The sequence below is a fragment of the Mesorhizobium sp. 113-3-9 genome, from assembly GCF_016756515.1.
Classification (GTDB): Bacteria; Pseudomonadota; Alphaproteobacteria; order Rhizobiales; family Rhizobiaceae; genus Mesorhizobium.
Genome location: NZ_AP023246.1, coordinates 4,487,678 through 4,543,077 on the forward strand (window position 1 = coordinate 4,487,678; position 55,400 = coordinate 4,543,077).

Consider the following 55,400-nt stretch of genomic DNA (forward strand, 5'->3'; position numbering starts at 1 on the left):
TCTCGACGCCCGTCTTGCCGGTGACACGCGCCAATGCAGTGACTTTCAGGCCGGGCAGCGCATGGTCGGGCTCGATGTCGACGGAAACCTTGGTCAAGAGCAGCGGATGGCAGAGCGGGATCAACTCATGCGTCTTCTTGGCCGCCATGATGCCGGCGATGCGCGCGGTGCCGAGCACATCGCCTTTCCTGGCATTGCCGGCGAGGATGGTTGTCAGCGTCTCGGCTTGCATCGAGACGAACCCTTCAGCGATCGCGGTGCGCGTCGTCTCGTCCTTGTCGCCGACATCGACCATGTTGGCCTCGCCCTGCGCGCCGAGATGGGTGAGGGCCGATGTCATGATCAGGCGGCCTCTACCGCCGCCTTGCCCGTCAAAAGCAGGTGCGTCGCCGCGGTGACATCCTGTTGCCGCATCAGGCTCTCGCCGACGAGGAAGGTGCCGATGCCGCTCTTCTGCATCCTGAGGCAATCGTCATGGGTAAAGATCCCGCTCTCGCTGACCAGCAGGCGGTCGCCCGGCACCATTGCCGCCAGCCGCTCGGAAGTCTCAAGACTGGTTTCGAATGTTCTCAGATTGCGGTTGTTTATGCCGATCAACCGCGACGACAGTTTTACCGCACGCTGCGTTTCGGCCTCGTCATGCACCTCGATCAGCGCATCCATGCCGAGTTCGAATGCGGTCGCTTCCAATTCGCTCGCCAGGGCATCGTCGACACTGGCCATGATGATCAGGATGGCATCGGCGCCCCAGGCGCGCGCCTCGTACACTTGATAGGGATCGAACAGAAAATCCTTGCGCAGCGCGGGCAGGGCGACGGCAGCCCGTGCCTTGGTGAGGAACTCCGGCGCGCCCTGGAAGGACGGTGCGTCGGTCAGGACCGAAAGACAGGCGGCGCCGCCTTTCTCGTAGGCCCGGGCCAATGCCGGTGGATCGAAATCGGCCCGGATCAGCCCTTTGGAAGGGCTTGCCTTCTTGATTTCGGCGATCAGGGCGAAGCCGCCTGATCCGCGCTTCGCCTCGAGGGCCGCGAGAAAGCCGCGCGGCGCGTCTGCATCTTTTGCGCGCGCCTTGATCTCGGCCAGCGGCAAGCGTGCCTTGGCGGCGGCGATCTCCTCGCGTTTGTAGGCTTCGATCTTACGCAGAATGTCAGACACGGTTCACCCGTTCGAAACTTCGACCAATCGGTCGAGGACCTGCAGCGCCCGGCCGCTATCGATGGCTTGCGCGGCGAGCGCGATGCCGTCGCCAAGCGTCGTTGCCTTGCCCGCGATCACCAGTCCGGCGCCGGCATTCATCAGCACGGTGTCGCGATAGGCGCCGGCAGCGCCGCCCAGCATGTCGCGCAATGCCTTGGCATTGTAGGCGGCGTCGCCGCCGCGCAGTTCGTCCTTGGTATGGCGCTTCAGCCCAAATTCTTCCGGGGTCAGCGTGAAGCTGCGGATCTCGCCGCCGATCAGTTCCGCCACCTGCGTTTCGCCGGTGGTGGTGATTTCGTCATAGCCGTCGCCGTGAACGACCCAGGCATGCTCGGTGCCCAGCGCCTTCAGCGTCTCAGCGATTGGCAGGATCCATTCCGGCAGAAAGACCCCGACCATCTGCCTGACGACGCCAGCCGGGTTGGAGAGCGGTCCGAGCAGGTTGAAGATGGTGCGGGTGCCGAGCTCGACGCGGGTCGGGCCGACATGCTTCATCGCCGGATGGTGCGCGGGCGCGAACATGAAGCCGAGGCCGGTCTCCCGGATGCAGCCGCCGATCGTTTCCGGTGAGATATCGATCTTGAGCCCAAGGGCGATCAGGACGTCCGCGGCGCCAGTCAGCGAGGACAGGCCGCGATTGCCGTGCTTGGCGACAGGAACGCCGCTGCCGGCGATGACGAACGCCGATGCCGTCGAAATGTTGACGCTGTGGGAATTGTCGCCGCCGGTGCCGACGATGTCGATGGCACCGGCGGGCGCTTCGACGCGGAGCATCTTGGCCCGCATGGTGGCGACAGCGCCCGAAATCTCGCTCACCGTTTCACCACGTACGCGCAGCGCCATCAGGAAGCCGCCGATCTGCCCGGGTGTCGCGTCGCCCGACATGATGATGTCGAAGGCCTCGCGCGCTTCCTCGAAGGAAAGCGCGCTGCCGCCCGCGACCTTGGCGATATGGGTTTTCAGCGCGCTCATCTTGTCGAGGCTTGGGCAACGGCGGCCTGGTCGATGCGGACGTCATACTGCGTCTGCAACTGCGCCACCAACTGGTCGAGCAGATCGTCCGACATGCCGGAGGTGAAGGATTTCTGTGCGTCCTCCGGCACCGAGCTGGCATCGGCCCCGGCGGGTTCGAACACTTCGGCGACCTTGAACAGGATCTGTCCGTCGCCGGTGGGCGAGGGGATCAGCCCGGTGCCGCCTTCGCCGACGCCGAACATGACGGCGGCGCCCTCCTTGCCGAAATCGGCATCGTCGGCTTCGCGCTTCAGGCCGCGCTTGGTCTGCTTCTCCAGCTTGAGCTCGCTGGCGATGACGTCCAGCGTGGCGCCAGCCTTGAGCCGTTTTTCGAGTTCGTCCGCCTTGGCGGCGAGCCGCTTGGTGGTCTCCGCCGCCGTCCAGTCCGCGACGACCTTCTGGCGGACCTCATCGAGAGTACGGTCGCGAGCCGGCGTGATCGAACCGACCTCATAGAAGACAAAACCGTTGTCGGCCGTGGTCAGCGCCTCGTTTTCGGTGTTGGGTTCAGCGTCAAAGACCGCCTTGATCAGCGCCGGCGATTCCGGCAGGTCCTTGACGACCGAGCCGTCCGGCCTGAGGCCGTTGCGGTCGATGGCTTCGATGGTGACGTCCTTCAGCTTCAGCTTGGCGGCCGCTTCGGCCAGGGAACTGCCGGAGGCGCGGGTGTCTTCGTAATTGTCGTGGACATCCAGCAGGATGCGGCTCGCCTCGCCCAGCGCCAGGTCCTTGCGGATCTGGTCGGAGACTTCGGTGAGCGGCTTCACCACCTCGGGCTTGATCTCGGTGACGCGCAGCAGCACCGGACCAAAGGCACCCTGAACGACCTGGCTGACTTCATTGGCGTTGAGCGTGAACGCGGCATCGGCAACCGCCTTGTCGGCGATCTTGTCCTTGGCGAGCGTGCCAAGCAGCGTGTCTGCCGGTGTCTTGCCTTCGGCGGTCACCAGCTTTTCGAAAGTGGCGCCGGCCTTTAGCGAATCGAGCGCGGCCTTGGCAGCATCCGGTGTCTTGAACACAAGCTGCTCGATGGTGCGCATCTCGGGCGTGGTGTAGCGCGCCTTGTTCTTGTTGTAATCGTCGCTGACTTGTTGGTCGGTAACCGCGGTCGTATCCATGATGTCCACCGGCTCCAGGCGGACATAAGAGAATTTGCGGTACTCGGGTGCGGCGTAGGTCTTCTTGTTGGCTTCGAAATAGGCCTGAAGCACGCTGTCGCCCGGTGCCTCGATCGGCTCGACGAGGGCCTTCGGCAATGTCAGATAGTCGACGGTGCGGTCCTCGCCGCGATAGAGCGCCACCGCCTTTAAGAAGGCGTCCGGCGCCTTGAGTCCGTCCGAAACCGCCTCGACGATCTGCTGGCGCACCGCCACCTGGGCGCGGTTCTTCAGATAATCCTCGGGCCGCATGCCGACTTCGCGCAGCAGGTACTCGAACGTCCTCCTGTCGAACTCACCGCTCGGCCCCTTGAAGGCCGGATCCTCGCGCGTCAACTCGGCCAGCCGGTCCTTGGACAGGCCGAGGCCCAGCTTGCGTGCCTGTTCATCGAGAACGGCGCCGGAAACGAGCTGCGCCAGCACCTGGTTGTCGATGCCGAGCGCCTTTGCCTGTTCATGGGTGAGGCGCTGACCGAATTGCTGCGACATGACGGCCAATTGGCGGTCATAGGCGAGGCGATATTCGTTGATCGATACCTTGGTGCCACCAGCCGTTATCACCGAATCGTGGCCGGCAAAGCCGCCCATCAGCCGCCCGGAGATGCCCCAGACCAAAAAGCTGAGCACCAGCAACACCAGTAGACCTTTCGCGACCCAGGTACCCGCCGCGTTTCTCAATATACCAAGCATCGTTACTTCCGATTTGTGCGCCTTTTTCGCAGGCGCCGAGTCTGAAACAAGCGCAATAGCGCCCTTCCGGTCCACTGTCGATTGCTTTGTGGCCTGATTTTGGTAGTGAGGGCCAGAGCCTGATATCGCCCGGAGAAGCAGACCATGACGCCAGGAATTCGCCCGCTCGTTGCCGGCAACTGGAAAATGAACGGCACCAGCGCCTCGCTGAACGAGCTCAGGATGATCGGCAACGGGTTCATGAGCGGGCTCGACGCCGAGACCGAGGCGCTGGTCTGCGTTCCCGCGACGCTGCTTTCCCATGCCGCGGAGATTCTGTCGCGCACGCCCGTCCATGCCGGGGGTGAAGACTGCCACGCCAAGGAAAGCGGCGCCTACACCGGCTGCATCTCGGCGGAGATGCTGAAGGATGCGGGCGCGAGCCATGTCATTGTCGGCCATTCCGAATGCCGCGAACAACGCGGCGAGGACGATGCGACGGTCCAGGCCAAGGCAACCGCCGCATGGCGCGCCGGATTGGTGGCCATCGTCTGCATCGGCGAGACGCAGCAACAGCGCGAAGCGGGCGCCACGCTCGACGTGCTGTCGCGCCAGGTCGCCGGCTCGGTGCCGCCGAGTGCCACGTCATCCAACACCGTCATTGCCTATGAGCCGGTGTGGGCGATCGGCACCGGCCTGACGCCGACCGCGGCCGATGTGGCCGAAGCGCATGCGCATATCCGCGAAAAGCTGTCGGAAAAACTCGGCGCCGCCGCTGCCAGGATACGCATCCTCTATGGTGGCTCGGTCAAGCCGTCCAATGCGGTGGAACTGCTGGGTGTCAGGAATGTCGACGGCGCCCTGGTCGGTGGCGCCAGCCTGAAAGCGGCTGATTTCCTGGGTATCGCTGAAGCCTATCGCAGCATTCCCGGCTGAGATCCATGACGCTGGACGGGGCTCATCCCGTCCAAATTCGTTGCAAAGGGCGCGTTGCTTCCCATATTCCGGCCACGGGCTTGGAAATGCCGTGAAAGCATTGTATTGAGCCGCCTCCAATTCACCGGTCGTGTCCGCGGCCGGGCAAGGCCTTGCCAGGATAAACTATGCAAACCGTACTGATCGTCATCCATCTCATGGTCGTGCTCGCCCTGGTCGGCGTGGTGCTGCTGCAACGCTCTGAAGGTGGCGGCCTTGGCATTGGTGGCGGATCGGGCTTCATGACGGCGCGCGGCGCCGCCAATGCGTTGACGCGGGCGACGGCGATCCTGGCGGCGGCTTTCTTCGTTACGTCGCTGACGTTGTCGATCATTGCCCGCTACGGCGAGAAGCCGATCGACATTCTCGACCGCGTTCCCGCGACTTCGGACGGTGCTGGCAAGGGCGTGCTCAACCAATTGCCCGGCACGACGACCCCGGCGCCCGCCGGCAATACCGCGCCGACGCCGCCATCCGGCAATGACGCCGCGGCGACGCCTCCGGCAACTGCCCCGGCGACCGCGCCTGCTGCCGGCGCAACGCCGCCGGCAAGCAACGGCACCACCAACACCGCGCCGGCGACACCGCAAGTCCCGAACCAGTAAGCTCCACCTGGTCCAGGCCGCGATCTGTGATCGTTTGAACACAGTCGCGGCAAATGCTGCGCGATCACGAAGATTCGACGGGCAGCAGCGCGGTCTCGCGCTTGAGGCATACGCGCTTATTCGACTATAGATTGCAGGCGGCATTTTCGGTGTCCTTGGGGGGCGCCGGGCGGCGCCGTGGGCAACAAGCATTGAACGATCGGATCTTCGCCATGCAGCTTCGCAGCTTCATTTTCCTGGGACTTTGCGCCGCACTCGGCCTGAGTTCCCCGGCTTTCGCCGGCGTGCCGGCCAATTTGGCCGCCAACCAGTCGGTCGACAAAACCGACGCCATCAACGTCGCAGCCAAGAGCGATGCGGCGCAACTGAAGCTTCTCAAGAAGAAGAAAAACCCGACACCGGACGACCTCACCCAGATCAAGAAGATCGAGGCCAAGATCGTTGCCGACAAGGAAGACGCCAAGGCCAAGGCGCTGGAAGCCAGGAAGCTGGCGATGCGTGAAGCAGCCAAGGCCAGGGCCGACGCGGACCGGCAGGCCTTCCTGGCCCAGAAGGGCAAGACTGCTCCGGCAACCGAAGTGGCCGAGGCCAAGCCTGCCAAGAAGACCACCAAGGTGATCGAGCCGATTGAACCGATTACGCCAATCCAGTCGGCCGAGCCGCTCCCGGCCGAGGCGATGAACGTCGCCTTGACCGGCAACAATGGCGAACTGCGCAGCGAGGTCGTCGGCCAGACGCGGCCGAGCAGCGGCGGCCTGTTCGCCGGCCTGTTCGGCGGTACCTCGTCCGGTTCGTCGATCAGCTATCTGCCCGAGACCCGCGCGCTCGACTCCGCGCTTGCCAAGAAGGATGCCAAGAAGCCGTTCAAGGTGAAGCCGGAATTCGTGCCGCAGGACGTGGAGTTCACCGGCTACGATGCCGGCACCATCGTCATCGACACCAGCGCGCGCCGCCTCTATCTCGTCGAATCATCGACCACCGCGCGTCGCTACGCGATCGCGGTCGGCCGTGAAGGCCTGCAGTTCAAAGGCACGGTTGCCGTTGGCGACAAGCAGGAATGGCCGCGCTGGATCCCGACGCTCGACATGCAGAAGCGCGAACCGAAGCATTACGCCCAGTACAAGGACGGCATGCCCGGCGGTGGCCAGAACCCGCTCGGCGCGCGCGCCATCTATCTCTATGACGGCAAGAAGGACACGCATCTGCGTATCCACGGCACAATCGCGCCGCAGTCGATCGGAACCAGTGCCTCCAATGGCTGCTTCCGCATGATGAACGAGCACGTCATGGACCTCTACAGCCGCGTCAGGGTCGGCACCAAAGTCGTCATCATCTGACGTTTTCACCATCATGCCGAAAGGGCCGGCCCAGCCGGCCCTTTTGTTTTGCCTCGTTCACGATCAAGCCTGTTCGGTCGTGATCCCTGGACAAACGGAAACCGTTTGCCCGAGAAAACCGGATTCCACTTTTCAGGATCACGGTCCAAGCGCCTTTTTGGGAAAAAGCCTTCGCGGTGGTTTTTTCTCTGGCGGAATCAATCCGGCCGCGTTAAGCGATGACTCCCATGGCGCGATATGTATTCATCACAGGCGGCGTGGTTTCCTCACTTGGAAAGGGCATTGCCGCAGCGGCCCTAGGGGCTCTCCTGCAGGCGCGAGGTTATCGCGCACGCATCAAAAAACTCGACCCTTACCTCAATGTCGATCCCGGCACGATGTCGCCGTACCAGCATGGCGAGGTGTTCGTCACCGATGATGGTGCGGAGACCGACCTCGATCTTGGCCATTACGAGCGCTTCACCGGCCGCTCGGCCAATCAGCAGGACAACATCACCACCGGCCGGATCTACAAGAACATCATCGAGCGCGAACGGCGCGGCGACTATCTCGGCGCCACCGTCCAGGTCATCCCGCACGTCACCGACGAGATCAAGAATTTCGTCCTCAACGGCAATGACGACTATGATTTCGTGCTGTGCGAGATCGGCGGCACGGTGGGCGACATCGAGGCGATGCCGTTCCTCGAGGCGATCCGACAGCTCGGAAACGACCTGCCGCGCAACAATGCCGTCTATGTGCATCTGACCTTGATGCCCTACATCCCGACGGCGGGCGAGCTGAAAACCAAGCCGACCCAGCATTCGGTCAAGGAATTGCGCGGCATCGGTATCGCGCCGGACATCCTGCTGGTGCGTGCCGACCGCGCCATTCCCAAGGAAGAGCGCAGAAAGCTGTCGCTGTTTTGCAATGTCCGGGAAAGCGCCGTCATCCAGGCGCTCGACGTGCCGCATATCTACGACGTGCCGATGGCCTACCACAAGGAAGGGCTCGATTCGGAAGTGCTGGCCGCCTTTGGCATCGATCCTGCGCCGAAGCCGCGCATGGAGCCCTGGCAGAAGGTCTCCGATCGCATCCACAGCCCGGAAGGCGAGGTGACCATTGCCATCGTCGGCAAGTATACCGGCCTCAAGGACGCCTACAAATCGCTGATCGAGGCGCTGTCGCATGGCGGGCTCGCCAATCACGTCAAGGTCAAGCTCGACTGGATCGAATCGGAGATCTTCGAAAAGGAAGATCCGACGCCGTGGCTGGAAAAGGTGCATGGCATCCTGGTTCCCGGCGGCTTTGGCGAACGTGGCTCCGAAGGCAAGATCCTGGCGGCGAAGTTCGCGCGCGAGCGCAAGGTGCCGTATTTCGGCATCTGCTTCGGCATGCAGATGGCTTGTATCGAGGCGGCGCGGTCGCTGGCGGGCGTCGAGCATGCGTCTTCGACCGAGTTCGGCCCGACCAACGAGCCGGTTGTCGGCCTGATGACCGAATGGCTGAAAGGCAACATGCTGGAGAAACGCCGCGAGACCGGCGATCTCGGCGGCACGATGCGGCTCGGCGCCTATCAGGCCGATCTCGCCAAGGGATCCAAGATCGCCGATATCTATGGCGACACGCAGATTTCCGAGCGCCATCGCCACCGATACGAGGTCAATATCGACTACAAGGAGCGGCTTGAGGATTGCGGTCTGGTGTTTGCCGGCATGTCGCCGGACGGTGTCCTGCCGGAAACGGTCGAATATCCCGACCATCCCTGGTTCATCGGCGTGCAGTACCATCCCGAGCTGAAGAGCCGGCCACTCGATCCGCATCCGCTGTTCGCCAGCTTCATCGAGGCTGCGGTCGAGCAGAGCCGACTGGTGTAGGCACCCGATAGAGCGATCCACCGTCTCACGGAAACGGTGGACCGCTCTATCCCTTTGTTTCGATGCAATTCCTGTCGGAAACCCTCCTGGAATTGCTCAGGCGAGGCCCACTTGATGCAGACCTATGTGGCGCTCCTCTACAGCATCATTCTTGGCGCGGGGCGGCGGGTCGTCATGTCGGACCTCAAGGCGATGGCGGAAAGCCTCGGCCTCAGCAATGTTCGCACTTTGGTGGCGACCGGCAACCTTGTCTTCGAGAGTGAAAAGACTGCCATCCCCGTCCTTGAAAGGCGGCTGGAGGCCGCTTTCGAAACGGCCTTTGGCCGCCATGTCGACATCATCGTCCGCGGCGCCGGAGATTGGCTGAAACTCGCGTCACGCAATCCATTCCCCAGCGAATCGACGGGCGCCGGCGATCAGGTCGCGGTGCGCGTGATGCGCAAAGCCGTGGCCGAAGATGTCCTGCCAGGGCTTCAGGCCCATGCCGCCGAGGACGAGAAGGTGCTCTTGGTCGGCGGCGACATATGGCTCGTGTTCTCGCGGGAAAGACCAAGCTCACGGTTGCTTGCGGCCGCCAATCACAAGCGCATGGGCATAGGCACATCGCGCAACTGGAACACTGTGCGCAAACTGGCCGAGATGGTGGGCAGCGGGCAGTAGGGATTCCCTGACGCCTACCGCCTACTCCCTCATTTTCAGGCTTTCGCCGTCCTGGCGCCCGCACCCACGGCGGCGGTGCGCAGCACGTAGTAGATGACGCCGGCGATGGAGACACCGAAGAACCAGCCGTAGACGCCCCACCAGGCCGGCAGCCAGTTGGTGAAGTTCGGCAGGATCGACGAGAAGACAGCACCAATGCCGGCGGCGATGAAGGCATTGACATGCCAGCCGCCCTGGAAACGGAACTCGCCATGCTCGCGATAAAGCGCCTCGACGTCGACCTCGCCTTTGCGGATCAGATAGTAGTCGACCATCATGACGCCGAAGATCGGTCCCATCGTCGCGCCGATGACGCCGACAAAATGCGCCGCGCCGCCTTCCCACGGGGCGAAGGGATAGAGCACCAGCGCGATCAGCGCCGCGATGTAGCCGCCTTTCTTGAAGTCGATCTGGCGCGGGAAGACGTTGGAGAAGTCGAAGGCCGGCGAGACGAAGTTGGCGACGACGTTGATGCCGAGCGTCGCCACCGCGAAGGTCAGCGCGGCAAGGGCCGCCAGGAACCAGCTGTCGAACTTGGCCGAGATCTGGTCGGGATGCAGCAGCACTTCGTGATAGACGTCGTAGGCTGCAATGGTGGTGACGCCAGCGACCAGCGAGAACAAGATCAGGTTGACCGGCAGGCCCCAGATATTGCCCTTGCGCAGCGCAGCCTTATCCGGCGCGTAGCGGGCGAAGTCGCAGAAATTGAGATAAAGCGCCGAGAAATAGGTCACCCAGATCGCGGCAACCCCGAAGAGTGCCGTCCACGATCCGGGATCGCCCGGAATGCCGGCATCGGCGGTCTTTTCGCGCAGCACATCCATTGGAATATCGCTGGTGAAGGCGAAGGTCCCTGACTTGACGCAGAGATAGATGGCCAGGAGCAGCATCATCACCCAGACCGCAGGCCCAGCCCAATCCTGGAAGCGGCGTACCGTTTCCATGCCTCTCTGGATGATCAGCAGTTGCAGCGCCCAGATAATGACGAAGCAGATCACTTCCAGTGTGGAATGGCCGAGAAGATGCGACGTCTTGTTGAACTCGTCGAACCATTGGATACGGGTCAACAATGCCACGATCGCGCCGGATGCGGCCGCCGTTTGCGCGCCGTACCAGAAGCAGGCGACGATGGCGCGCACCAGCGCCGGTATGTTGGCTCCCCAGACCCCGAAGGAGGCGCGAGCAAGCACAGGGTAGGGCACGCCGGTTTTCACGCCGGCATAGCCGACCATGTTCATCAGCGCGTAGATGATCAGTGACCCCATGCCGATGGCTATGATGAAATTGACGAAGCCGCCGCAGAACAGAAACAGACTGGCGGCGAGATAGTAGCCCCACAGACTATGGACGTCCGACGTCCAGACGTTGAAGATCGAAAACGCTCCCCAGTTTCGAACTTTGGCCGGAGCGAGGTCCTCATTGTATAGGCCAGGCGATGCGCCCTGTATCGTCATTGCAATATCCCCTTCTTGCAGCACGCGCCCTCACGCGTTGGCCGAAGAGGTTACGCCTGACGCTGGGGAACCGACAAGCAACCCATTTGCCGGCTTTGGCCTTAAAGATATTCAATATGAACCGCGATTATCGACGGATCGCATTGGTGGGCCGTTGTTGAACAAGGCGGTCCGGTGATTCGGATTCGGCAACAACGGCTCGGGCTAGGTGATGGCCATTACCCGCTTGTGGTCCTCGACTTCGGATAATAGCCAATCCTGAAACAGGCTGGTGCCTGGCTTGTTGCCGATGCTGCGAGGCCGGTGCAGATAAATGCCGGCCGGGTAGGTGTGGCGGGCACGAAACGGGGCGACGAGTTTGCCTTGCTCAAGAAAATCCTGTGCCATCATCGTGTCGGCAAGCGCTATTCCGGCGCCATTGATCACCTCGCGCATGATCAGCGTGCAATCATCCAGCGTCGTGCTGGATTTTGGCGTCGTATCCGAGACACCTTCCTGCTCCAGCCACCGTCTCCATCTCATGGTCTCGCATTCATGGATCAGGTGGTGATTGACCAGATCGGCGGGCGATCGCAGCGGCACGGGCCCTTCGAGCAGTGAGGGCGCGCAGACAGGCGTCAGAACCAGCGGGATGAGCAACGTCAGAGCCGGGCCGGCCTTGTAGACGAACTCGTCGACTATGGCCAAATCGAAGTTGGCGGGCTTGCCTGATGTCGAGATCTCCAGATCCACCGTCGGGTGCAGCCGGCGAAAGTTCGGCAAGCGGTCCGCCAGCCAAAGGTTCAGAACGACCGGCACGCACAACACCCGGACACGTTGGGTCCTGCCGTGACCCGGACCGTCGGTGAGGCTGACATCGTCAGTGGCGCGCCAGATGGCCTCGAACGCCTCGGAAAGGCTGCGCGCATAATAAGAGCCCCTGATGGTCGGCGTTATCTGGCGAAAGCCGCGCTCGAACAGATCCTGGCCGAGATTCCTTTCAAGCGCACGGATGTGGCGGCTTATGGCCGAGGGCGTCAGGTGCAGTTCTTCGGCCGCATCCTTGATGCTGCCGAGACGTGCGGCGGCCTCGAAAGCGCGCATGCCATTGAGTGACGGTAAGGCCATGAGCCAATCATGAATTGTCAGTTGAGTTTTTGTCAATCGACTTGGGCAAAATTGGCGTTTGATCGCCTGGCCTGTTCGGGGATACCCAAAGACAAGAGCGACTAAGTCGCCGTCCAAAAACAATGATTTGGGGCCTGCGGCACCATTCCACCAATGGCGGAGGCCGGCCTGATCGGTTTCACCGCCGGCGGCGGGAGCATTGCGCACATCAGCAAATGGGAGAACGACTGCATATGCCTCAATCGCCAGTGCCGGTCTTCGAAACGGTGGACGAGATTTCCGCGGAAGCCTCTGTCGTCGTGATCTTGCAAACCGCCCAAACAGGCTTTGGCCCCCGGGCAGCGGCGCTGGATGCTGAAATGGGCGGGATTCTGTCCCGCGCCTGCTCCGACCCGGCCGCATTGGCCGAATCCGGCACCTGCATCGATCTCATCGCCCCACAGGCCGTGTCGGCCCGGCGCGTAATCGTCCTGGCCCTGGGCAAAGCTGAAGCCGTGAGCGCCCTGTCATTGGCGCGCGCCGGCGGTTTGCTTGCCGCGCATCTGGAAGGCAAGGGCGAATGCGCCGCCACGCTTGTCCTCGACCCTATTGCCGGTGTCGGCTTGCCCGGAGCCGAAATCCTGGCGCGCGTCGCGCTTGGCATGCGGCTGCGGCGCTATCGTTTCGACATGCGCAACCGGCGCCAGGGGGCGGGAGCGGATCGAACCCTGCGGGTGCAACTGGTCGGAGCAAGTAGCGCGGAGCTGACCCCGGCGCTGGCCCGGGTCAATGCAATCGCCGATGGCGTCGAATACGCGCGCACGCTGGTCAACCTGCCGCCGAACCATCTTCACCCCGACAATTTCCACGATCATCTGGAGCCGCTGCGCGAGGCCGGCATCGACATCGAAATACTCGATGCCGCGCAACTGAAAGAGCTCGGCATGAACGCGCTGCTGGCGGTCGGCTCCGGCTCGGCGCGGCCGCCACGGGTGGCCGTGCTGCGCTATCGCGGCAAGGGTGCTCCCTCCCAGCCGATGGCGTTCGTCGGCAAAGGCGTCTGTTTCGATTCCGGTGGCCTCTGCATCAAGCGCGGCGAGCAGATGTTCGACATGAAGGCCGATATGGGCGGAGCGGCGGCGGTGGTCGGCCTGATGATCGCGCTCGCCCGGCAAGGCAGTCCGGTACACGCCGTCGGCGTCCTCGGCATTGCCGAGAACATGCCGTCCGGCACAGCGCTCAAACCGCGCGACATCATCACGACGGCCTCGGGACAGACCGTGGAAGTGTTCGACACCGATGCCGAAGGGCGCCTGCTCCTGGCCGATTGCCTCCACTACGCGGCAACACGCTTCAATCCGTCGGTGATCGTCGATCTGGCGACGCTGACCTATTCGGTGACGCGCGGCCTGGGATCGATATTCGCCGGCCTGTTCAGCACCGACGATGCGATTGCCTTGCAGATGATCACGGCCGGTGAAACCGTCGGCGAGCGGTTCTGGCGGCTGCCGCTCGACCGTGCCTATGACGAGGGGCTGCAATCGCCATTCGCCGACCTCCGCCACCATGCGAAGGACATGGAGGATGGCGATGCTCCCTATGCAGCTGCTTTCCTGCGCCATTTCACGGAAGATCGCCCATGGGTGCATCTCGACATCGCCAGCAAGGAGTTGACCGACACCGATCGGCCCTTGGGCAGGCAAGGTGCCACCGCCTTCGGCGTGCAGATGCTGGAAGAGTGGGTGCAGGCCAGCCGCAGGGTAAATTAGGCGCCTGCCGTCAGGGACAGCAAAGAGATGCGTTCGAACGTGATGGGGAACCGGGATGTCGTCTGAGATCATTGGCAGGGAAGGGCGGGCCACCTTCCGCGGCTACGAAACCTGGTATCGGATCTCTGGCGACATCGACGCCGCCAAGGCGCCGGTGGTGATCCTGCATGGTGGGCCAGGCGCCGCCCACAACTATGTCGATGCCTACAAGCTTCTTGCCCGAGGAGATCGCGCCGTCATCCACTACGACCAGTTGGGCTGCGGCAATTCCACATTGCTGCCCGAGAAAGGCGCCGACTTCTGGACACCTCGGCTTTTCATCGACGAGCTTGAAAACCTCGTAGACCGTCTTGGCATTCGCGCGGGATTCCATGTGCTTGGCCAGAGCTGGGGTGGCATGCTAGGCGCCGAATACGCGGTCACGCGGCCGAAAGGTCTGAAGTCGCTGACCATCGCCAACTCGCCGGCTTCGATGAAGCTGTGGGTCGAAGAGGCCAACCGGTTGCGCGCCGACCTGCCCGAGGACGTGCAGGAGACACTGACCCGCCACGAGCAGGCCGGCACGACGGACGATCCGGCCTACCAGGCGGCGACGATGGTTTTCTACGAGCGGCATGTCTGCCGGGTCGTGCCGTTCCCGCCAGAGGTGACGGAGACCTTCGCCCAGGTCGTGCGCAATCCCACCGTCTATAATTTGATGAATGGGCCGAACGAGTTCCACGTCATCGGAACCCTGAAGAATTGGAGCATCATCGACCGCCTGCCGGCCATCGATGTTCCCACGCTGATCATCTCCGGGCGTCACGACGAGGCCACGCCCGCGACCGTGCAGCCCTTCAAGGACGGCATCCGAGGATCGCGCTGGGAGATATTCGAGCACTCCAGCCACATGCCGCATGTCGAAGAACAGGATGCGTGCATGCGGGCGGTGGGAGACTTCCTGGACCACAACGACAACTGAGAAAAGGGGAATCAAGACATGAAGAAACTGCTTCTGGCGGCATCAGCCGCGGCATTGCTGGCCGGCACATGGTTGGCCCCGGCACAGGCCGAATATCTCAAGGAGCACCGAGGCGGCACCATCCGCCTTCTGGCGCGCTCCGCGGCGGGAACGCTCGACCCGCACATCAACTACACCGACCAGGGCTGGCAGATGTACCAGCCGATCTATGACGGGCTCGTGGCCTTCCGCAAGGCCGAGGGCATGGACGGCTTCACCATCGTCCCCGACCTGGCCGAGGCGCTGCCCGAGGTCACCAATGACGGCAAGACCTTCACCTTCAAGCTGCGCAAGGGCATCAAGTTCTCCAGCGGCCAGGATCTTGGCGTGAAGGATGTCGTCGCCTCATTCCAGCGCATCTTCAAGGTTTCAGGGCCGACCTCCGGCACGTTCTATGCCGGCATCGTCGGCGCCGACAAATGCCTGGCCGACACCAAGGGCTGCACGCTGGAAGGCGGCGTTGTCGGCGATGAGGCGGCCGGCACCATCACCGTCAACCTCACCAAGCCCGACGCCGAAATCCTCTACAAGCTTGCCTTGCCACATGCCGTGGTCCTGCCGGCGGATACGCCAGCCGAAGACATGGGCTCCAAGCCCATCCCCAGCACCGGTCCGTACATGATCTCCGCCTTCGACCCCAACAAAGGCATGACGGTTTCGCGCAATCCCAATTTCAAGCAGTGGAGCGAGGAGGCGCAGCCGGACGGCTATCCGGACGTTGTCCAATATGATTTCGGCCTGTCCGAGGAAGCGGCCGTCACCGCGATCCAGAACGGCGAAGCGGACTGGATGTTCGACGCATTGCCGAGCGACCGCCTGGGCGAACTTGGCAGCAAGTCCATGGACCAGTTGCACATCTCGCCGCTTTCGGCCTGGTGGTACGCCCCGCTGAACAACCGCCTTGCTCCATTCGACAATGAAAAGGCGCGCCAGGCCGTTGCCTATGCGATCGACCGCAACACACTGGTCAAGCTGTTCGGCGGCAAGGTGCTGGCCTCGCCGGTCTGCCAGGTCCTGCCGCCGGACTTCCCCGGCCATGAAGACTATTGCCCCTTCACCAAGGACCCCGGCGCCAAATGGTCGGCACCTGATCTCGACAAGGCCAAGCAGCTCGTCGAGGAATCGGGAACCAAGGGCCAGAAGGTGACCATCATCGTCGAGGATACCGCCATTTCTCGGTCGATCGGCGTCTATCTGCAGAGTGTGCTGACGACCATCGGCTATGTGGCCGACGTCAAGCCGATCTCGTCCAATATCCAGTTCACCTACATCCAGAACACCAACAACAAAGTGCAGATGTCCGTCACCCAATGGTACAAGGACTATCCGGCGGCTTCGGACTTCCTGAACATCCTGTTCAGCTGCGCTTCCTTCCGTGAAGGTTCGGATGCTTCGATCAACATCGCCGGCTTCTGCGACAAGGATATCGATGCCAAGATGCAAAAGGCGCTGGACCTTGGCGTGACCGACCAGAAAGCCGCCGACAAATTGTGGGCCGAAATCGACAAGCAAGTCACGGACAAGGCACCGGCCGTCGGCCTCTTCACGCCGAAGCGGCTTGACTTCGTCAGCAAACGGGTTGGCAATTTCAAGTTCAACCGGCAGTTCAACTGGATGATCACCCAGTCCTGGGTGCAGTAACGACCTTTGGAGGGACACGTCCGTGTCGAACCAAGCTGTCGCCATGCCGCGCAAGACGCGAGGGCCCTGGGCCGTCGCGTTTGCGAAGTTGGCAAGGGACAGGGCCGCGATGGCGTCCCTGGCCGTGTTCCTCCTCATCGTCCTTGCCTGCCTCAGTGCACCTCTCTATGCGCAATGGGCAGGCGTGGACCCCTTCGCCTCGACGCTCGACGCCGTCATCCAGATCGACGGTGCCGACGTCCCGGTGATGGAACAATCGACCGAGGGGCTCGGGCTCGGCTACACGCCGATCGGTCCGACCTGGCGGCTCGGCAACTATTTCCTCGGCGCCGACAGTCAGGGGCGCGATGTCATGGCCCGGATGCTCTATGGCGGGCTGAGCTCGCTGCTGATCTCCGGGGCGGCCACCATCTTCACGCTGATCATCGGCACGGCGGCGGGACTGATCGCCGGCTATTTCGGCGGCGTCACCGACACGGTGCTGTCGCGCTTGCTGGATGTCCTGTGGGCGTTTCCGATCTACCTGCTGGCGATTTCGCTTTCCATCGTCACCATCGCGCAGGGGATCAGGATCGGGCCGATAGATATCGAGTCCGGCAGCCTGTGGTTGCCGGTCATCATCATCGGCATCGTCTACGTGCCCTATGTGGCTCGACCGATACGCGGGCAGGTCCTGTCGCTGCGCCACAGCGAGTTCGTGCTCGCCGCGATCAATCTGGGCGTACCGGGATGGCGCATCCTGTGGCGCGATATCCTGCCCAACATCACCACCACGCTCATCGTTTTCGTGCCTCTGATGATGGCGCTGAACATGCTGACGGAATCAGCACTCTCCTTCCTGTCGATCGGCGTGCAGCCGCCGGCGGCGAGCTGGGGCACCATCATCCAGGACGGACAGGCGCTGCTTTACACCAGGCCGCTGGTGGCGCTGGTTCCGGGCCTGGCGATCGCGGTTTCGGTCATGGCGCTCAATGTCTTCGGTGACGGGCTGCGCGACGCGCTCGACCCGCGCTCCAAGGTTCGGCTGGGGCGCGACTGATGATCTACGCCATCCTGCGCCGTTTCGGTCAGATGCTGTTCGTCATGTTCGGCATCTCGGTCATCGTCTTCCTGATCTTTTTCGCGACGCCGGGCGCCGACCCGGCCGCGCGCATCGCCGGCCGCAATGCGTCGCCCGAAGTGCTGGAGGCGGTGCGCCACAGCTTCGGCTTCGACCGGCCTCTCTACGTGCAATATGTGAAGATGATGGAGAAGATCTTCGTCACGGGCGACCTGACCTCGTTCGTCAATCGTGGCTGGAAGGTGGTGCCGGCGGTCATGGATTCCATTCCCGTCACGCTCTCGCTGGTGTTCGGGGCTGCGATCCTGTGGGTGGTTGTCTCCATCATCATCGGCATCGTCGCCGCAGCCACCCGCGACAGCTGGCTGGACAAGCTTCTGATGGCGCTGGGGCTGCTCGGCATTTCCATGCCGGTCTACTGGCTGGGCGAGGTGATGAACCTGATCACCCAGAGCCGCTACCATGACAGTTGGGCGTTCTCCTGGGTGCCACCGCTCGGCTACAAGAATTTCTCCGACGATCCCAAGGGCTGGTTCCTGACGCTGATCATTCCATGGATCACGCTGGCTATCCTCTACATCGGCATCTATGGGCGCGTGCTGCGCGCGGCTATCATCGAATCCCTGCAGGAAGACTATATCCGCACGGCCCGGGCCAAGGGGCTGTCGGAGACGCGCATCCTGCTGCGCCATGCCTTGCGCACGTCGCTCATTGCCTTCGTCACCTTGTTCGGCCTCGACTTCGGCGCACTGGTGGGAGGCTCGGCGCTGCTGACCGAGGTGGTGTTCGGGTTGCACGGTATAGGCAAGCTCACCTATGACGCACTGCAGAACCTCGATCTGCCGATGATCATGGCAACGGTGATGTATGCTTCCATGTTCGTGGTGATCGCCAACGCTGTCGTCGATTTCATCTACATCCTTCTCGATCCGCGCCTGAGGACATCATGATACTGTCGGTGCGCGACCTCAAAGTATCCTTCCGCACCAATGACGGCCTTGTGCGGGCGATCGACGGCGTTTCCTTCGACCTCGCGGAAAGCGAGATCCTCGGTGTCGTCGGCGAGTCCGGCTCCGGCAAGACGGTGTCGCTGCTGGCCGTGATGGGCCTCATCACCGATCCCAACGCCACCATCGAAGGCTCGATCCGCTACAAGGGCCGCGAGCTGGTGGGGCTGCCCGCGCGGGAGCTTCGTCGTTTACGCGGCAACGAGATCGCGATGATCTTCCAGGATCCGATGACGGCGCTGACGCCTGTCTACACGATCGGCTGGCAGATCGCCGAACAGATCCGCGCGCATCGCACCGTCAGCAAGGCCAAGGCGATGGAGCGGGTGGAAGAACTGCTGGCCGAGGTGAATTTTCCCAACCCGCACGAGGCGATGTCGCGCTACCCGCACCAGCTTTCGGGCGGCATGCGGCAGCGGGCGGTGATCGCAATGGCTTTGTCCTGCAATCCGGCGCTGCTAGTGGCGGACGAGCCAACCACGGCGCTCGACGTCACGGTGCAGGCCGGCATTCTCGACCTGGTGCGCAAGCTGCGCGCGACACACAAATCAGCTGTCGTCTTCATCACGCACGACATGGGCGTGGTCTCCGAACTCGCCGACCGGGTGATGGTCATGTACGCGGGCCGCGTGGTGGAACGCGGCAGCCGGATGGAGCTGTTTTCCGATCCGCGACACCCCTATACGCGGGCGCTGCTCGGTTCGATCCCGCCGCTGACCGGCGACAAGCCGCGCCGCCTGCCTGCCATCCCCGGCTCGCCGCCATCGCTGCTTCGATTGCCGCAAGGCTGTGCGTTCGGCCCGCGTTGCCCAGTGCATTACGAACCCTGCGTGACCGGCAAGCCCGACCTTGGGGCCGGTACCCACGCTGCGGCATGCTTTCGGGTGGCACAGGCATGAGCGGACCCATGACCGACAAAGACCGCCCGATTCTCGAGACGCGTTCGCTGGGAAAGCGTTTTTCGATCGGCACCCGCTTTTCCGCCGAGGGCATGCGAACCGTACATGCGGTCGACAATGTTTCGCTGAGCGTGCGGCGCGGCGAGACGGTCGGGCTGGTCGGCGAGTCCGGGTGTGGCAAGTCCACTCTGGCGCGCTGCCTGGTGAGGCTCTACGACATTACGGACGGCAAGCTTCTCTTCGAAGGCGACGACATCACCAAAAAATCGCTGTCCGAACTGAGGCCGTTGCGGCGGCGCCTGCAAATGGTCTTCCAGGATCCGTCTGCCTCGCTCAATCCGCGCCGGCGTGTCGGCGATCTGGTGGCCGAGCCGCTGCGCATCCATGGCAAGCTTTCGTCACGCGAGATCACCGCGCGCGTCGCCGAACTGTTCGACCTCGTCGGGTTGCTGCCGGATCATGTCATGCGGTATCCGCACGAATTCTCCGGCGGGCAGCGCCAGCGTGTCGGCATCGCGCGGGCCATCGCGTTGAACCCCGATCTTGTCGTGCTGGACGAGCCGGTCTCCGCGCTCGATGTGTCGGTGCAGGCGCAGATCGTCAACCTGCTCGCCGACCTGCAGGAGAAGCTCAACCTCACCTACATCTTCATCGCCCACGATCTCTCGGTGGTGCGCCAAGTGTCGACCCGCATCGCGGTCATGTATCTCGGCTCGATCGTCGAGGAAGGGCCGGCGGAAGAGGTGTTCGCGGCCCCGGCCCACCCTTACAGCCAGGCGCTGATCTCGGCGGTGCCCGTGGTCGAGACGACGCCGAGCGGGACGCGCAAGCGCATCATCCTCACCGGCGATGTGCCGAGCCCGCTCAAGCCGCCATCCGGCTGCCGTTTCCACCCTCGATGCCCGATCGCGGTCGAGCGCTGCCGTACGGAGCGGCCGGATCTGAGGGAGTATCGGCCCGGCCGGAAAGTTGCCTGCCACTTCCCGACGGTGTAGCCGAAGGGTCATCCTCGTAACGGGGATCGCATTCGGCCAAAAGATTTTTAACGATTCCGTTTTTTGCATGGAACCGACCGCGATGCAGCGCGTTTCAATGGGTTCGATCGGGCGCATCGCGATCGACCGGGAGGAAACGATGGACTACCTGCATTTCTTTTCGCCCGTGCGGATCTCGCGCGGGCAGGGACACCCTGTAGAAGAAGTGGATAGTGTCGCCGAGGCGATGGTTTTCTTGCGTAAATGGCCGACGGGACGACGTGGACCTGTGTATCAGTGCGCGTTGAATTGCTGCTCGGCCGCCCTGTCGGGACAAATGTCGGCTGAAGAGGCAAGGAAGGCATTCACGGGCTTTGCCCGGATCACGCGCCTTCTGGACGATGACATGGCGTTGCCTGTCGCCGGCGAAACCATGGCAGGCGTATACGCGCTGCGGCGATAGACGCGTCGGACTGCTGGACGTCATTGCTGAACGTTATGGACCGCGTCCATAATGGCGGTTTATCTGTACGCTCAAGCGACGGAATAACGGTCGATCACCCAAAGCCACGAGCCGTCGCTTTGCCGCCGTGCTACTTCGCTGGTTATGTCGCCATCGGGAAGAAGGGTCGAGGTGAGTGCCAGGTCGCCGCAAATAAGCGCAGGCCGCTGTTCTCCCACGGCAAACTTCCGTCCTGACGCGAGGATCTCGGCATAGTAGCGGCGAATGGCTTCGCGGCCGCGCAGAAAACGTCCGCCGCCGCAGTCGATCACCGCATCGGGTTCGAACAAAGCGGTCATGCCATCGACATCTCCGGCATGCTGGCGCGAAATCAGCAGCGGCTCGAGATCCTGCGGATCGTAGACTGGTTTTCTTGCTGCCGAATCGCCCATGCCGGCTTCGCCTCTGCTTCGACCAGATCCTACCCGTAGAATGCCCCTTTGTATTCGTGACAGCTCACGGAATGTTCTGGATCAGGCAGGCAGAGTGATGCCGGAAAGCTCGGCGCAGATTTCAAGCAGATGATCCTGAAGCGCCTTGTCGTCGGCCTGGCGGTTGGCGGCCAGCGGACGCAGATGATAGAAATAGCGGCCGGTTGCATTGGCTTGCGGTTCGTCGCTGGTAGCGAGCCAGGCCTGCGTCAAGTGCGCCTGCATCATATCGTCGGGCGCGCCGGGGCCACCCATTCTTGTGGGTACCCAGCCCGGTTCGAGCGCGTTCGACAGCACGTCGGGCCAGCGACGGGCTACCGCGAATGCCAGCATCGCATCATGCAATTTGCTCTCGGCATAGGCGGTCGAACCGTTCCAGCGGCGCTTGCGCCAGAGGATATCGTCAAGATTGGCGTCCGCATGATGGTGCATGCCTGAACTGAGGAAGACCAGCCGGTGTGGTCGCTCGATCAAGGCGGTCAGGATATAGGCCGACAATGTGTTGATGGCGAAGACGTGCGGCAAGCCATCCGCCGTAAGGCGATGGCTTTCGCGATAACCGACGGCGGCGTTGTGGATCACCGCATCGAAGCGGCCAAGTCCATTGACGCGCGTGGCGACTTGCCTAGCTCCAGCAACTGTATCGAGGTCGCCCTCCACGATCTCTTCGGCCTGAGGCAACGCCCGGCGGGCGTCGCTGGCGCGAACTGCGTTGCGAGCATGAAGGACGACCTGATGGCCTTGGCTGACGAGCAGTTCGCCCGCCATCAGGCCGAGGCCGGCGGACGAACCGGAAATGAAGATGCGAGACATGGCAATTCTCCTTGAAACTGGCCGCGTTGGTGCGCGGCGATGGTGCCTGGTCGGCGGTCAGTTTTCACGACGGCGTGCCGTGGAGACCAACACCACGCCGAGCAATGCGCTGGCGGCACCAAGCAGATAGACGGCAGCGTAACCGAACTGACCGGCCACAAAGCCCGCGACAGGTCCAGCGAGCCCGTAGGCGATATCGAGGAATGCGACAAAGGCACCCATCGCACTGCCTCTGTTTGCCGGCAGGACGCGCTTCAGGGCTTCGACGCCAAGGGCCGGAAAGATTAGCGCGCAGCCTAGTCCGGTGACCAGGGCGCCCGCCAGTGCGATGCTCTCATGCGGGGCACTCCAGATCATCAGCTGTCCGATCGCCTCGATGACCATGGACCACAGAGCGACGCGATAGCCGCCGATCCTGTCGGGCAGATGCCCGAACAAGACCCGTATGAGAATGAAGCCGATGCCGAAAGCGGTCATCACCAGACCGGCATGACCCCAGCCAAGCGCGGCGAAATAGAGCGAGGCAAAGGCGGTGAGGCCGGAAAGGCCGACGCCTTGCAGCATGAGGCCGAGACCTTCGCGCCAGATCTGACCTACGACGCGGTGGAAGGGCAGTCGTTGGCCGCCAGGCGTCATGTAAGAGGTCGAGCCAAAGGCGATAGCGGCGGCGATAAGCGGTGCCACGACGCAGGCAACCATGGCGGCATCGAGCCCATAGGCCTGATAGAGCGCCATGCCTACCGGCGCACCGACGGCAAGCGCGGCGAACATCGCAATGCCGGTCCAGGACATCGACATGCCGGCGCGCTGCGGACCGACGGAGGCGATCGACCACGAGACACAACCCGTGACGAATTGGCTCTCGCCGAACCCGGCCGCCAGGCGGCCGACAACCACGATGGCGAGGCTGGTTGCAGGAGACAGGCCGGCAGCGCGGAGACGAAATAAAGGAGGCCGGCACAAGCGCAAACGATCGCACCTTGAACCGCCGCGCGCTTGCCGCCTTGCTGATCCGTGACGCGCCCGGCATAGCCGCGCGTCAGCACCGTGGCCAGGAACTGGATGCCGATGGCCAGCCCGACGATCAGGCTGCTGAATCCAAGTTTGTCATGGATAAACAGCGGCAGCACCGGCAGCGGCAAGCCGACGCAGAGATAGCCGCAGAACAGCGCCGCGATGATCCCGGGTGCGGGACGGGAAAGATTAGCCGGCGCGGCATTCGACCGGTTCGACGCAGGGGTAGCGAGTGCTGACATGACAGCCTCCATGGGATGGGTGAGGCCGGCAGGCCGCAGCTTGTTGGGCGGCCAGCCGGATCAGGCGGATTATTTCGCAGCGGCTCCGAAGAGGCTGGCGCGATAACCGCTGGTTTCGAGCAAATGGTCGCGTGAGGCGACTGCCTCGGACGCCAGACTGACAAGATCGATGTCGACCAGTTTGCCGGCGTGTTTGCGTATCTTGCCGGCGACCATCACGGTGTCGACGTCGGAGCGTTCGACCGCCTGGACGATCGTGCCGATCGCGTTGGTGAGCGGGAACACGGCGACATCGTCGGTGCGCACCATGATGATATCGGCCTGCTTGCCTGATGTCAGCGTGCCGATGGCGGCTTCGAGGCCGGCGGCACGGGCGCCGTTGATGGTGGCGGCTTGCAGCACCGCTTCGACGGAAATCGGCCCCGGAACGTTGGTTTCCCCCCGGAAGCGGCGATAGCGCATTGCCGAACGCTGCTGTCCGAACAATGCACGCATTTCGCCGAACAGGTCGCTGCCGAAAGCGGTGTCGAGGTCGATGCCAAGCGCCGGCGTGAGACCATGGTCGATGGCCTGCTGATAGGCGAAGCGGTCGTCGTCGAAGCCGAACAGCGCGTCGGAGCGCGGATTGACGGTCACGCTGACCCCGGCATCGGCAAAGCGCTTCCAGGTGTCTTCGGGCAGGCGCGTGCAATGATTGAAAATATTGTGCGGACCCAACAAGCCATTCTCGGTGACTTCCGCGGGCAGCTTCGCGAGGTCGCCGATGAACTCGGTCAGGATCCGCATGTCGAGGTCGCGCGCGACCTTCCACCAGTCGAGATTGAACTGACCAAACAGTCCAACCCGCACCAGGTCGCCGGCATTCCAGTTGCGGGTGAGGCGTTCGAGATCGCCAGGCAGATGTGCGCTGGACGCCTTCTTGTCCATGGCGGCGCCGACCATGTGCAGCGCGCGGATGCCGGACCCCTTGAGCGCGTCAAGTGCCGCATCGGTATGTTCGGGGCTGCGCGAACTGTGGCAGGCGTCGATGATCGTCGTTATGCCGGCATCGAGCGAGGCGGCGGCCGTCAGGCTGGTGCTGACATACATGTCGTGCGGGCGATAATGCGCGCCGAGCGTTTCGGCGACGACGCCGATATAGGCGAAGAGATCGTCGACATCGGGCATCAGGCGCCGCATCACGCCAAGCCACATGTGATGGTGCGCATCGATCAGCCCCGGCATGACGATGCTTGCCGTGGCATCGATCACGTCGGCGCCATCCGCCTGGATGTTTGCACCGACCGCGACGATGCGGTCGTTCTCGACAAGAACGTCTCCTGTCGCGAGATTGGGGACGGCAGCATCCATCGTTATGACGGTGCCGCCCTTGAATAACGTGCGGGGATTCTTTTGCGTGCTCATGGCTCTATTCCTTTCCAGGTGCGCGGGGACGAGTGGCAGGTTCCGCATGGCCGGCCTTATCGCTCCTGGGCGAGCTTGAATTAAGTGCTGATATGTCCGATACTTCCTGACTGAAAATCAGGAATGACCAATGGCGTTCGATGGTCGGATCTTGTCAGGGGTAAGCGTGCTGGCGGCGGTGGTCGAAGGCGGCACTTTCGTCAAGGCCGCCGAGCTCATCGGCATTACCGATTCAGGCGTCAGCCGGGCCATTGGACGGCTTGAAGCGCGTCTTGGCGTGCGGCTGCTCGAGCGCACCACGCGATCCCTGTCGCTTACCGATGAGGGCCGACGCTTCTACGAAGAAGTAAAACCCCACCTGAACGCGATCGAGGATGCGGCAATTGTCGCCTCCGGTACGGCCTCGGCCGTACGAGGCCGCCTCAAGGTGGACATCGACCCTTTCTTCCTGCCGCTGGTTCTGGCCGGCCGGCTTGGCGCCTTCTGTGATCGCCATCCCGAGCTGACGATCGAGTTCGTGTCGAAAGAGCAGTTCGGGGACCTGGTGTCGGATGGCATCGACCTTGCGATCCGTTTCGGACAGCCACGGTTCTCGACCCTCGTTGCGCGCAAGTTGATCGAGGCGCCGATCCTGACGGTCGCTTCCCCGCGATATATCGAGCGCCATGGACGGCCCGGCGATCCCGTGGATCTCTCAGCGCACCGATGCCTGCAATTCCTGGACCCGCACAGCGGCACGCCATTCGACTGGGCGTTCGTACGCGGCGAGGAAACGATCGAGGTTCCAACCAGCGGACCGCTGACCTTCACCGACCCCAAATCGATGCTGGAGGAATGCATCGCTGGAACTGGTGTCACCCAGGTTATCAGTTGGGGCGTCGGGGATCTGCTCGCGGAAGGGGCGCTGATCGATCTCTTTCCGGACTGGCATGGCGAGCTCTTCCCGCTGTTTGCCTTTCACCCGTCGCGCAAGCATCCGCCTGCCAAGGTGCGGGCCTTCGTCGATTTCTGCGTCGAGGTTTGTCGGGAGCTGTAGCAACGCCTACCAAGCGAACCGGTTGAAAGAAGCAGCAATAGGCTAGATAGGGCCGCGACACCCCACTTTGGCCGATCCATTGAGACGATTGCCATGACCTTGGGTGAGGTGCTGGATCTGCTCCGCCTCACGCAGGGTTCTCAGCCCGGCAAGATGATTTCGCGACTGAGCTTGACCAGGTCACCGCGGGTGTGGCGATTGGTCTTCTCGAATATCTTCAGCAGATGGCTTCGTACGGTGCTTGTCGCCACGCCCAGCGAGCGTGCGATGCTCGCCGTGGTTTCACCCGAGACGACGAGTTCGAAAATCCGCTGTTCGGCCGGCGTCAGTTCGTAAAGCAGGCGCATCGCGTCGGCGGGCATCTCGAGCGGCGCAGTGGCGTCGGCGATGAATACGGCCACCGTGGCCCGGCGGTCCAGACCGCCGCGCATCGTACGCTTTTCGAGCGGCATCACCTGCAGAGAAAGTGCCGTACCATCGCGGGACTTGGCCGCGATGCCAATTCCGCGCCTTCCCAACTCATGTTCTGCGCGCGCCGCGGCCTGAACCGCTGCCTGGAGGCGGTTCGGCACGAGTTCGCGTGGCAAGGAGAGCTTGCCGCGTACGGAGGCGATCGGATCACCGTTCCCCAGCATGGCTCGTGCTGCGGAGTTCGCGTGAACTATCGCCATTTCCGCGTCAACCAGGACCACGGCCGATCGCGTGGCGTCGAGCGCGGCCTCGAATGTCGCGGCGGCCGACGCCGCGCCGTCCAGCATGCGGCTGATGATCGCTGCGCGCCGCACGTGCGGAGCCATCAAGCGCAACCCTTCCATGTGTGCCTCGGTAAGCGGTTGCGAGGACTCGTGAACGCCAAGCCCGATATTGCCCACCATTGTGCGGTCGCGCGCCAACATGATGCCGACCTGATCGACGAGGCCGAGCGGGCGCACCCATTCTTCATAGAATCGGTTGCCCTCCCAGACGTCGGGCCCTGTGATCCGCGACTGGAGAATGGGCTCCTCCAGCGGCATCTCGGCCATGCGCGCAACGCCACCCCAAAGCTCGATCACATCGTCATTGTAAGCCTGCATTCCGGCAAGGTATTCGTCGGGAATGTTGGTGGTCACTTGCACCACGGCAGTGCCGGTCGGCATCGCTATCACGGAGATTGCCCCGAGATGGAAGCCGAAGTGACCGCGCATATCGTCGAGCGCCTTCTGCCAGAGACGGGGCTCAATGACCGCATCGTAGAAAGTGCCTATCATGGCGGTGAGTTCGGAAAACTTATCTGGCAAGGTATGCTCTCCCCCGAAAGCGCCCCAATGGGTGAAATACAGCATAGTGTGGGTACGTTGGCTAGTTAGGACAGTGATCTTGTCCAATTCCTCGTTGATACATTGTCTCCGGCCTCGCCGTATCCACCAATTGGTGGATGCCGTCGTCCGCCCCGACGACTAGTTTCCAGCCGATTGCGAATCTTGTTGATCAGGCGGGGGCGTTTGGGGATGACAAAACAGTGTGGCGGGGCGAGAGACGCGTTTAAAGCTTGCGGTACGAGGGATGGCTCTTTTTCCGGATCCCCGCCGAAGATGCGATCCTTGCTCGGCGTTTCCTCGGTCGTGCTCGGCATCATGATGTCGTCAGGGACCTCGGCCCGTGCCGACGACTGCGGCGACGGCGACGGTCTAGACGGTGCCTATGCCTGCGGCGTTGACGCTTTGGCTTCGGGCAGTGCTTCCAACAGCGCGTTCGGCAATGAGGCTCACGCCTTTGACGGTGGCCGCAACACCGCACTCGGCTCCTCCGCCAGTGCCTTCAACGGGGCCAACGCCACGGCCGTGGGCGCCGGTGCCACCGCGTTCGGCAACGACACCACTGCTGTCGGCCAAGGCAGCAATGCGGGGTTCGCTGGGTCCACAGCCGTGGGCAAGGGCGTTGCCACGACGAGGGCAGACCAGGTCGCCATCGGCGGCAGCCAGGCAACCTACACGCTCGCGGGCCTGCCGTCGGCGGCCAGCACGAACGCCCAGTCCGGCACGACCTACATGGTCACGACGGACAGCGCCGGGAATCTGGCGGCCTCGACATTCGACCTGGCAACGCTGTCGTCACTGCCCGCGCAGGTGACGCAGAACAGTTCCGACATCACCGCGCTGCAAGGCACCGTGAGCGGCCACACCACCGAACTGGCCAACCACGAAACGCGCATCACCAACGCCGAGGGCGGTATTGCGCAGCACACGACCCAGATCGCCTCGCTCGACACAAGAGTGACCACGAACACTGCCGACATCGCTACCAATACCAACAACATAGCCATCAACACCGCCAATATTGCCATTAACACCGCCGATATCGCCACCAACACCACCAATATTGCATTGCTGGATGGCCGGGTGGGAAGCCTCGAGAGCGGTCTGAATGCGGTCAACGGCAGAATCGACAAGGCGTTCGAGGGCACTGCCATGGCACTGGCGATGGCCGGGAGCGGCCTTCCTGGCGACAAGAACTATGCTGTCTCGCTGAACTGGGGCACGTTCCAAGGCGAGAACGCCTTCGCAGGCAGTGCACAGGCCCGCATCAGCGAAAACGTTGTCCTGAGCGGCGGCATTGGCGTCGGCGCCAGCAACCATACTGTTGGCGGGCGGGCAGGCGTGACGGTGGCCTGGTAGTAAGGGTCAGGCCGGGCTGTTGGCTATGAGCGTTGTCGACCTGGGGGCCTCAATGTGGAAAGGCATCGCCCTGGGCGCACTGTTACTGGCGGTGCCAGCAGCTCCCATCGCATCGCCAGCACTGTCCCAGGCCTCCAGCACGTCGGACAAGAAGGCCCAGCCCAAACCGGCCGAGATCGACCGAAACGGTGTGCTGATCCTGACGCGGAGCGTCCTGCTGGCGCTTGACCAAGCCAACAAGACTGGCAACTACACCGTGCTACGCGACCTTGGCTCGCCTAATTTCCAGGCCAACAGCGCAGCTGGACTCGGCGATATCTTTGCGGCGCAGCGCAAGCAGGCGCTCGATTTCAGCGCGGTGGCGGTGTTGGAACCGCAGCTAACCCTTCTGCCGCAGATCGAGCCCAACGGCATGCTGCACATGGCCGGTTTTTTTCCTTCGGCACCGTTGCAGGTGAACTTCGAACTGCTGTTCGAGCCGGTTAGCCGGCAGTGGAAGATTTTTGGTGTCTCGGTCAACCTTACCCCCGGCGGACCACAGGCGCCGGAAAAGCCATTGGCCGATCATCCCAAGCCTTCGCAAGCAGCGCCGCCCCCCGAAGCGCCGTCGGTCGCGGTCGGGAAAAAGATGAAGGCCACCAAACCGTAACTCCGCTGGCGTCTCGCGCATTCTGCTGTTCCTGCCGCCAACCTCACTTGCTCGGATTACGCTGCCATCGGGCTCGTATAGTGTGAAGCATTTCCGGCTTGAGATGCGTATAACGCCTCAACATCTTCCAATCCTTGTGACGTGTGACCAGTGCAACCTGTTCAATTGTAAATCCCGAGAGCCATCGGTCCGGCACCTTGGGCGGCCCGTTCTCGACCAAATCGAATGAGCCGTTCGCTCTCCAATGCTGCGATGTTGCACTTCCCCAAATGTCTTCGGAGCATATCGAGGGCCACGGCCTTGGAGCGGCGAGGGGACTTGCCTACATCGCACATGTCGTCGATATGAAGGTCGATGAGTTCGCCGAAGGTTTTCAGGCGCGCTATACGGGACTTTGTCGGCGTCTCACCGCGATCGACTTGGCGCTCGGTTTCGGTTGCCCAGTGCCGCGCGTCGTCTCTCTGGCGTAAATTCGTGTGCACCCGGCAGGTTCTGACGATTTGATGTAAAAAAAGATGAAAAATCAAGATCATAGAGTGGCTGTAGCGCCCATGATGGATGGGGCAGATAGATAAATAATATCAGATAGTTGCGGGAGGCCGTGTGCAAAAATCGCACACGAAAGTTCTGCTTCTCTTCGTTTTTCGTTCCCACGACGGAGCCGCCGACAACCCTATTCGGACGCTCTTCTACCGACGATATTGACCGCTCCATTGTGCACGTTCGCTGAGATATCCGTGCCCCTTATTGTCCGATGAGGCGTCCAATTTGCCTGGGGTTCTTGGAAGCTTTTCGAACTTTCTGCCATGCTGCTCCAGCCGAATTGCGCGTGCTCGCGAGCGCGGCCGGAACGTGAAAGCTGCCTTTTTAGGATGTGATCACGCCCTCACTGCGGGGTTAAGTCGGAGAAGGTCTGGCGTGGTGCTTGAGGTTCCGCGTTGTGTTCGAAATTTCAGTAAAACACGTGCGCTTTGGTCCTTCCAAGCGACAAGAATCGCGTATGTGCGTGCACTCCTCCCACAGACGCTGACGAACCGCATCGCTTGCCCGCATGACTGAAACTTCGCATACCAGACTGCTCTCCCGCAAAATCTCTGATTTCTGCCGTATCCGTCTCGACCCACTGCTTCCCCCTCAAGAAAGTGCCCGCATCAGAGCGTTTCTGCTCAACCTGATCTCCTGTGCTAAAACACCGCCGCGAAAATTGCGCGGCTATGATTGGCAAGAAATCGGCATTTGTTGCGACCTCGACGGTGAAACGCTTCGATCTGCCCGAACTGCAATCGAGCCAGCATTGGACGCGATCGCTCGAAATACGAAAGCTGCGCCGAAGCGGGCGACCATCGCCGGCCGTCGCAACACGAAACCGCAGCGTCATGAGCCGGAACGTCCGCAACCGCCGGCAGGGAACGCGCCAGCTCCAAGTCGTCATAAAAGCTCGAGCGGTCAGAGCGGGAGCCTGCAGTCGCGGTCGACCGGCAAAAGCCCGGCATAAAACCGCGCGCTATCGAGGAGTTCCCACCACCACTTTTTGAGGAAGCGTCTGATCACCCCAGCTTCCAGGCAGCACTGGATTTCCAGATGCGCCGCCATGGCGACAGCTATTGGCATCTTCATCGTGCTGTTGTCCGAGACGACGAGAGTCTCGACCGCTCGACAATTCGTCATTGGCTCCAGGGATCAAAATCGCCGCGCAGCGTGGCGAGCATGGAAGTGCTAGCGCGGATCGAGCGTCGTTATCGTCTTCCAGCAGGGTATTTTAAAGCGAGACTCCCGCTTCAGACGCGCTCCGCCTCCGGCCACATTCTAGATGATATCGGCCCGGCTGAACGCCGGCGGCTTGCGTGGCACCTGCCTGACGACTTCAACGCGCGACGTCCCGAGGAGCAGGAAGAGATTCTGGAATGGGTTCGGCGCGTAATTATCAGCGGATCAACTGACTACCGGAGATTCCAAGCGGCCGCGTTGAAACAGCGTTACGCCATCCGTTTCCCGGGTATCACCTATGGTCAGTCGGATGTTGCAAATGACGGCTATCGAGTTCAGCGCGAGCAACAGGACGATGATGGTGCACAGTTCACTGACCCCGACCTGATGTCCGGCGTCATCGACGCTCCACCTGCGCTTGCGATGGAAATGGCGGATCTGATCCGCTTCAAGACTGCGACACTTACTGCGTTCGGCCTACAGCGCAACGGTGTTTGGGGCGAGGAGACCGCATCGCAGAAAGTCGAGCATCTCGGTTTGATGTTCGGTGCGTTGGCCGCGCATCCGCGCGGACCAGTACGCGGCTACGGCATGCCGACGCAACATCTGACATTTGGCCTGCTAGTCTTCCCCTCGGTCTGGGATTGGTATGTCCAATGGCGCGAGAGGCGGCGCGGGTTCTACACCGCGTGGGAGGTGGACATGCTGCGAATTTCTCTCGCGCTCACCCGCAAAGACACGGGCTGGCTCAGGCAGCAACCTCATCTGGCGTCGCGGATCCGTCCCATCAATGGACTGGTTTCACAGACCGACATTGATCGCGCGAGCGGGGACTGGGACGACGCCTGCGATGTCTACTTTAAGCACGCCACCTCTCGCGTGAAGGAAATTCAGCGTGTCGCGCGTGTGCATCGTGATCCCTTTGAACCAATCATGCCTGTGCTGGAGGCCGATAGCCCAGTCGGCGAGTATCGAAAGATCACTGAAGAGATTCTTCGGCTCATACCTGATGAGCGCTTCCATCGCCGTCCTGCCGCAGAAGCAGTGCGCTCGTTCCTGATGCTTCGGTTCGGGCTGCATCTTGGGTTGCGACAGAAGAATCTGCGTCAACTGATGGTCAGTGAACGCGGCAGACTCCCGCGGTCTGAGCGCCAGCTTGCCGACATGAAGTGCGGTGAACTCCGCTGGAGCGAGCGCGAAAAGGGCTGGGAGGTGCTCATTCCTTCAGTCGCTTTCAAGAACGCGAACTCGTCCTTTTTCGGAAGCAAGCCGTTTCGGCTCGTCCTGCCGGACCTGGGTGGATTATACGAGCACATCGAAGCGTATATCGATCGGCACCGCCGAGTGTTGCTAGGAGGAACGGAAGACCCCGGCACCTTCTTTATCAAAACGGTTAAGGCGACCAGCAAGGACGCCGCATACGATCGAAACACGTTCTATGAGGCATGGCGCCTGATCATCCAGCGATATGGCATTTACAATCCATATACCCAACGCGGCGCTATCCCGGGTCTTCTCCCCCACGGCCCGCACAATGTTCGTGACGTACTGGCAACGCACATCCTGAAACAGACCGGGTCATATGAGCAGGCAAGTTACGCGATCCAGGACACACCCGACATGGTGGCGCACCACTACGGTCGCTTTTTGCCACAAGACAAAGCTGCACTTGCTGCTCGGATTTTGAACCAAGTCTGGCAGGCGGCTTAAAGAGCATGGTGATAAACTAATCTCATACTGAGTTTATCGCCGTTGAGCTAATCCGTGCGACCGGCCATCGACGCGGTGTGGCCGGAAGCTCGGCAAATGCTCGGAGACTATCAATACGGGTTTGAAAATCCTTGGGCGGCGCCATCCTATGTGCTCGGTCGAGCATCGAGGCGGGGTCAGGTCGGGCAGCTACATGGATAATTGATGAAGGGCTGCGGAACAGGACGCTTGTGCGATCTTCATCGCCGCCAGCTATGCCGGGAAGGGCACCGCGGAACCAATCAGCTTGCGGCTGCGGAACGGTCAACGGCGCAACTGAGCTATTTCTTGCTCCTCGTGGCCTTAGCCTGAACCAGGCTACTTGAACGGATTTTCTAAATAAGTCTCATGCCTGTAAAAGTGTGCCCCTCCAGGGATGTCGGCCAAGCGGGCTTCCGTCGCGATCGAGATGCCGACCGCAGACTCTCTCGGACGACGTGCTGGTACCGGGGGTGATGGTATGTCCAACGGGCAGGAACGCCTACGTGGGTGAGGTATCCAAGATCCGCGTTCACCGAGACATTTGCTTCTCTGATTCTTCTGGGGTCAACTCGAAAATTTGCTTTAATGCCCTAGGATGGCTGAGTAAATTCACAGTTCAATCACGCGGGCGCTGCAATGAACCCAGACCTTATCAAACTTGCCCTTGAGCATTGCGGGACGTCCGAGTTTGAGAAGTATTCGCAGACCGTACTTGGAGCCCTTATCGGTCCAGCTTTTAAGCCCTTGGGTGGCCATAAGGACGGCGGTGCGGACGGATTTGTCGACCTCGGCATTTGGGAACAGACCGATAAGCCAAATCGGTTCTTTCAGGCCTCGAAAACACTGGATGTTGAGAAGAAAATTCGGGATACGGTCGCTCGCCTCAAAGAGGTCGGTCGCGATGTCGACCTTCTTTACTACGCCAGTTCCTTGATAGTACCCTATATCGACAAAGTCGAGATGACGCTGTCTGACGAGCTTGGCGTCACCATCAAAATCTACGACCGCAATGCATTCGCCCAACGCGCGAATTTCAACAAAGATGTTGAGGCCGCCGGCGCACAGTATCTACGACCTGCACTGCATTTCCTTGACGAATTGGCTGCCCCTTCCTACCCGTCTCAACCCGTTTTCCAAAACGCACAAGCGGTTTGCGCCTTCTTGTCGCACGAACTTGAACGACGAATTGGCACGACGAAAACGTTGGAAGGCGTTTGTGATGGGCTGTTAATTTGGGCGTTAGAGGAAACCGATCCCGATGCCGGCAAACTTCTTACACAAGCTCAGATTCTCGAGAAGATCGAGAATGTCATTCCGACGGCGCGGAAGTTCCTTCGTGGGCAAATAGGGGAGCGCCTTGAGGCATTGACGGCGAAGAAGGCCGGTGCGCGAACCGTCAACGTCCATACAAAAGAGGGGGCTTACTGCCTTCCTTTCGAAGCCCGAAAACAGATACGTGAATCGCTTGTCGAAGATGAACAGTTGAAGGTCGAGGTCACCGACGCCTTCAGGAAACGCATTGTCGACGCCAGCGTGGATCTTGAAGACAAGGTGCTGGAGCAGGTCCCGGCCCTCATTCATACCACCGTTGAAAAGTTGTTTGAGCAACAGGGTTACAACGCCGTCCGACACTTTTCCGAGGAGGGTGAACAAGGTGCGCTTGATGCCAGGTCAGTGATCGAAGTTGCCGGTGACGTTGTTGACGCCGTGAAGATGGACCATCCTTCGCGGGTCAAGGTGAAGTTCCTGATAAAGCAGGTCCTCAGGGGTGCGCTCTACAATTCCGAGCCGGTCGAACGAAGTTATTTCGGCAGGCTTGCGCGCACCTATGTGCTGCTTTTTGTATTGAAAAACACCCCCGAGTTGGTCGAGCATTTCAATTCGATGGCGAAGCATTTCGTGCTCTACATCGGCACCGATATCTTGGTGCGGGCCGTCTCTGAATATTACCTTCCCACAGACGACCAGATGACAGTCAACACCCTGAAGATCCTCAGGCAGGCCGGGGCGAAACTCATCCTGACAGCGCCGACTCTGGAGGAAGTCCACAGTCACATCTACGCGGCAGACCGGGAGTTCGATAATACATACGCCGAAGTGGACGCCATCGTTGACCGCGATCTGGCTTCGGAGAGCGACCGCATTCTAATCCGCGCTTATTACTACGCGAAGCTGGAGCACGATAACCCTAAACGACCCAGGAGTTGGGGCGCCTATCTAGGAAATTTCCTTACTCGCGAAAAGCTTCTTGGACCGACTAGTCCACAAAGCATGAGGTCGCTCCGGGATACCCTGACCATCCGCTACGGGCTTTCATTTGAAGACCGAGAGGACCTGATGAGGGAGATTGATCAAGATGACCTCAAAAAGCTGACCGACGCCATTAAGAAGCTCCGCAAGGATGGTGGACGGCGCCACGGAGATTCGCGCTTCCAATGATGCCGCTCATATTCTCTTGGTTCAGCGGAGGCGGAAAGCGGAAGAGAGGGAGGTTTCCAGCCCCTACGGCTATCGAACTTGGTGGCTCACTCAGGAGACCAAATCAGGGATTGCGGTGGCGGTCGCATTTCCTAAGAGACGCCTGCCCAAGGCCATTATGCGCCCCGACCTGCTTATAAATTATATCGCCTATAATCCGACGACGACCGAGGTGCGCCGGAGTATGGGCGAGATTTTCCCCTCGCTCATGGGAATTCGCCTAGGCACACGCCTTGAGCAAGACCAGTTCGAAAAGATCATGGAGAAAATCAAGGAAGCCCATCGGACCGATCCAGCTCGCGCTGAAGCAATGGTAGCCGAGCATTCGAACGCATTGATAGGCCAAACACTCCGCGAGTTTACCTTGAAGTACGTATCCCCCATCTAGCAAAATTTGAACCTGTTGGACGTTGATTCCCGACGCCACTGCTCACAGCCGCTGCTTTTGCCGCAGTCGGGCGATGGGACGGTCCCCGCCAAACTCCTGCGCTATCGCTTGGCTTGAAACGGCTTAGACCGAAACCCTAGATAGTCGAGGTTACAGTTTCTGATAACACATGCTGCTCAGCGCAACTCATCGCATACGCGGAGCGGTTCGGGCATGTCCTATTCTTCGAAGCGCAGCGGGAAATCAGCTCTTTTTCTCGGTTTACTGATCGCAGCCATCGTCGCTGTGATCTACCACGCAGCCAGGGGAAGCCGTGTGGCCCAAGTCTCATTGCTCATTATCGTCGTCGGTGTGGGGGCGGTCGTAGTCGCCCAGACTTTCGGCATAAAACCCGGCGATGCTCCAAACTCGGAATTAGCACCCCGACCCGAGCGCCAAGAGGCACTGCAGCCCCGCCCACGGGCGCCGGCAAACGCCCCGGCGCCTCACCAGGGCATTCCGATCACGGATAGCGCGCCTGCCGCCCCTGCTGATCAGAAAACACCAAGCCCGCCATTGGTGGACGATCTACGCTCCGCGGTAGCCGTCGAGCCGGCATCAGGCGAGCAATACCCGACGGCTGTCGTGTCCAGGACAGCCAATATCCGTTCGGATCCTTCAATAGCCGGTGCGGTGTTGAGCCAAGTCTCGGCCGGCACGGCGGTTAGAGTGGTCGCAGTCAACGGTCGTTGGGCAAGGGTTCGCAAGGACGAAGTCCCGCTCGGGTGGATTAGCCGTTCCCTATTGGAGCTGACCCTGTCGGTGGTACAGCCTTCCTACCAGTAGCACACTGGGCTCCTGCCTCCAGGCTTGCTGTAGGCGCTTCGACCGCCGCACAAACGCCCGTTGCGCATCAAGTCGTATGGGCAATCGCATCTTCCGACCATGGCGTCTCTGACAGGATCGCCCCTGGCACGCCCCGAAGTGATGCCGTCAGTTGGTGCAGCCGCTGGCGCAGCCGGTGTGGTCGATAGCAGCTCAACCGGCTTCGCCTCACTGAGGTAGTCGCCATGGATCCATCCGACGCGGGCGGAAACCGTCACATTGTACCAATCTCCCTGTTGACTGTTGGTCTGGACCAGCTCGCCTGGCGGAAGCGTCGTGATGATACGTGCCCCAGTGTCCGGTGCGACTCTGACGCGGACTTTGCTGGTGGTGTACTGCCAGCGAACCGCTATCGTGGCGTTTGGCTTCTGAGCAGCCACCGCGTCGGGCTTTGCGTAGCCAATCGAACTGTTGCTAGGCTGTACCTGAGGCGCCGCAGTGGTGTTTACCGCAGGAGCCGCGGGCGGGGCACGGGGTGGAGATTGGGCGTCAATGCTCGACATGGCCCACCCGATACCGCAGAACACCGCGATGCCCCAGCCGATCCGTTGTTGGCTGACCATTTCACCCTCCCTGCACAATACAAAACAGAGCAGTCCAAGAAAGTCGAATCGACTTTTGGGTGGCGAAATCTCAAGTCAATTGACAGCAGAAACCGAGCATCTGTAGATATGGAAGGGGATTGAAAATTGGGGCGGGCAAGCGCATCGATGTGCTTTGCAATTCCGGTTTCAATAATTTTTGGACGCTACCTGCCGAATGCCGGAAGACCCGGGCTTGCGGGAAGCGATATTTCAGCGAAAAGGCGAGTAAAATGTCCAACCAGTTTGATCAGATACCGTTTGGAGCTGCTGAGTTCGCGGATAACCCCGAACCTCGCTGTCCATGCCTCCTTCTGCTCGACACGTCCTATTCGATGAACGGAGCGCCGATCGACGCGCTGAACCAGGGACTTGTCGCCTTTAAGGACGAGCTCGCGGCGGACAGCCTGGCGATGAAACGCGTCGAGGTCGCCATCGTCACCTTCGGACCGGTCAACGTCGTCGCACCGTTCCAGACCGCTGACCTGTTTACGCCTAGTACGCTGGTGACCAGCGGCGACACCCCAATGGGTGCGGCGATCGAGCAAGGCCTCGAGATGTTGCGACGTCGCAAAGATGAGTACCGCGCGAACGGCATCTCCTATTATCGCCCTTGGATCTTCCTGATGACGGACGGCGCGCCCACTGACAGCATCGTCGCTGCCGAACACGCGGTCAAATCCGGCGAGGCGGCGAAGGCGTTTTCGTTCTTCGCCGTTGGCGTCGAGGGTGCCAACATGGACATCCTCGCCAAGCTCTCAACACGCCAGCCGCTTAAATTGAGTGGCCTCAAATTCCGCGAGCTGTTCTCATGGCTCTCCGCATCGCTGTCAGGCGTCTCGCAGTCGCAGGTCGGACAGACCGTGGCCCTCCAATCTCCCGCAGGTTGGGCTGAGGTGTGATGTCTTGGCGCATAGCGTCGGCTAGCGCCATCGGCACTTCGCATGTCACGGCCGGCAAGCCCTGTCAGGATAATTCGGTCCATGCCCTGATCGAGGGCAGGGAAGGTCCAATCCTTGCGGCCGCTGTCTGCGACGGCGCTGGCAGTGCGGCGCACTCGGAGGTTGGATCTTGGCTGGCCGGGCAGAACCTGCTGGAGCTCATTTTCGTGCACTTCGCAGAGAACGGTGCGCTCGATCAGATCGACCGGCCAAAAGCGTTGGGCTGGGTGACCGAAATTGCCGAGCGCATCGCCGCTCACGCTCGCGCACTCGGGCATGAGGTGCGCGATTATGCATGCACGCTGCTGGTTGCCGTCCTTGGCCCTACAAGCACCGTGTTCTTCCAAGTCGGCGACGGCGCAATGGTTGTTTCGCACGGCAGTGAAGACGGATGGTCCTACGTGTTCTGGCCGCAGCACGGCGAGTTTGCCAACACGACCAACTTCGTCACGTCGTCAAATGTCGCGGACGTCCTCGAATTCGAGTTCGCGCCACGGCGCATTGACGAGGTCGCGTTGTTCTCGGACGGTATCGAGAACCTCGTCTTGCACCAGGCTTCGCGCAGCGTCCATCAGCCTTTCTTCGATACGATGTTCCCGGCCGTCAGACGATCGGCAGTGGCGGGCGAGGACTCTACGCTTTCGGATGGACTGAAGGCTTATCTGCTGTCGCCGCAGATCTGCGAGAGGACCGATGATGACAAGTCGTTGATCCTAGCTACGAGATCGCATGTTGAAGCGATGGTGGCCACAATATGAACGCTAAGGTCCGCGAGGTGTTCACCCTGCGAGGGGAAGCCCTCAAACTTGGCGAGATCGTCGGCCAAGGTGGCGAGGGCGCCGTCTACGACCTGGCTGCACACAAGAACCATGTCGCCAAAATCTACCACCGGCCGCTCGAGCAGCAGAGGATCGACAAGATCCGTGCGATGGGCAAGATCAAAACCGATTCACTCGAAAAGCTGACGGCCTGGCCGACGGGGCTGGTCTGCTCCAAGGACAGCAAGCCCATCGGGCTGATCATGCCAAAGATCAGCGGTCGCAAGAGCATCCATCAGCTCTACAGCCCCAAAAGCCGCAGAACGGACTTTCAGCGGGTTGATTGGCGATTTCTGGCACGTGTGGCGGCAAACACCGCCCGGGCATTTGCGGCTGTTCACGACAACGCATGCGTCATCGGCGATGTGAATCACGGCGGTGTGCTCGTGGCGCAGGACGCTACCGTGCGCCTGATCGACTGCGACAGTTTCCAGGTCTCCTATCTGGGGCAGCAATATCTTTGCGAGGTGGGAATCGAGACCTTCACACCGCCGGAGCTGCAGGGCAGATCGTTTTCGGGAATCGTGAGGACACCAAATCACGACAATTTCGGTTTGGCCGTGATGGTGTTCCTGTTGCTGTTCATGGGAAAACACCCCTTTGCCGGCCGCTACGCAGGAACCGGCGACATGCCGATTTCGAAGGCGATCGAGGAGTACCGCTTTCCCTACGGGGCGAACGCCGCCGCGGTCGGAATGGCGAGGCCTCCGAGTTCCCCCGAACTCGCCATCGTCGGCCCACGACTTGCAAAAATGTTTGAGGATGCCTTCTCGCAAAGGGGAACGTCGGCTGGCAGGCCGGTGGCCCGGGAATGGGTGGCTGCCCTGGCGGAATTAGAAGCGAACCTCAAGCAGTGCTCCTCCAATTCCAGCCACTGGTCACTTGGCTCATCGCCATGCCCGTGGTGCAAAATGGAAGGCGCCACCGGCGTCCCGCTGTTCTCAACCGTTGTTCCCGCCGGCGGGGCTACGCTTTTCGATATCGCCGGATTCCAGCGGCAGGTGGACGCCATCCCGCATCCCGGGCCGGTGCCGACCGTTCCCGAAAAGAATGTAACACCAGATCCCAACGCCCTGAAGCTCAGGGGGCACGCGCGCCGCACCAACTTCCGGGCAGGAATAGCGGCCGCAGTGGTCGGCGTCGCCGGCTTGATGATGGCGCAGGTCTGGGTGCTGGGCATCGCCGTGGGGGTCTTTCTGGGACTGAGAGGTCTGCTGAACAGGGACAGTGAGGCTGCGGAATACCGGCGCGTCGCCGCCGAGGCCGCCGCCCAGTGGAAAAACGCGCAAACAACGTGGATGCAGAGGGCCGGGCCGGATGCTTTCGACAGGCAAAAAACGGTGCTCGCCGGGCTCAGGCGCGAATGGGACATCTTGCCTTCCAAACGGGTAGCCAGGATCTCGGAGCTCGAGCGCAACCGCCGTCAGGCGCAACTGCACCGGTTCCTAGATAACTTTGAAATCTCATCGGCAAAGATCGAGAGCATAGGACCGGGCAAGAAACAGGTCCTGGAGTCGTATGGCATCGAAACAGCGCTCGATGTCGAGAGAAACAAGCTTTACAGCGTGCCCGGATTCGGACCTAAAACCGCGCAGAAGTTGTTGAATTGGCGAAAGTCCGTCGAAGCCCGCTTCGTCTTCGATCCCTCGCGCGCGATCGATCCACGTGATATCGCGCAGATCGACCAGGACATTCTCGGCGACCGCAAGCGGCTGCAAGGCGCCTTGGTTCTCGGTCTTGAGCAGCTCAAGCAGACAAGAGCCGAGATCCTTGCCGCCCGCGAACACAGTCGCCCGGAAATGGAGCGATTGCGGCTGGCATTTGATCAGTCAGCAGCAAACGCTGCCGCGAGTTCAGGTTGAGACGGCCAACGCGGGTCGCCAAATCAGGCTCGTTGAGTTGTGGCATTCCTTCGTTGCGCGTCAGTGTAAAATACCCATTTCGCACTGAGGCGGTTGTGGCCGTGTGTAATCAAATGGACGGCTTTGCATCGCCTGCCGATGGCAAACCACCGTTACGTTCGTTGCCCTTTTGCTCTTAATACCGTTCCGCGTTGAACACCTGCTTCCCCTTCGCATTCCACAGCTCCCGCGCATGCTGACCTTCATCGCTCTGCAGCTTGGCGGCGATCCAGAGCAGTGCGCCATAGATGGTAGTGCGATCGTCATTGGTGAACTCGACGATGCCTGCTTTGGCGACGAGACCGCCGAGTTCGATGAGCTGCCGCGTGCGCTTGCGACGCTCGACCTGCCACGTGCGCATGTCATTGCGAGCTTGTGCTGCTTTCCGGCGATTGTGGGCTGCCCGGTTGCGCTTGAGCGCCGCGTGGGTTGCGCTGAGATTCCGGAGCAGTTCGCCGGGACCTGTTTTCGAAAAACATCACCCCACGCTTGGCCCATGCCTCACGCTTTCCGGTATCTTTCGTTTCAGCAATAGCAACCAGTGCGCCGGCCAGTTCGTCGCTGCTGAGCTGATCGGCCCCGGTGGCGATCACCAGATCACCGAGTTGCTGTACCTTTCGGTTTTTGAGCTCTCGCGCTTTTTCTTCCAGCGCCTTCAGTTCCGTATCGAAATCGCGTGGTTTACGCATGGCTGTCTCCATTGATTGTCGATCTGGCAATGATAGGCGAGCGCCCGCCGGAAGGCTTCAGGGGTGCCGAGACAGGCCGAGACGGGCTGGTCCATCCCGAGATTTTTTCGAGGGAGGGCGCGCTTATACGTCGTGCCGACGTGCGGTTTGACGTGCAAATGATCCTGTCGCGATGGCGATCTATCATCTTCATGTCAAAGTCATTGGCCGCAAGGCAGGCTCGAGTGCTGTGGCGTCGGCCGCCTACCGCTCGGCTTCACGGCTACGTGACGAGCGGATCGAACGCAGCCACGATTTTTCCAGCAAGCGCGGCGTCGTTCATTCGGAGGTGATGCTGCCTGCGAATGCACCCGAAGCCTGGAGCGACCGCGAGAGGCTGTGGAATGACGTAGAGTCCTTCGAGGTCCGCAAGGATGCGCAGCTTGCCCGCGAGGTCGAGTTTGCCCTGCCACGTGAACTCAGCCAGGCGCAAGGCATCGAGTTGGCGCGCGACTTTATTCAGGCAGAGTTCGTCAGCAAGGGCATGGTCGCCGATCTCAATGTGCACTGGGACAGGGCGGAGGATGGCAGTCCCAAACCGCATGCCCATGTCATGCTCACCATGCGGGCCGTGGACGAGAACGGTTTTGGCGCGAAGGTTCGAGACTGGAATGCTACCCAGCTGGTCGAGCGCTGGCGCGAGCGGTGGGCGGAGCTGGCCAATGAGCGCCTGGCCGAACTCGACATCGACGCCCCCATCGATCATCGCAGTCTGGAAGCGCAGGGCATTGCCCTGGAGCCGCAAACGCAGATTGGTGCACCGGCGCAACGCATTGAAGGCAGCGGCCTTTCTGCTGGCGATAGTGAAGCAGATCGCGCCGAACTGCATCGCGAGATCGCGCGCAACAATGGCGCGCGCATCGTTGCCGATCCATCCGTGGCGCTGGACGCCATCACCCATCAGCAATCGACCTTCACCCGAAAAGACATTGCGAAGTTCGCGCATCGGCACAGCGATGGAATGGAGCAGTTCAACGCGGTGATGGCGGCCATCAGCAATGCACCCGATCTGGTCGAGCTCGGCAAGGACAGGCGTGGCGAAGATCGCTTCACCACCCGGCAGATGATTGAGACCGAACAGCGCCTTCACCGCGCGGCGGAGCGTATCGATTTGGACGAGCGACACGCGGTGAGTGAGGCACATCGCGAGGTAGCTCTGGCGCGCGCTGCGCAAGGCGGGCTTGTCCTTTCGGGCGAGCAGGCCGATGCGCTTGCGCACATCACCGATGGTCACGGTCTTGGTATCGTTGTCGGCTTTGCCGGCACCGGCAAGAGCGCCATGCTGGGCGTTGCGCGCCAGGCATGGGCGGCAGCCGGCTATGAGGTTAAAGGCGCCGCACTCTCCGGCATTGCGGCCGAGAATCTGGAAGGCGGATCAGGCATCCCGTCACGCACCATCGCCAGTATGGAGCATAGCTGGGGACAGGGCAGGGATCTGCTCACCACGCGCGATGTCCTGGTGATCGATGAGGCCGGCATGGTCGGCACGCGCCAGTTGGAGCGCGTGCTCTCCCATGCGGCGGACGCTGGCGCAAAAGTCGTCCTTGTCGGCGATCCCCAACAGCTGCAGGCGATCGAAGCGGGTGCTGCATTCCGTTCGATCCATGAACGCCACGGCGGCGTCGAAATCGAGCAGGTGCGCCGGCAGCGCGAGGACTGGCAGCGTGATGCCACGCGCGATCTTGCAACCGGCGGGATCAATGCTGCGATCAGCACCTACGACGCGCACGGCATGGTGCATCGAGCTGCAACGCACGACGAAGCGCGAGCTGAACTCGTCGAGCGCTGGGATCGCGACAGGCAGGCGCATCCAGAGGCAAGCCGGATCATTCTCACACACGCAAACGACGAGGTGCGTGCGCTCAACCAGGCAGCACGCGAGCGCATGCGCGCTGCCGGCGATCTGGGTGACGATGTCCAGGTGAATGTGGAACGCGGTGCAAGAACCTTCGCCAGCGGCGACCGGGTCATGTTCCTGCGCAATGAGCGCGGACTCGACGTCAAGAACGGCACGCTTGGCATTGTGGAGGAAGTCAGCACACAGAGCATGACGGTTCGCGTCGACGATGGGAGGTCGGTTCGCTTCGACCTGAAAGATTACGCGCACATCGACCATGGCTACGCCGCGACCATCCACAAGGCCCAGGGCATGACCGTTGACCGCACCCATGTGCTCGCGACGCCTGGCATGGATGCACATGGCAGCTACGTTGCTTTGTCTCGGCATCGAGACAGTATGGAGCTGCATTACGGCGGCGACGACTTTGCGACCCGCGAACGGCTCGTCCGGACCCTGTCACGCGACCGCGCCAAGGACATGGCGTCGGATTACGAGCAGGTCGACCCGGCGCAACACTATGCCGAGCTTCGCGGTATCACTTTCCGCGAGCGTGTAATCGACATCGTGCGCCGCGTCGTTCCGGAGAAGCTGCGCGACAGGATCGGCGAGTTGCTGGATGGATTGCGCTCGCCCGCAGACGTCGAGCCCGGCCGGCACCGTGGGCGGCCGGCAAGGGAAGGTGTTGGGGCGCAAATGGGAGATGCGGGCCCCGCATCCGGCAGAGAAAATATTGCCAGGGGAGGGCCGCGCGACCCGGATGCCCCGGCAGACGTGGAAGCGGCGTTGCGCAGCGCTCGCACGAAGGCGCTTGTGCGTCACGCGCGTGCGATCGACGCGATCTCGCGCAGCGGAAATGCGGACGGGCAGGGGACTCCCGAGCAGATGCGCGAGTTAACAGGTGCGCGCAGTGCGTTCGAGAAGGTCCGGCCGCATGGCTGGCGCGATGCCGAAGCGGCCTACGTCAAGAATCCCGAGCTGGTTCGTGAGGCGGGCGCCGGCCGGGTCAACCGTGTCGTGCTGGCTCTCCAGCTCGAAACGGAAATCCGCACCGGGATGGACATCGATCCCGGCCGCCGCGCCGACCGTTTCGTGGAGCGTTGGCAAAAGCTCGACCGTACGGGACGGGCACAATATCAGGCCGGCGACATGTCGGGCTACAAGTCAACGCGCTCGGCCATGTCCGATATGGCCAAGAGCCTTGAACGCGACCCGCAACTGGAATCGCTACTCGCCAATTATAAGAAGGCGCTTGGCATCCAGGTCGAGTCCGGCCGGCGCCTCGGCGTGGAACTCGCGTTCAACCACGGCATTGGCAGCGGGCGTGGCATAGGCATCTAACCCCTCCGATTTGCCGCCATTCCCACGCCCCAGATGGATGAGAAGACAAATGGGATTGCGCGCAAGCTTTAGGCCGTCCTGTCTGGTTCCAGCGGGTGCCAAATGCTCTCAGCGAAAGGCAAGGCAGCCATGCCTGAACCGGATCGTATCATTCGCCTCAAGACTGTCCTCGCGCGGACCGGCCTCTCCCGCTCGACCATCTATCGCAAGATCACTGAAGGGACTTTCCCGGCCCAGATCAAGATCAGCATCAACGGGGCGGGCTGGCGGGAATCAGAAGTAAATCAATGGATCGAAAATCCCGTCGCATGGCGAACAGAAGATCACTGATTGCGTGATAAACGCACGCCAGGGCCGCCGCCATTCTCTGGAATGAATTCTATTCCGGCTGCTTCGAGTGACAGCTTCAGCACTTGCAGGATTGAGTCAGATGCGGGTTTTGAACCTCGTTCGAACTGCACGATTGTCCTGACACTTACCTTGGATAGATCCGCCAATTCCTGCTGAGAAATGTCGAGAAGCCCACGGGCCGCGCGAACTTGGGCCGCACTTACCTTCATTGTCCAAATGCCCTGTTGCACAAAAAGTGCAAATATGCTTGTTTTAGGAAGCGACAGTTGGAAGTGGTGTGTCCGCCTCCAACGGTCTGACCACGCCTAGGCTTTACGGAGCTCGGATCATGGCTGATTCCGACTATAGCACGACTATGCCTCCCGTCACGAATGGCAAGACTGCCAACCCGTTGGACCGGTTGCCGCATGCAGACCCCGCAATTCTACTACTGCGAGATTGGTCGCGGGCGCAGCGCGTGTCCCAGGTTCTTTGCCGACTTCAACAGCGTCTAGAGAGGCGGTTTCTCGATGCTGTAGGCTCGGAAGCGATGGATAAGCAGGTCGAATATTCGATCGCCTGCCAGGCGGAGGTCGAGGCGACAACTGCGGCTTTGAAGCTTCAGGACAAAATCCCACACCTACGGGCGCGGTCGCTTCTTGGCGTTGTCGCCAAGCTCGAAATCATCGCTGGTGCAGATCGCGACATCGACGATCCCACCGACTTTCCATGGCCGCATATTGCTTCGGTACTTGAGGACTTGAGGGAAATCGCTGGGAGCCTGCCACTTGAACGTCCCGGGCGGTCCGTCGTCCAGGCGGACTGTAGGCGTTACAAAACGGTGGCGGCCGACTTCGTCGGTCTGCGAATGCAAGGCGCTAACCTGCGCTTAGGGCAGGGGGCCGCGTCGGACAACATGGACCCGACTGAACACAGGCCTTGATGTCGGCGGTGCGCCACTGAACGCGGTATTAGAAGTAGATCAAATCCGATTGACCTCGTGCCGGTGCGCGATTCACGAAGCAATCTGGAACGAACGACCCGATTTGATGTCCGCCGCACCAGCTTGCCTCTCCGCGTGGTCGTGTCCAACGAGGCATCATCCAGCACCTTGAAACCCACACCCTTCTTGTCGAGCGTCTTTGACGATCTGGTAGAGGCGCGCAGCCGATCTCGCCAGCCGATCCACCTTCGTCACGACGAACACGTCACCCTCATGGGCAAACTCAAGCGCCTTCTCCAGCTCGGGTCGCGTTTCGTCTAAGCCGGACCGCTTCTCGCCGAAGACCTCCTCAGCGCCGGCAGCCGTCAGCTTCTCAAGTTAGGTGTCGAGGTCGTAGCCGGAGGAGCTAACGCGGGCATAGCCGACGATCATGACTGTTCACGTTCCTCCAAGAGTGTTGGTGCACATCATTTAGTGGACGATTAGTCGACATATCAGGAGCAATGTTCACAAAGGCATAGGTTTGTGTACGCGTGCCATAGCTAGTAGGTGGGTTGTTACAGGCGCGCCTTGGTCCAGCGGCCGGGCGGGCTGTTGGGTAGTGCTAGTGCTCAGGGTATGCCCCGCGCGACAACCTCAGAAAGCCGCTCAGCCCTTGTCGCGGAACTGGAGGGGGGTACGGGGGGCTTTCGCCCGGGCCAGTTATCCGATCACCCGCGCAGATTTTTCCGTCCAAACATTTCGGGCCAAATCCGCTATGGTCGGCAAAGCTGACATGGGGGAGTGCGGTTCGTGGTTAAGGCTCTGGAGGCGTTCGGGGTATTGTTATTTGCGGCGGTCGTTACTCCGGCCGCCAATGCAGAGGTCCTTTCGTTCCAATGCAGTTGGGACGAGAAGGCTCCCATGGCAATCGCGGTAGACACAGGCACCATGTCTGCCTCGCGCGATGACGGAGGAAGTCCCTACAGGGTCATCAAGGTGTCAAAATGGGGCGTGTGGCTGCTGGTCGATCAGCCGAGCAACGTGGCCGGGGCCGCCGTGCAGATGATCGAGCGATCTTCCGCCTTCGACGATCCCAGTGGTCCCGGTAAGTGGGTCGACGTGATCATTTCGATTACCGGGTCCGTCTCCCCTATTGAAGGCGGTAAGTGTTGGGAAAGGGGTGGACGATGAAATACACTATTGCCGTGACTTTGATTTTGGCTTCTTCAGGGGCGTCGAAGGCTACAGAGGGGACACAACTGTTGGAGGCCTGCCGTGAGCTTGTTGCGGGCATTCACAGCGACAATCAGACCGAAGACGGCATCATCGTCCCAAGTACCTTCACATCCGGGCTATGCATGGGGTCTATGCAGATGCTGAAAGGTCTGTCGCAGCTATCGTTTCAGGGGGAAAGTCGCCCAGCCCTGGCGCTATGTGTGCCGACCGAAGTGAGAACAACGCAGTACGCTCGTATTGTCGTCAAATACCTAGACGCCCACCCCGAAGAGCTACATCAAGATGGCTCCTACCTCGCCTACATAGCGCTGAACTCTGCTTTCCCCTGCAAGAATGTCGGGAACTAGTTGCGAACATCCTACCCTGCCACTTGGACTGCGGCGGATGAGGTGTTAATCCATAGCGCAAATGGGGGGGCGCAGAGATGGCTGAAGACACCTACGAGGAAGCGGAAAAGTCACTGACCCGCATACAGAATTTTGATCCCCAAGCATTGGCACGAGTAGACATTCTGGGATCAGAAATGAATTTTCTTGATGGAGTTGATCCTGCTGAGAAGATCATCAGCTTGTTCCGGCAAGTTCCAATTCAATTTCTCAGCGAATTGCCGAAATCGAAGCAGAGCGAAATTCGTCAACAGGCTGATGCAGCCTATAGCCTGTTTGAGCAAATTCTTAATTTCGACCCAAAGAAGCCCGACGCCTATTCCACGCGGACTTCCTTGATCGATAGCCTGAAGGCTCAGTACGATCCTTTCTTCAATTTCCTGTCACCTCTGATTTCGTTCACTTCTTCCCGGCTTCGCGATTTCGGGGCTCTTGAACGGGAGGCGAGAGCGGCAGTGCAAGCAGCAAAGGATCGGGCGGACGAGGCCACAAAGCAGCTAGAGGTCCAGCAGCAAACTGCTCAGCGCATGCTCGATGATGTACGGCGGGTAGCCGCAGAGCAGGGCGTGTCGCAACAGGCTGTGTATTTTCAAACCGAAGGCAACAACCACGAAGCTGAGGCCACCAAGTGGCAATGGAATACGATCTACATAGCTGTCGGACTTGGCGTCTATGCGCTGATTTCGGCGACTGTGCACAAATGGTCATTCCTAGCGCCGACAACCCCTTATGATACTGTGCAACTCGGTCTCAGCAAGGTGCTGATCTTTGCGGTTATCGCTTACATGCTGCTGTTGTCCGCTCGGAATTTCCTAGCCCACAAACACAACGCGGTGGTCAACAGGCATAGATATAACGCCCTTTTGACATTTACTGCGCTGGCGGACGCGGCCAAGGGACCGGAAAACAGGGACATTGTTCTTACACACGCCGCTTCCTGCATCTTTGCGCCACAGGACACGGGTTACACGAAAGGCGGGACCCAGCCCGAAAGCGTGGCCAACGTGATCCAGACGCTACCCCGCATACTTTCCCCGGGCAGCCCAGCCTAGCACTTCAAGCCGGGTCCTATAGCGGGATGTGGGCTGATTTCCTTAGGCAGGGGCTGTGCTAGCCATCGGTGGCGAGATTAGACACGCTTGGTGACCAGATGATCAGGAAGCCTTTCCCGGCCGAATGGGACACATCACAAATGCCTAAGCGCCGGCGTGCGTATCTGGAAATCGGGCTGTCCTTTGAAGAAATGGTCGACCAAATCCAAGACAATTCGGATGTCGTCCACGTCAAGACAAAGCCCTACTGCCACCCTGCGCGCGGCGAGCCTAGAACCGCCCGTCAAATCGTCTTTAGGGTTCGCATCGGCAACCAAGCATCTGATCTTCTGTACAACAGCCGAGATGGTCTGCGGGGCCGCTACTGGCAAAGCCCCGAACATGGCTTTGTTGCAACCCATCATCTGATCCGTTCGCTCACACCCGCGCTCCTATCATTTTCCGAGCGGAACCCACCGAAGCCAGAGAAGGAGGTTCACGGAATGACTATCGGACACATCCGGTGGTCCTTGGCAGCGCCTTCCGCAAAGGTCTGGCCGCGTGAGCGCGACAGCAACGATAACTCACTCCTAGAAGCGGACGCTCTACAGATAACGCGTTGGATCACGAATGAAGGACGGGCTGAACACAACCAGGGTATGTGGCGTCAAACGCCGATGGGCGATGAGTTGGAGATCAAGGGCGGGCTGTTGGGCATCGATGGAACCGAGTACTTGCCTGAAGGCAAACGCAGCCGATCCTGGCAGATACACGAATTTGGCTACACATAGGAGGCGCTCTTTTGGAAGAACTGCTAGACACCAGCCGCACCCTTCAGGGACCGGCCTAACTTCCTCTCAGCGGCGCCCCCAGGCGAGACGCAAGACCTTGTCGGGAGTGCCTGGCGGCTGCCTTCGGTTCCTCCTTCGAGGCATAGCGGCAATACTTGCGCTTTTGATTTCTGCGGTCTTTCATTTCTCCTGTGGTGTAATTTATCGTTGCAAGTGATTTGGGGAAGGGGACTGGATGTTCGGCTTGTGGAAGAAGCGGGACCGTGCCGAGGCTGGCTCAGGGACCAGCCTGTATGAGGGAGCAAGGCGAGTTGTCGGGACATTCAACGGGGCTGATCCTGAAGGCCGTATGGGCATGCTTCACGGCATGAGCGCGTCCTTTGCCGAACTCGGCCGGATTGCACCCGAATACAAACGCTATATCTCCAGGGAGCGGTACCGGCTTGGGCAGGAGTTGCTCACTTCGCTGGAGGACATCAAGGAGCACCCGCTCCCTGTTCAGGTGGGTGCCTCAGCCGTTGCGCTTTGCCTGATCGCTGGGGCCATCGAAGGGGATGACGCAAAGAACGCGCTTGAAATGTACAACGTCTTTTTTCGCGAGATGGTGGACCTCAAGAACATGCTGATCGAGAACGGGGTGGTCTAATGTTTTTCCTGAAAGCCTCTCGCATATTCGCCATTCTTGTCCTGATCGCCGGAGTTACTAAGCTTGCCATAGGGTTCACAATTGCGACCGAGTTTCTCCTGCCTTATGAATTGGCGCTTGAGCGGTACGCCCCAAATGCGAAATCTTCGGGAGAGCTAATCGATAAGGGGCTGCTCAGACTATTGATTGCCTTTGCATTAGGAGCGTTGTCCGAGATTGGCTTGGCGCTGGTCGGCAAAGACCGTACAGACGGGACTGGCCGGTAGGGGGAATGCAGAGTGAACGATCCAGCGACGCCCTACGGCACAGCCAAGGGTTACGTCCAGTCTGCCTTACTGCTGATCACCAATCCCGATCGCTTCCAGGCCGAGACCGACGCATCGTTCTATCTGAGCTTCCACATGCTGATTGGTTTCGCTACTGAGCTGTACCTGAAGTCTTATCTTATGCACGTGGGATACACAGAGAGGGAACTCCGTGCTTCTGGCGTCCGCCACAATCTGAAGAGCCTGCTCGCAATGGCAGATGCCAAAGGGCTCAGCGACGGGGGTGCAGTAGTTCTGGTCGATCTATTAGGCGAGCATCACCAGAGCTTCGAGTTTCGTTATATGAAAGAGGGATCACGATACCCAGCGATGAACCTCAGGCGAGTGTTCGAGGCCCTCTCGTCCCTGAACAAAGTGGTTGACGAAGCAGTTGGGGCTAGCGCGTCACGGGGAAAGCAGCCCGGCGACGGCTGGGACTTCCCCAACGACATTCGCCAGCATTGGCGCGCCTAAGTCAACTCGACCGTCGCCTGCGTTGGGTAAGATGACCTCGACTGTCTTCCATCGCGGTGTTCCCCGTTTGTCGTCCAGCTACTGGATCACACACTCGGATTGCAGAACCTTGAACCCAACGAAGCCCTCTGCAACGAGGAGAGCATTGATCTCCGCCATGGACATCTCGCACTTCGGTCCCCGGTAGATAGTATCGATGGAGCGCCGAGCTTCGGCTGTTCCTTTGACATAGCGTCCGTACTCGAAATCCATGTACCGCACTTCACGCCCTCTCGACTGGCGCACGAGAGGCTCTCGCCACAGCACCTGCTTGCCGTCTGGGTGCGAACTGACAACTTGCAGTATGAAATCCTTTGGATCAGGTTTCTCATTCCGTTGATTGAAGATAATCCTGACTTCTCGTTCATACCTCCAAGACCGGTGCTTCAATGAACTCATTACGGCGAGAGCCTCCGCTGCTGCCAAGACGTGAGGAAGCGTATTGCGCTTGCCCATCACTGCAGCGAGTTTGAGGATCATCTCTCGGAAGAACTCTTTCATATCGTCCTCGGCGTACCGAACAAGCTGTACCCGGCCAGGAATTGACGTGATCGCGGTTGGCCGGAACCCAATGCTTACGCCTGATCCGCCAGCCGCATACTCCCTCCACATCGGCAACTCATCACCATCTAATGCAAAGCAGCAAGCGTAGTGGGTAGACATTCGTTCAAGTCGGAGCAGGTCGGCCAAGAAGCCCGACACATCTCGGTTGGACACTCCGACAACGTCATTATCCTTAAAGTTCTTGATCGCTTCGGCGAGGAACTGCTGACCTAACTGCAACTCTCTAGGATCATTAGAGGCAGTTATATCCGACAGCCAAAGCTTCTTAGAACGGATAATCCCCTGAAAGCCTTCTGTGTTCGTGTAGCAGAAGAGAGGCGTGGTGGGTTGGTACTCAAAGTAAGCCATAGTTGTCCTGGGATGGAGGCGGACTGGTGAGTGACAAGAACGCACTTGCCTCTGAATTAACCCAATACGCGGTCGACTTGCTCAACGCGACGCTAATACGTCGGAACCATCGTAGAATGCAATCACTGCCACCGGGTAGGTCAACCAGGATGTCCATGCCTCTAGGCGAGAGCCTTCTCCAGCGCCCTTTTGGTCACCTCCAGCAAGACCATAGGATCGCCCCCGTAGTTCTCGCCATCGCCGCCTGACGAGTGCCCGAGGACAATGTCCTGGTCAGTCTTGCTCACACCGGCGAGGCGTAGGCGGTCTTTCATGAGCTAAGGGAGTGCGTCGTCACTTTGGGGTCTGTGACACAGGACCGGACATGCTTGCCAAGAGCGGCGGATGCGGAGGAAGCGCCATCTTTCCGTCCATAGGCAGGAAATAACAGCGCCTCGCCTTTGGCCGTGCCAAGCGCCTCTGCCGCCTCGTGAGCCTTCTTTGCCGCTTCCAAGGCTTCCTTTGCGGACTTCAGCGCGTCCGCGATCAAGGGTACGTTGCGACGGGACACTTTATTCTTGATGCGCCGGTCGTCGTGCCACTCGACCACGATGTGAGGAGTGGAGTGATCTAGCCGGACGTCGGAGACGCGAAGGCCAGCGACCTCAGCCAAGCGGCACCCGGTCCCCTCAAGCATCCGCCAAATCTGCCGAAGGTCAGCCTTGGCCATGAGGGAGACCCGTGTGTTGACGGCCTTCAGTTCCTCAGCGGTAAACGGCCGGCGCTTATCCCGATCAGGCTTCAGCATTATCCTTGGTGGCGGCTTCCAGCTTCGAGAAAGGGTTCAACAGGCCGGTAAGGTCGAACTCTCGCGAGGCATGGTCAAAAGCGGCGCGCACTATGTTCAAGTAGCGATCCACGGAGGACGCGGCGAGGCCCGTGTCTAGCATGTGGTCCCTGACTTCTCGGGCATCCTCACGCCGCAGACTGCGGAGGGTTCGGTCACGGCCCAGCGCCTCCCTGATGAGCCCGAAGATGCGCGTGACTTGCTTCTGCTTCTTGTCATCGCCCAGCACCTTGTCTTTCTCATAGCGCCGCTTAGCGTCCTCTAGCGTCGGCTCGGGGCGCTGCTGGCTGGCACCGTAGGCGAGGGCCTGTAGCGCAGCAGCGTCTCTTGATCCGATCCCAATGGGGCGGCCTTCCTCGTCAACCGGGTACTTGGCGACAATCGCGTCAGCTATGACGTCGCGCGCGTTTCCCTCGGGATCGTTCTCGTGTCCCCATCCACTCCACTCGGGATCAAGCTGCATGTGCCTGAGGTATCGCTGGCCATGCTGGAACTGCTCTATTTCAGTCATGGACGCTTGGGCGGGGGCCGGGGAGGCCAATCGCATGGCAGCAGCCTTCAGAAGGCGCTCAGCCTCGGCGTTCGCCTTGGGATAGAGCTTAAGGGCTTTGCCCTCGTCGCGGCCTAGCGCGATCAGGATATTCTTCTTGCCGATGATGGGTTGCAGTTCCTTGCGGACTACCCGACGATACCCGTACCGACCATCGCTACGTTTCTGCAGAAATTCCACGTCAATCTTCATTCCGGTGTACCCTTATGTGTACCCAGCGAGGTACCCAAAGGGAAGCGGTAAGCCTTACAATGCTTGGATTTTCGGCATTTCTGAGCTGAAGTGGCTCCCCGGGATCGGCGAAGCCGCGAATTACGAATTCGCTATAGCTCTTCGCCAGAATGCGCCGCAAGCACTCAAGATGCGAAAACGCGACCGAGACCGAGCGGAGGCACTTCGCCTTGCGGGTGTCCCCCAACCGTCACTTCGCGACCAAGCTGTTGCTATGGCTCGGAAGGGCGGTGAGGTGCGGACCTGTGATTTTTCAAATGCAGGAATCCCTCGCTGTTACTTGTCCCGGATGTGCAAGGAAGGCCTGCTCGTCAAGGTCGGCTACGGGCGATATCGCGCCGCGGTGGTGGATGCGCCATCTTGAACCGCAGGCGACGACACGCCGGATGCGGAGCAGTGGTCGGTTGCCGCGCGCGATTTAGGTAAGCGACATCCAGACAGTAGATTTTCTAACATGGTTTTCGGACACGAAGGGGTTCAGCCCGCAGCCAAACGCCCACGGTTTGCCGATTTGCGGAAAACGGTCATTTTCCGGACAGACCTATGTCGCTTTTAGAGGAGCAGGTCCAATCCTATTACGAAGGTTGGAACGACTGCTTTGCGCCCAATATCGGACCTAGAGTTCAGCTCTGCACTGGCTGTAAACCAGACATTGTCCGCACTGTTGGAAAAGGTGCAGTCACTGCTAGTGGAGCGTTATCAGCACAATAGAAATCCGCACGCGGTTCCGTACACCAAACACCCGAGAATGCCGTTTGGCTTGGTTGCCTTCGTGGACTGACATAGCCAAAGCAAGGGTCACCGGGATTACAGCTGAGCGCTTTCGCTTAGGGCGCGAACGGCGTTAGAAACTGCGCCCGCACTTGTCCACGCCTGTTCGGTGGCAATCATCCGGTGTCAGCCCCCTCCAGCAAGAAAGTTCGTCGACGCTAGGAACCGCAAGGTGCTCGCGGAGTTCAACTCGAACAACGGGAGGATGACCCCATGAACAAGCTGAACACCAACGATTTTGGCGGATCCAATTTTGCTGGAAATGATCTGCAGACGGATGCCGAGCGCGCCGGCAAAAGCGCCGAAGCCATCGGCAAATTGAAGACGAGTGCGGCGGAAACCGCGACGAATCTGAAAAATGCGGCCGCCTCCGTATCGACCGACGCAAAGGATTATGCCGGCTCTGTAGCGGCCGACGCTGCCGGTGCGTTCAAGGAAGCCGTCGAGTCGAACAAGACCGCTGGCGCAGACGCGATCGCCAACATCGCGCATTCCGTCAAGGAGGCCGCGGACGGTATCGAAAAGCAGTCGCCGCAGGTCGCAGGCATGGTTCGCAGCGCGGCGGAAGGCGTGGAGCGAATCTCGACCGACATCCGGGATCGCAACGTCGGCGAACTGTTCGATTCGGTCACGAAATTCGCGCAGCGCCAGCCCGCCGCCTTTTTCGGCGTCGGTATCCTCGCCGGCGTGATGCTGACCCGGATTATGCGAAGCTCCGATCGGTCCTGACATAAGGGCTTGCCAGATGGATGATGGTGTCGATCGCCGTCCGTTCGGGACCGTAGTCAACGAAGCGTTCGGTCAGTTCGCTTCGTTGATGCGGCTCGATCTGCGCCTGCTAGAGGCGGAAATGTGGGGCAAGGCCTCGACGATCGCGTCTTCGGGAGCATGCGGAGTTGTGGCGGTGCTCTTCTTTGTGTTGGCCGCTTTCGCGCTTGTCCAGTTTCTAATCCTGGCAATGATCCATTTTGGCGTCGGCGCGATGTTTGCGTGTCTGATCGTCGGCATAGCCCTTGTCGGCGGTGGTCTGCTGTCCCTTCATCTAGCCAGGCGCGCGCTGATTGGATGGACCATTACGCCGGTCGAGACCGTCAACCAGGTGCGCAGCGATCTTGCTGCATTGAAGCAGGGGGTGCGCTTTGGCTCAACTCAACGATGAAATCCGCGACATCATGGTGCAAAGCCGGGCCGAGCGGCAGGCGCTGTTTGAGCCGATCAGCGAGCTAAGCCGTAGACTGCAACCTCGGCACCTGGTCGAGGTGACAACCAACTATGCCAAGCAAAAAGTGGCAACCGTCGTTGGTGGTGTTTCCGATGCCATCAAGGACAATGGCGGCACAGCAGCCGCAGTGGCCCTGGGTGCTGTCGCGGTCTTCGATGCCGGTAGGAGAAGTTCTCACGGCGGGGCTGATGTCGAAGAGGCCCCGAAGAACTTCGGGAACGGCGAGCATGCGGACGCGGCGTCGATCCGTTACTCAGCGCCACCCA

Annotated in this window: 56 protein-coding genes and 1 pseudogene (2 of these 57 running past the window's edge); 37 read left to right on the top strand and 20 right to left on the bottom strand. The window is 60.7% G+C overall.

What is annotated here, in order from left to right:
• The 4 genes in view from moaC to MesoLj_RS21755 are tightly spaced (at most 3 nt apart) and all read right to left on the bottom strand, a layout consistent with a single transcriptional unit that may run on beyond the window.
• Positions 1 to 340, bottom strand: partial view of a cyclic pyranopterin monophosphate synthase MoaC gene (gene moaC / locus MesoLj_RS21740; RefSeq protein ID WP_140773598.1) — the 5' portion only. 143 nt of this gene lie to the left of the window's left edge; 340 of the gene's 483 nt are visible here — the first part of the coding sequence; the start codon lies at positions 338 to 340; the stop codon falls past the left edge of the window.
• 2 nt (positions 341 to 342) lie between these two features.
• Positions 343 to 1,155, bottom strand: coding sequence for an indole-3-glycerol phosphate synthase TrpC (gene trpC / locus MesoLj_RS21745; protein WP_202322348.1), 813 nt, complete (start codon positions 1,153 to 1,155; stop codon positions 343 to 345).
• A 3-nt stretch (positions 1,156 to 1,158) separates the two neighbouring features.
• Positions 1,159 to 2,169, bottom strand: coding sequence for an anthranilate phosphoribosyltransferase (trpD, locus tag MesoLj_RS21750; protein WP_202322349.1), 1,011 nt, complete (start codon positions 2,167 to 2,169; stop codon positions 1,159 to 1,161).
• A complete protein-coding gene (locus MesoLj_RS21755) occupies positions 2,166 to 4,058 on the bottom strand; it encodes a SurA N-terminal domain-containing protein (protein WP_202322350.1) in 1,893 nt (630 codons plus the stop codon). The genes trpD and MesoLj_RS21755 overlap by 4 nt, the downstream gene beginning before the upstream one ends.
• A 144-nt stretch (positions 4,059 to 4,202) precedes the next feature.
• Between MesoLj_RS21755 and tpiA the strand changes: the two genes are divergently transcribed.
• The 5 genes from tpiA (at position 4,203) to MesoLj_RS21780 (ending at position 9,470) form a co-directional block, all read left to right on the top strand.
• A complete protein-coding gene (gene tpiA, locus MesoLj_RS21760) occupies positions 4,203 to 4,973 on the top strand; it encodes a triose-phosphate isomerase (protein ID WP_202322352.1) in 771 nt (256 codons plus the stop codon).
• A gap of 167 nt (positions 4,974 to 5,140) precedes the next feature.
• Positions 5,141 to 5,617 (top strand): preprotein translocase subunit SecG, encoded by a 477-nt coding sequence (gene secG / locus MesoLj_RS21765; protein ID WP_140773608.1) that lies wholly within the window; start codon positions 5,141 to 5,143, stop codon positions 5,615 to 5,617.
• Between the two features lie 212 nt (positions 5,618 to 5,829).
• Complete coding sequence (locus MesoLj_RS21770; protein WP_202322354.1) at positions 5,830 to 6,954, top strand: L,D-transpeptidase; 1,125 nt, start codon at positions 5,830 to 5,832, stop codon at positions 6,952 to 6,954.
• Positions 6,955 to 7,172: 218 nt separating this feature from the next.
• Positions 7,173 to 8,810 carry a CTP synthase gene (locus MesoLj_RS21775; RefSeq protein WP_081294741.1) on the top strand — a complete coding sequence of 546 codons (1,638 nt, stop codon included), beginning with the start codon at positions 7,173 to 7,175 and terminating at the stop codon, positions 8,808 to 8,810.
• A gap of 114 nt (positions 8,811 to 8,924) precedes the next feature.
• Complete coding sequence (locus tag MesoLj_RS21780; RefSeq protein ID WP_202327388.1) at positions 8,925 to 9,470, top strand: DUF1697 domain-containing protein; 546 nt, start codon at positions 8,925 to 8,927, stop codon at positions 9,468 to 9,470.
• A 35-nt stretch (positions 9,471 to 9,505) separates the two neighbouring features.
• On the opposite strand, the gene MesoLj_RS21785 is transcribed toward MesoLj_RS21780, so the two are convergent.
• Complete coding sequence (locus tag MesoLj_RS21785; protein WP_140773614.1) at positions 9,506 to 10,963, bottom strand: NCS1 family nucleobase:cation symporter-1; 1,458 nt, start codon at positions 10,961 to 10,963, stop codon at positions 9,506 to 9,508.
• A gap of 204 nt (positions 10,964 to 11,167) precedes the next feature.
• Positions 11,168 to 12,277, bottom strand: a complete 1,110-nt coding sequence (locus MesoLj_RS21790; RefSeq protein WP_244735120.1) for a LysR substrate-binding domain-containing protein — start codon at positions 12,275 to 12,277, stop codon at positions 11,168 to 11,170.
• Positions 12,278 to 12,303: 26 nt separating this feature from the next.
• On the opposite strand from MesoLj_RS21790, the gene MesoLj_RS21795 reads away from it, so the two are divergent.
• The 8 genes from MesoLj_RS21795 (at position 12,304) to MesoLj_RS21830 (ending at position 20,862) form a co-directional block, all read left to right on the top strand.
• Positions 12,304 to 13,818 carry a leucyl aminopeptidase gene (locus tag MesoLj_RS21795; protein WP_202322355.1) on the top strand — a complete coding sequence of 505 codons (1,515 nt, stop codon included), beginning with the start codon at positions 12,304 to 12,306 and terminating at the stop codon, positions 13,816 to 13,818.
• Between the two features lie 55 nt (positions 13,819 to 13,873).
• Complete coding sequence (locus MesoLj_RS21800) at positions 13,874 to 14,779, top strand: proline iminopeptidase-family hydrolase (RefSeq protein WP_140773618.1); 906 nt, start codon at positions 13,874 to 13,876, stop codon at positions 14,777 to 14,779.
• 18 nt (positions 14,780 to 14,797) lie between these two features.
• On the top strand, positions 14,798 to 16,459 hold the full coding sequence (locus tag MesoLj_RS21805; RefSeq protein WP_140773620.1) for an ABC transporter substrate-binding protein: 1,662 nt from the start codon (positions 14,798 to 14,800) through the stop codon (positions 16,457 to 16,459).
• Positions 16,460 to 16,481: 22 nt separating this feature from the next.
• Positions 16,482 to 17,498, top strand: a complete 1,017-nt coding sequence (locus MesoLj_RS21810; RefSeq protein ID WP_140773622.1) for an ABC transporter permease — start codon at positions 16,482 to 16,484, stop codon at positions 17,496 to 17,498.
• Positions 17,498 to 18,469, top strand: a complete 972-nt coding sequence (locus tag MesoLj_RS21815) for an ABC transporter permease (RefSeq protein ID WP_202322356.1) — start codon at positions 17,498 to 17,500, stop codon at positions 18,467 to 18,469. The genes MesoLj_RS21810 and MesoLj_RS21815 overlap by 1 nt, the downstream gene beginning before the upstream one ends.
• A complete protein-coding gene (locus MesoLj_RS21820; protein ID WP_202322357.1) occupies positions 18,466 to 19,425 on the top strand; it encodes an ABC transporter ATP-binding protein in 960 nt (319 codons plus the stop codon). Before MesoLj_RS21815 ends, MesoLj_RS21820 begins: the two co-directional genes overlap by 4 nt.
• 8 nt (positions 19,426 to 19,433) lie before the next feature.
• Positions 19,434 to 20,420 carry an ABC transporter ATP-binding protein gene (locus tag MesoLj_RS21825; RefSeq protein ID WP_202322358.1) on the top strand — a complete coding sequence of 329 codons (987 nt, stop codon included), beginning with the start codon at positions 19,434 to 19,436 and terminating at the stop codon, positions 20,418 to 20,420.
• Between the two features lie 139 nt (positions 20,421 to 20,559).
• Complete coding sequence (locus MesoLj_RS21830) at positions 20,560 to 20,862, top strand: DUF982 domain-containing protein (protein WP_027051844.1); 303 nt, start codon at positions 20,560 to 20,562, stop codon at positions 20,860 to 20,862.
• 71 nt (positions 20,863 to 20,933) lie between these two features.
• On the opposite strand, the gene MesoLj_RS21835 is transcribed toward MesoLj_RS21830, so the two are convergent.
• From MesoLj_RS21835 to MesoLj_RS21845, 3 genes are all read right to left on the bottom strand, one after another.
• Positions 20,934 to 21,293, bottom strand: coding sequence for a YybH family protein (locus MesoLj_RS21835; protein ID WP_202322359.1), 360 nt, complete (start codon positions 21,291 to 21,293; stop codon positions 20,934 to 20,936).
• Positions 21,294 to 21,374: 81 nt separating this feature from the next.
• The gene (locus tag MesoLj_RS21840) at positions 21,375 to 22,145 is read right to left on the bottom strand and encodes an SDR family NAD(P)-dependent oxidoreductase (protein ID WP_202322360.1); all 771 of its coding nucleotides are present in this window, start codon (positions 22,143 to 22,145) and stop codon (positions 21,375 to 21,377) included.
• Between the two features lie 57 nt (positions 22,146 to 22,202).
• Complete coding sequence (locus MesoLj_RS21845; protein ID WP_202322362.1) at positions 22,203 to 23,042, bottom strand: MFS transporter; 840 nt, start codon at positions 23,040 to 23,042, stop codon at positions 22,203 to 22,205.
• A gap of 14 nt (positions 23,043 to 23,056) precedes the next feature.
• Between MesoLj_RS21845 and MesoLj_RS21850 the strand changes: the two genes are divergently transcribed.
• Positions 23,057 to 23,398 (top strand): hypothetical protein, encoded by a 342-nt coding sequence (locus MesoLj_RS21850; protein ID WP_202322364.1) that lies wholly within the window; start codon positions 23,057 to 23,059, stop codon positions 23,396 to 23,398.
• 72 nt (positions 23,399 to 23,470) lie between these two features.
• On the opposite strand, the gene MesoLj_RS21855 is transcribed toward MesoLj_RS21850, so the two are convergent.
• Positions 23,471 to 24,805: an amidohydrolase family protein gene (locus tag MesoLj_RS21855; RefSeq protein WP_202322373.1), complete on the bottom strand. Its 1,335-nt coding sequence runs from the start codon at positions 24,803 to 24,805 to the stop codon at positions 23,471 to 23,473.
• A gap of 130 nt (positions 24,806 to 24,935) precedes the next feature.
• Between MesoLj_RS21855 and MesoLj_RS21860 the strand changes: the two genes are divergently transcribed.
• Complete coding sequence (locus MesoLj_RS21860; protein WP_202322375.1) at positions 24,936 to 25,841, top strand: LysR family transcriptional regulator; 906 nt, start codon at positions 24,936 to 24,938, stop codon at positions 25,839 to 25,841.
• Between the two features lie 140 nt (positions 25,842 to 25,981).
• Here the strand turns inward: MesoLj_RS21860 and MesoLj_RS21865 are convergent, their stop codons facing one another.
• On the bottom strand, positions 25,982 to 27,118 hold the full coding sequence (locus MesoLj_RS21865) for a helix-turn-helix transcriptional regulator (RefSeq protein ID WP_202322377.1): 1,137 nt from the start codon (positions 27,116 to 27,118) through the stop codon (positions 25,982 to 25,984).
• 303 nt (positions 27,119 to 27,421) lie between these two features.
• Here MesoLj_RS21865 and MesoLj_RS21870 point away from each other — a divergent pair, with 303 nt between their 5' ends.
• Together MesoLj_RS21870 and MesoLj_RS21875 are read left to right on the top strand one after the other, a co-directional pair.
• Complete coding sequence (locus tag MesoLj_RS21870) at positions 27,422 to 28,495, top strand: YadA-like family protein (RefSeq protein WP_202322379.1); 1,074 nt, start codon at positions 27,422 to 27,424, stop codon at positions 28,493 to 28,495.
• 25 nt (positions 28,496 to 28,520) lie between these two features.
• Positions 28,521 to 29,144 carry a hypothetical protein gene (locus tag MesoLj_RS21875; RefSeq protein WP_244735123.1) on the top strand — a complete coding sequence of 208 codons (624 nt, stop codon included), beginning with the start codon at positions 28,521 to 28,523 and terminating at the stop codon, positions 29,142 to 29,144.
• Between the two features lie 161 nt (positions 29,145 to 29,305).
• Here the strand turns inward: MesoLj_RS21875 and MesoLj_RS21880 are convergent, their stop codons facing one another.
• On the bottom strand, positions 29,306 to 29,677 hold the full coding sequence (locus MesoLj_RS21880; RefSeq protein ID WP_202322381.1) for a hypothetical protein: 372 nt from the start codon (positions 29,675 to 29,677) through the stop codon (positions 29,306 to 29,308).
• Between the two features lie 518 nt (positions 29,678 to 30,195).
• On the opposite strand from MesoLj_RS21880, the pseudogene MesoLj_RS21885 reads away from it, so the two are divergent.
• From MesoLj_RS21885 to MesoLj_RS36845, 4 genes and pseudogenes are all read left to right on the top strand, one after another.
• Positions 30,196 to 32,561: pseudogene (locus MesoLj_RS21885) on the top strand (hypothetical protein).
• 657 nt (positions 32,562 to 33,218) lie between these two features.
• Entirely contained in the window at positions 33,219 to 35,021 is a 1,803-nt protein-coding gene (locus MesoLj_RS21890; protein WP_202322389.1) for a hypothetical protein, read from the top strand.
• Positions 34,984 to 35,448, top strand: coding sequence for a hypothetical protein (locus tag MesoLj_RS21895; protein WP_202322391.1), 465 nt, complete (start codon positions 34,984 to 34,986; stop codon positions 35,446 to 35,448). Before MesoLj_RS21890 ends, MesoLj_RS21895 begins: the two co-directional genes overlap by 38 nt.
• Before the next feature lie 213 nt (positions 35,449 to 35,661).
• Positions 35,662 to 36,273 (top strand): SH3 domain-containing protein, encoded by a 612-nt coding sequence (locus MesoLj_RS36845; protein ID WP_202322393.1) that lies wholly within the window; start codon positions 35,662 to 35,664, stop codon positions 36,271 to 36,273.
• Here MesoLj_RS36845 and MesoLj_RS36850 read toward each other — a convergent pair.
• A complete protein-coding gene (locus MesoLj_RS36850) occupies positions 36,264 to 36,875 on the bottom strand; it encodes an SH3 domain-containing protein (RefSeq protein ID WP_202322395.1) in 612 nt (203 codons plus the stop codon). The two genes, MesoLj_RS36845 and MesoLj_RS36850, sit on opposite strands and share 10 nt — an antisense overlap.
• Before the next feature lie 119 nt (positions 36,876 to 36,994).
• On the opposite strand from MesoLj_RS36850, the gene MesoLj_RS21910 reads away from it, so the two are divergent.
• Genes MesoLj_RS21910 through MesoLj_RS21920 form a run of 3 tightly spaced genes read left to right on the top strand, consistent with a single transcriptional unit; the run spans position 36,995 to position 40,514 of the window.
• A complete protein-coding gene (locus tag MesoLj_RS21910) occupies positions 36,995 to 37,795 on the top strand; it encodes a vWA domain-containing protein (RefSeq protein ID WP_244735125.1) in 801 nt (266 codons plus the stop codon).
• Positions 37,795 to 38,592 (top strand): PP2C family serine/threonine-protein phosphatase, encoded by a 798-nt coding sequence (locus MesoLj_RS21915; protein ID WP_202322404.1) that lies wholly within the window; start codon positions 37,795 to 37,797, stop codon positions 38,590 to 38,592. Before MesoLj_RS21910 ends, MesoLj_RS21915 begins: the two co-directional genes overlap by 1 nt.
• The gene (locus MesoLj_RS21920) at positions 38,589 to 40,514 is read left to right on the top strand and encodes a helix-hairpin-helix domain-containing protein (protein ID WP_202322407.1); all 1,926 of its coding nucleotides are present in this window, start codon (positions 38,589 to 38,591) and stop codon (positions 40,512 to 40,514) included. Before MesoLj_RS21915 ends, MesoLj_RS21920 begins: the two co-directional genes overlap by 4 nt.
• A 175-nt stretch (positions 40,515 to 40,689) precedes the next feature.
• On the opposite strand, the gene MesoLj_RS21925 is transcribed toward MesoLj_RS21920, so the two are convergent.
• Together MesoLj_RS21925 and MesoLj_RS21930 are read right to left on the bottom strand one after the other, a co-directional pair.
• On the bottom strand, positions 40,690 to 40,914 hold the full coding sequence (locus tag MesoLj_RS21925) for a conjugal transfer protein TraD (RefSeq protein ID WP_202322409.1): 225 nt from the start codon (positions 40,912 to 40,914) through the stop codon (positions 40,690 to 40,692).
• A gap of 1 nt (position 40,915) precedes the next feature.
• The gene (locus tag MesoLj_RS21930; protein ID WP_202322411.1) at positions 40,916 to 41,242 is read right to left on the bottom strand and encodes a conjugal transfer protein TraD; all 327 of its coding nucleotides are present in this window, start codon (positions 41,240 to 41,242) and stop codon (positions 40,916 to 40,918) included.
• A gap of 172 nt (positions 41,243 to 41,414) precedes the next feature.
• Here MesoLj_RS21930 and traA point away from each other — a divergent pair, with 172 nt between their 5' ends.
• Positions 41,415 to 44,459 (top strand): Ti-type conjugative transfer relaxase TraA, encoded by a 3,045-nt coding sequence (gene traA / locus MesoLj_RS21935; RefSeq protein ID WP_202322417.1) that lies wholly within the window; start codon positions 41,415 to 41,417, stop codon positions 44,457 to 44,459.
• Positions 44,460 to 44,588: 129 nt separating this feature from the next.
• Positions 44,589 to 44,789, top strand: a complete 201-nt coding sequence (locus tag MesoLj_RS21940; protein ID WP_202322419.1) for a helix-turn-helix transcriptional regulator — start codon at positions 44,589 to 44,591, stop codon at positions 44,787 to 44,789.
• Here MesoLj_RS21940 and MesoLj_RS21945 read toward each other — a convergent pair.
• Positions 44,783 to 45,019 carry a helix-turn-helix domain-containing protein gene (locus MesoLj_RS21945; RefSeq protein WP_096446113.1) on the bottom strand — a complete coding sequence of 79 codons (237 nt, stop codon included), beginning with the start codon at positions 45,017 to 45,019 and terminating at the stop codon, positions 44,783 to 44,785. The genes MesoLj_RS21940 and MesoLj_RS21945 overlap by 7 nt on opposite strands.
• Before the next feature lie 119 nt (positions 45,020 to 45,138).
• Between MesoLj_RS21945 and MesoLj_RS21950 the strand changes: the two genes are divergently transcribed.
• Positions 45,139 to 45,732 carry a hypothetical protein gene (locus MesoLj_RS21950; RefSeq protein WP_202322421.1) on the top strand — a complete coding sequence of 198 codons (594 nt, stop codon included), beginning with the start codon at positions 45,139 to 45,141 and terminating at the stop codon, positions 45,730 to 45,732.
• Positions 45,733 to 45,888: 156 nt separating this feature from the next.
• On the opposite strand, the gene MesoLj_RS36340 is transcribed toward MesoLj_RS21950, so the two are convergent.
• Positions 45,889 to 46,101 carry a recombinase family protein gene (locus MesoLj_RS36340; RefSeq protein ID WP_244735557.1) on the bottom strand — a complete coding sequence of 71 codons (213 nt, stop codon included), beginning with the start codon at positions 46,099 to 46,101 and terminating at the stop codon, positions 45,889 to 45,891.
• Between the two features lie 423 nt (positions 46,102 to 46,524).
• Here MesoLj_RS36340 and MesoLj_RS21960 point away from each other — a divergent pair, with 423 nt between their 5' ends.
• The 7 genes from MesoLj_RS21960 (at position 46,525) to MesoLj_RS21990 (ending at position 50,583) form a co-directional block, all read left to right on the top strand.
• On the top strand, positions 46,525 to 46,905 hold the full coding sequence (locus MesoLj_RS21960) for a hypothetical protein (RefSeq protein ID WP_202322423.1): 381 nt from the start codon (positions 46,525 to 46,527) through the stop codon (positions 46,903 to 46,905).
• Positions 46,902 to 47,297, top strand: coding sequence for a Rap1a/Tai family immunity protein (locus MesoLj_RS21965; protein ID WP_202322425.1), 396 nt, complete (start codon positions 46,902 to 46,904; stop codon positions 47,295 to 47,297). The genes MesoLj_RS21960 and MesoLj_RS21965 overlap by 4 nt, the downstream gene beginning before the upstream one ends.
• A 77-nt stretch (positions 47,298 to 47,374) precedes the next feature.
• Positions 47,375 to 48,388 carry a hypothetical protein gene (locus MesoLj_RS21970; RefSeq protein WP_202322427.1) on the top strand — a complete coding sequence of 338 codons (1,014 nt, stop codon included), beginning with the start codon at positions 47,375 to 47,377 and terminating at the stop codon, positions 48,386 to 48,388.
• Positions 48,389 to 48,486: 98 nt separating this feature from the next.
• Positions 48,487 to 49,158: a hypothetical protein gene (locus MesoLj_RS21975; protein WP_202322429.1), complete on the top strand. Its 672-nt coding sequence runs from the start codon at positions 48,487 to 48,489 to the stop codon at positions 49,156 to 49,158.
• Between the two features lie 235 nt (positions 49,159 to 49,393).
• A complete protein-coding gene (locus MesoLj_RS21980) occupies positions 49,394 to 49,804 on the top strand; it encodes a hypothetical protein (RefSeq protein ID WP_202322431.1) in 411 nt (136 codons plus the stop codon).
• Positions 49,804 to 50,070: a hypothetical protein gene (locus MesoLj_RS21985; RefSeq protein ID WP_202322433.1), complete on the top strand. Its 267-nt coding sequence runs from the start codon at positions 49,804 to 49,806 to the stop codon at positions 50,068 to 50,070. Before MesoLj_RS21980 ends, MesoLj_RS21985 begins: the two co-directional genes overlap by 1 nt.
• A 12-nt stretch (positions 50,071 to 50,082) precedes the next feature.
• Complete coding sequence (locus MesoLj_RS21990) at positions 50,083 to 50,583, top strand: hypothetical protein (protein ID WP_202322435.1); 501 nt, start codon at positions 50,083 to 50,085, stop codon at positions 50,581 to 50,583.
• Positions 50,584 to 50,661: 78 nt separating this feature from the next.
• Here the strand turns inward: MesoLj_RS21990 and MesoLj_RS21995 are convergent, their stop codons facing one another.
• The 3 genes from MesoLj_RS21995 to MesoLj_RS22005 form a co-directional block, all read right to left on the bottom strand.
• Complete coding sequence (locus tag MesoLj_RS21995) at positions 50,662 to 51,534, bottom strand: DUF2971 domain-containing protein (RefSeq protein ID WP_202322436.1); 873 nt, start codon at positions 51,532 to 51,534, stop codon at positions 50,662 to 50,664.
• A gap of 310 nt (positions 51,535 to 51,844) precedes the next feature.
• The gene (locus tag MesoLj_RS22000) at positions 51,845 to 52,321 is read right to left on the bottom strand and encodes a tyrosine-type recombinase/integrase (RefSeq protein WP_202322439.1); all 477 of its coding nucleotides are present in this window, start codon (positions 52,319 to 52,321) and stop codon (positions 51,845 to 51,847) included.
• Positions 52,308 to 53,102: a hypothetical protein gene (locus tag MesoLj_RS22005; protein WP_202322440.1), complete on the bottom strand. Its 795-nt coding sequence runs from the start codon at positions 53,100 to 53,102 to the stop codon at positions 52,308 to 52,310. Before MesoLj_RS22005 ends, MesoLj_RS22000 begins: the two co-directional genes overlap by 14 nt.
• Before the next feature lie 1,023 nt (positions 53,103 to 54,125).
• On the opposite strand from MesoLj_RS22005, the gene MesoLj_RS22010 reads away from it, so the two are divergent.
• The 3 genes in view from MesoLj_RS22010 to MesoLj_RS22020 are tightly spaced (at most 16 nt apart) and all read left to right on the top strand, a layout consistent with a single transcriptional unit that may run on beyond the window.
• The gene (locus MesoLj_RS22010) at positions 54,126 to 54,641 is read left to right on the top strand and encodes a hypothetical protein (RefSeq protein ID WP_202322441.1); all 516 of its coding nucleotides are present in this window, start codon (positions 54,126 to 54,128) and stop codon (positions 54,639 to 54,641) included.
• Positions 54,642 to 54,657: 16 nt separating this feature from the next.
• The gene (locus tag MesoLj_RS22015) at positions 54,658 to 55,071 is read left to right on the top strand and encodes a phage holin family protein (RefSeq protein WP_202322442.1); all 414 of its coding nucleotides are present in this window, start codon (positions 54,658 to 54,660) and stop codon (positions 55,069 to 55,071) included.
• Positions 55,052 to 55,400 carry the 5' portion of a hypothetical protein gene (locus MesoLj_RS22020; RefSeq protein ID WP_202322443.1) on the top strand. 299 nt of this gene lie beyond the right edge of the window, so only the first 349 of its 648 coding nucleotides appear in the window; it begins with the start codon at positions 55,052 to 55,054; its stop codon lies beyond the right edge, outside the window. The genes MesoLj_RS22015 and MesoLj_RS22020 overlap by 20 nt, the downstream gene beginning before the upstream one ends.

Coding starts and splice junctions, on each gene's coding strand:
- MesoLj_RS21965 (WP_202322425.1), top strand. CDS start 46,902: ATGAAATACACTATTGCCGTGACTTTGATTTTGGCTTCTTCAGGGGCG.
- MesoLj_RS21860 (WP_202322375.1), top strand. CDS start 24,936: ATGGCGTTCGATGGTCGGATCTTGTCAGGGGTAAGCGTGCTGGCGGCG.
- MesoLj_RS21775 (WP_081294741.1), top strand. CDS start 7,173: ATGACTCCCATGGCGCGATATGTATTCATCACAGGCGGCGTGGTTTCC.
- MesoLj_RS36850 (WP_202322395.1), bottom strand. CDS start 36,875: ATGGTCAGCCAACAACGGATCGGCTGGGGCATCGCGGTGTTCTGCGGT.
- MesoLj_RS21995 (WP_202322436.1), bottom strand. CDS start 51,534: ATGGCTTACTTTGAGTACCAACCCACCACGCCTCTCTTCTGCTACACG.
- MesoLj_RS21795 (WP_202322355.1), top strand. CDS start 12,304: ATGCCTCAATCGCCAGTGCCGGTCTTCGAAACGGTGGACGAGATTTCC.
- MesoLj_RS36845 (WP_202322393.1), top strand. CDS start 35,662: ATGTCCTATTCTTCGAAGCGCAGCGGGAAATCAGCTCTTTTTCTCGGT.
- MesoLj_RS21945 (WP_096446113.1), bottom strand. CDS start 45,019: ATGAAGGTAAGTGCGGCCCAAGTTCGCGCGGCCCGTGGGCTTCTCGAC.
- MesoLj_RS21980 (WP_202322431.1), top strand. CDS start 49,394: ATGTTCGGCTTGTGGAAGAAGCGGGACCGTGCCGAGGCTGGCTCAGGG.
- MesoLj_RS21815 (WP_202322356.1), top strand. CDS start 17,498: ATGATCTACGCCATCCTGCGCCGTTTCGGTCAGATGCTGTTCGTCATG.
- MesoLj_RS21895 (WP_202322391.1), top strand. CDS start 34,984: ATGGTGGACGGCGCCACGGAGATTCGCGCTTCCAATGATGCCGCTCAT.
- traA (WP_202322417.1), top strand. CDS start 41,415: ATGGCGATCTATCATCTTCATGTCAAAGTCATTGGCCGCAAGGCAGGC.
- MesoLj_RS21875 (WP_244735123.1), top strand. CDS start 28,521: ATGAGCGTTGTCGACCTGGGGGCCTCAATGTGGAAAGGCATCGCCCTG.
- MesoLj_RS21805 (WP_140773620.1), top strand. CDS start 14,798: ATGAAGAAACTGCTTCTGGCGGCATCAGCCGCGGCATTGCTGGCCGGC.
- MesoLj_RS21830 (WP_027051844.1), top strand. CDS start 20,560: ATGGACTACCTGCATTTCTTTTCGCCCGTGCGGATCTCGCGCGGGCAG.
- MesoLj_RS21880 (WP_202322381.1), bottom strand. CDS start 29,677: ATGATCTTGATTTTTCATCTTTTTTTACATCAAATCGTCAGAACCTGC.
- MesoLj_RS21800 (WP_140773618.1), top strand. CDS start 13,874: ATGTCGTCTGAGATCATTGGCAGGGAAGGGCGGGCCACCTTCCGCGGC.
- MesoLj_RS21825 (WP_202322358.1), top strand. CDS start 19,434: ATGACCGACAAAGACCGCCCGATTCTCGAGACGCGTTCGCTGGGAAAG.
- MesoLj_RS22010 (WP_202322441.1), top strand. CDS start 54,126: ATGAACAAGCTGAACACCAACGATTTTGGCGGATCCAATTTTGCTGGA.
- MesoLj_RS22015 (WP_202322442.1), top strand. CDS start 54,658: ATGGATGATGGTGTCGATCGCCGTCCGTTCGGGACCGTAGTCAACGAA.
- MesoLj_RS22005 (WP_202322440.1), bottom strand. CDS start 53,102: ATGAAGATTGACGTGGAATTTCTGCAGAAACGTAGCGATGGTCGGTAC.
- MesoLj_RS21985 (WP_202322433.1), top strand. CDS start 49,804: ATGTTTTTCCTGAAAGCCTCTCGCATATTCGCCATTCTTGTCCTGATC.
- MesoLj_RS21840 (WP_202322360.1), bottom strand. CDS start 22,145: ATGTCTCGCATCTTCATTTCCGGTTCGTCCGCCGGCCTCGGCCTGATG.
- MesoLj_RS21755 (WP_202322350.1), bottom strand. CDS start 4,058: ATGCTTGGTATATTGAGAAACGCGGCGGGTACCTGGGTCGCGAAAGGT.
- MesoLj_RS21890 (WP_202322389.1), top strand. CDS start 33,219: ATGAACCCAGACCTTATCAAACTTGCCCTTGAGCATTGCGGGACGTCC.
- MesoLj_RS21855 (WP_202322373.1), bottom strand. CDS start 24,805: ATGAGCACGCAAAAGAATCCCCGCACGTTATTCAAGGGCGGCACCGTC.
- MesoLj_RS21820 (WP_202322357.1), top strand. CDS start 18,466: ATGATACTGTCGGTGCGCGACCTCAAAGTATCCTTCCGCACCAATGAC.
- MesoLj_RS21835 (WP_202322359.1), bottom strand. CDS start 21,293: ATGGGCGATTCGGCAGCAAGAAAACCAGTCTACGATCCGCAGGATCTC.
- tpiA (WP_202322352.1), top strand. CDS start 4,203: ATGACGCCAGGAATTCGCCCGCTCGTTGCCGGCAACTGGAAAATGAAC.
- MesoLj_RS21780 (WP_202327388.1), top strand. CDS start 8,925: ATGCAGACCTATGTGGCGCTCCTCTACAGCATCATTCTTGGCGCGGGG.
- secG (WP_140773608.1), top strand. CDS start 5,141: ATGCAAACCGTACTGATCGTCATCCATCTCATGGTCGTGCTCGCCCTG.
- MesoLj_RS22000 (WP_202322439.1), bottom strand. CDS start 52,321: ATGCTGAAGCCTGATCGGGATAAGCGCCGGCCGTTTACCGCTGAGGAA.
- MesoLj_RS21925 (WP_202322409.1), bottom strand. CDS start 40,914: ATGCGCACGTGGCAGGTCGAGCGTCGCAAGCGCACGCGGCAGCTCATC.
- MesoLj_RS21975 (WP_202322429.1), top strand. CDS start 48,487: ATGATCAGGAAGCCTTTCCCGGCCGAATGGGACACATCACAAATGCCT.
- MesoLj_RS21930 (WP_202322411.1), bottom strand. CDS start 41,242: ATGCGTAAACCACGCGATTTCGATACGGAACTGAAGGCGCTGGAAGAA.
- trpD (WP_202322349.1), bottom strand. CDS start 2,169: ATGAGCGCGCTGAAAACCCATATCGCCAAGGTCGCGGGCGGCAGCGCG.
- MesoLj_RS21920 (WP_202322407.1), top strand. CDS start 38,589: ATGAACGCTAAGGTCCGCGAGGTGTTCACCCTGCGAGGGGAAGCCCTC.
- MesoLj_RS21915 (WP_202322404.1), top strand. CDS start 37,795: ATGTCTTGGCGCATAGCGTCGGCTAGCGCCATCGGCACTTCGCATGTC.
- MesoLj_RS21785 (WP_140773614.1), bottom strand. CDS start 10,963: ATGACGATACAGGGCGCATCGCCTGGCCTATACAATGAGGACCTCGCT.
- MesoLj_RS21950 (WP_202322421.1), top strand. CDS start 45,139: ATGGCTGATTCCGACTATAGCACGACTATGCCTCCCGTCACGAATGGC.
- MesoLj_RS21940 (WP_202322419.1), top strand. CDS start 44,589: ATGCCTGAACCGGATCGTATCATTCGCCTCAAGACTGTCCTCGCGCGG.
- MesoLj_RS21970 (WP_202322427.1), top strand. CDS start 47,375: ATGGCTGAAGACACCTACGAGGAAGCGGAAAAGTCACTGACCCGCATA.
- MesoLj_RS21770 (WP_202322354.1), top strand. CDS start 5,830: ATGCAGCTTCGCAGCTTCATTTTCCTGGGACTTTGCGCCGCACTCGGC.